49 protein-coding genes, 2 rRNA genes and 1 pseudogene (2 of these 52 cut by a window edge) are annotated in these 56,815 nt (G+C 39.5%); 4 read left to right on the top strand and 48 right to left on the bottom strand.

Annotated elements, in window-relative coordinates:
- From IGI79_RS04905 to IGI79_RS04870, 8 genes are all read right to left on the bottom strand, one after another.
- A 23S ribosomal RNA gene (locus IGI79_RS04905) occupies positions 1 to 948 on the bottom strand (it extends 1,967 nt beyond the left edge of the window).
- A 344-nt stretch (positions 949 to 1,292) separates the two neighbouring features.
- A 16S ribosomal RNA gene (locus tag IGI79_RS04900) occupies positions 1,293 to 2,853 on the bottom strand.
- The 16S and 23S rRNA genes sit together here, the layout of an rRNA operon.
- A 681-nt stretch (positions 2,854 to 3,534) precedes the next feature.
- Positions 3,535 to 5,037 (bottom strand): HAMP domain-containing sensor histidine kinase, encoded by a 1,503-nt coding sequence (locus IGI79_RS04895; protein ID WP_438845742.1) that lies wholly within the window; start codon positions 5,035 to 5,037, stop codon positions 3,535 to 3,537.
- Complete coding sequence (locus tag IGI79_RS04890) at positions 5,034 to 5,720, bottom strand: response regulator transcription factor (protein ID WP_010735834.1); 687 nt, start codon at positions 5,718 to 5,720, stop codon at positions 5,034 to 5,036. Before IGI79_RS04890 ends, IGI79_RS04895 begins: the two co-directional genes overlap by 4 nt.
- A gap of 186 nt (positions 5,721 to 5,906) precedes the next feature.
- The gene (gene gndA / locus IGI79_RS04885; protein WP_438845741.1) at positions 5,907 to 7,328 is read right to left on the bottom strand and encodes an NADP-dependent phosphogluconate dehydrogenase; all 1,422 of its coding nucleotides are present in this window, start codon (positions 7,326 to 7,328) and stop codon (positions 5,907 to 5,909) included.
- A 205-nt stretch (positions 7,329 to 7,533) separates the two neighbouring features.
- Positions 7,534 to 7,713, bottom strand: a complete 180-nt coding sequence (gene rpmF, locus IGI79_RS04880; RefSeq protein ID WP_010735836.1) for a 50S ribosomal protein L32 — start codon at positions 7,711 to 7,713, stop codon at positions 7,534 to 7,536.
- A 57-nt stretch (positions 7,714 to 7,770) separates the two neighbouring features.
- A complete protein-coding gene (locus IGI79_RS04875; protein ID WP_010735837.1) occupies positions 7,771 to 8,340 on the bottom strand; it encodes a YceD family protein in 570 nt (189 codons plus the stop codon).
- A 175-nt stretch (positions 8,341 to 8,515) separates the two neighbouring features.
- Positions 8,516 to 9,481 (bottom strand): AEC family transporter, encoded by a 966-nt coding sequence (locus IGI79_RS04870; RefSeq protein WP_438845740.1) that lies wholly within the window; start codon positions 9,479 to 9,481, stop codon positions 8,516 to 8,518.
- 259 nt (positions 9,482 to 9,740) lie between these two features.
- Here IGI79_RS04870 and IGI79_RS04865 point away from each other — a divergent pair, with 259 nt between their 5' ends.
- Positions 9,741 to 10,631: a LysR family transcriptional regulator gene (locus IGI79_RS04865; protein WP_438845739.1), complete on the top strand. Its 891-nt coding sequence runs from the start codon at positions 9,741 to 9,743 to the stop codon at positions 10,629 to 10,631.
- A 75-nt stretch (positions 10,632 to 10,706) separates the two neighbouring features.
- Here IGI79_RS04865 and pyk read toward each other — a convergent pair whose 3' ends face one another.
- From pyk to dnaE, 3 genes are all read right to left on the bottom strand, one after another.
- The gene (pyk, locus tag IGI79_RS04860; RefSeq protein WP_010735840.1) at positions 10,707 to 12,491 is read right to left on the bottom strand and encodes a pyruvate kinase; all 1,785 of its coding nucleotides are present in this window, start codon (positions 12,489 to 12,491) and stop codon (positions 10,707 to 10,709) included.
- Between the two features lie 128 nt (positions 12,492 to 12,619).
- Complete coding sequence (gene pfkA, locus IGI79_RS04855; protein ID WP_195339599.1) at positions 12,620 to 13,582, bottom strand: 6-phosphofructokinase; 963 nt, start codon at positions 13,580 to 13,582, stop codon at positions 12,620 to 12,622.
- A gap of 166 nt (positions 13,583 to 13,748) precedes the next feature.
- On the bottom strand, positions 13,749 to 17,063 hold the full coding sequence (gene dnaE / locus IGI79_RS04850; protein WP_438845738.1) for a DNA polymerase III subunit alpha: 3,315 nt from the start codon (positions 17,061 to 17,063) through the stop codon (positions 13,749 to 13,751).
- A 223-nt stretch (positions 17,064 to 17,286) separates the two neighbouring features.
- Between dnaE and IGI79_RS04845 the strand changes: the two genes are divergently transcribed.
- Positions 17,287 to 17,481: a YjzD family protein gene (locus IGI79_RS04845; RefSeq protein ID WP_010735843.1), complete on the top strand. Its 195-nt coding sequence runs from the start codon at positions 17,287 to 17,289 to the stop codon at positions 17,479 to 17,481.
- A gap of 45 nt (positions 17,482 to 17,526) precedes the next feature.
- Here the strand turns inward: IGI79_RS04845 and IGI79_RS04840 are convergent, their stop codons facing one another.
- Positions 17,527 to 18,723: a multidrug efflux MFS transporter gene (locus IGI79_RS04840; RefSeq protein ID WP_010735844.1), complete on the bottom strand. Its 1,197-nt coding sequence runs from the start codon at positions 18,721 to 18,723 to the stop codon at positions 17,527 to 17,529.
- A gap of 154 nt (positions 18,724 to 18,877) precedes the next feature.
- Complete coding sequence (locus IGI79_RS04835; RefSeq protein ID WP_019723063.1) at positions 18,878 to 20,314, bottom strand: NCS2 family permease; 1,437 nt, start codon at positions 20,312 to 20,314, stop codon at positions 18,878 to 18,880.
- Between the two features lie 291 nt (positions 20,315 to 20,605).
- Here IGI79_RS04835 and IGI79_RS04830 point away from each other — a divergent pair, with 291 nt between their 5' ends.
- Positions 20,606 to 21,415, top strand: coding sequence for a Cof-type HAD-IIB family hydrolase (locus tag IGI79_RS04830; RefSeq protein ID WP_438845737.1), 810 nt, complete (start codon positions 20,606 to 20,608; stop codon positions 21,413 to 21,415).
- A 45-nt stretch (positions 21,416 to 21,460) separates the two neighbouring features.
- On the opposite strand, the gene IGI79_RS04825 is transcribed toward IGI79_RS04830, so the two are convergent.
- The 7 genes from IGI79_RS04825 to IGI79_RS04795 form a co-directional block, all read right to left on the bottom strand.
- Positions 21,461 to 23,617, bottom strand: a complete 2,157-nt coding sequence (locus IGI79_RS04825; RefSeq protein WP_041684181.1) for a peptidoglycan D,D-transpeptidase FtsI family protein — start codon at positions 23,615 to 23,617, stop codon at positions 21,461 to 21,463.
- 254 nt (positions 23,618 to 23,871) lie between these two features.
- Positions 23,872 to 24,717, bottom strand: a complete 846-nt coding sequence (locus IGI79_RS04820) for a MurR/RpiR family transcriptional regulator (protein WP_010735849.1) — start codon at positions 24,715 to 24,717, stop codon at positions 23,872 to 23,874.
- 290 nt (positions 24,718 to 25,007) lie between these two features.
- A complete protein-coding gene (locus IGI79_RS04815; protein WP_104871359.1) occupies positions 25,008 to 25,412 on the bottom strand; it encodes a VOC family protein in 405 nt (134 codons plus the stop codon).
- Positions 25,413 to 25,454: 42 nt separating this feature from the next.
- Positions 25,455 to 26,258, bottom strand: coding sequence for a helix-turn-helix domain-containing protein (locus IGI79_RS04810; RefSeq protein WP_438845736.1), 804 nt, complete (start codon positions 26,256 to 26,258; stop codon positions 25,455 to 25,457).
- 159 nt (positions 26,259 to 26,417) lie between these two features.
- The gene (gene thrS, locus IGI79_RS04805) at positions 26,418 to 28,352 is read right to left on the bottom strand and encodes a threonine--tRNA ligase (protein ID WP_074799751.1); all 1,935 of its coding nucleotides are present in this window, start codon (positions 28,350 to 28,352) and stop codon (positions 26,418 to 26,420) included.
- A gap of 324 nt (positions 28,353 to 28,676) precedes the next feature.
- The gene (locus tag IGI79_RS04800; RefSeq protein WP_002287649.1) at positions 28,677 to 28,856 is read right to left on the bottom strand and encodes a 2-hydroxymuconate tautomerase; all 180 of its coding nucleotides are present in this window, start codon (positions 28,854 to 28,856) and stop codon (positions 28,677 to 28,679) included.
- A 110-nt stretch (positions 28,857 to 28,966) separates the two neighbouring features.
- Positions 28,967 to 30,778 (bottom strand): heavy metal translocating P-type ATPase, encoded by a 1,812-nt coding sequence (locus tag IGI79_RS04795; RefSeq protein WP_438845735.1) that lies wholly within the window; start codon positions 30,776 to 30,778, stop codon positions 28,967 to 28,969.
- 196 nt (positions 30,779 to 30,974) lie between these two features.
- Here IGI79_RS04795 and helD point away from each other — a divergent pair, with 196 nt between their 5' ends.
- The gene (helD, locus tag IGI79_RS04790) at positions 30,975 to 33,257 is read left to right on the top strand and encodes an RNA polymerase recycling motor HelD (RefSeq protein ID WP_438845734.1); all 2,283 of its coding nucleotides are present in this window, start codon (positions 30,975 to 30,977) and stop codon (positions 33,255 to 33,257) included.
- A 199-nt stretch (positions 33,258 to 33,456) separates the two neighbouring features.
- Here the strand turns inward: helD and IGI79_RS04785 are convergent, their stop codons facing one another.
- The 28 genes and pseudogenes from IGI79_RS04785 to IGI79_RS04650 all read right to left on the bottom strand — a co-directional run.
- Complete coding sequence (locus IGI79_RS04785) at positions 33,457 to 34,095, bottom strand: hypothetical protein (RefSeq protein WP_104871363.1); 639 nt, start codon at positions 34,093 to 34,095, stop codon at positions 33,457 to 33,459.
- 479 nt (positions 34,096 to 34,574) lie between these two features.
- The gene (locus IGI79_RS04780) at positions 34,575 to 35,294 is read right to left on the bottom strand and encodes a YebC/PmpR family DNA-binding transcriptional regulator (protein ID WP_029594248.1); all 720 of its coding nucleotides are present in this window, start codon (positions 35,292 to 35,294) and stop codon (positions 34,575 to 34,577) included.
- A gap of 98 nt (positions 35,295 to 35,392) precedes the next feature.
- On the bottom strand, positions 35,393 to 36,574 hold the full coding sequence (locus IGI79_RS04775; protein WP_438845733.1) for a nucleotidyltransferase: 1,182 nt from the start codon (positions 36,572 to 36,574) through the stop codon (positions 35,393 to 35,395).
- Positions 36,575 to 36,651: 77 nt separating this feature from the next.
- Positions 36,652 to 37,413, bottom strand: coding sequence for a class I SAM-dependent DNA methyltransferase (locus IGI79_RS04770; RefSeq protein WP_066025699.1), 762 nt, complete (start codon positions 37,411 to 37,413; stop codon positions 36,652 to 36,654).
- Position 37,414: 1 nt separating this feature from the next.
- Positions 37,415 to 37,774, bottom strand: coding sequence for a ribosome silencing factor (gene rsfS, locus IGI79_RS04765; RefSeq protein ID WP_438846064.1), 360 nt, complete (start codon positions 37,772 to 37,774; stop codon positions 37,415 to 37,417).
- Between the two features lie 18 nt (positions 37,775 to 37,792).
- On the bottom strand, positions 37,793 to 38,377 hold the full coding sequence (yqeK, locus tag IGI79_RS04760) for a bis(5'-nucleosyl)-tetraphosphatase (symmetrical) YqeK (RefSeq protein ID WP_023519420.1): 585 nt from the start codon (positions 38,375 to 38,377) through the stop codon (positions 37,793 to 37,795).
- On the bottom strand, positions 38,367 to 39,014 hold the full coding sequence (locus IGI79_RS04755) for a nicotinate-nucleotide adenylyltransferase (RefSeq protein WP_019724119.1): 648 nt from the start codon (positions 39,012 to 39,014) through the stop codon (positions 38,367 to 38,369). Before IGI79_RS04755 ends, yqeK begins: the two co-directional genes overlap by 11 nt.
- Positions 39,015 to 39,026: 12 nt before the next feature.
- Complete coding sequence (gene yhbY, locus IGI79_RS04750; protein ID WP_019724120.1) at positions 39,027 to 39,338, bottom strand: ribosome assembly RNA-binding protein YhbY; 312 nt, start codon at positions 39,336 to 39,338, stop codon at positions 39,027 to 39,029.
- 15 nt (positions 39,339 to 39,353) lie between these two features.
- Complete coding sequence (gene yqeH / locus IGI79_RS04745; protein WP_019724121.1) at positions 39,354 to 40,463, bottom strand: ribosome biogenesis GTPase YqeH; 1,110 nt, start codon at positions 40,461 to 40,463, stop codon at positions 39,354 to 39,356.
- A complete protein-coding gene (locus tag IGI79_RS04740) occupies positions 40,460 to 40,987 on the bottom strand; it encodes a YqeG family HAD IIIA-type phosphatase (RefSeq protein WP_010735865.1) in 528 nt (175 codons plus the stop codon). Before IGI79_RS04740 ends, yqeH begins: the two co-directional genes overlap by 4 nt.
- A gap of 315 nt (positions 40,988 to 41,302) precedes the next feature.
- Positions 41,303 to 42,037: an amino acid ABC transporter ATP-binding protein gene (locus IGI79_RS04735; RefSeq protein WP_438845732.1), complete on the bottom strand. Its 735-nt coding sequence runs from the start codon at positions 42,035 to 42,037 to the stop codon at positions 41,303 to 41,305.
- A gap of 13 nt (positions 42,038 to 42,050) precedes the next feature.
- Positions 42,051 to 42,740 carry an amino acid ABC transporter permease gene (locus tag IGI79_RS04730; protein ID WP_438845731.1) on the bottom strand — a complete coding sequence of 230 codons (690 nt, stop codon included), beginning with the start codon at positions 42,738 to 42,740 and terminating at the stop codon, positions 42,051 to 42,053.
- 11 nt (positions 42,741 to 42,751) lie between these two features.
- Entirely contained in the window at positions 42,752 to 43,570 is an 819-nt protein-coding gene (locus tag IGI79_RS04725) for a transporter substrate-binding domain-containing protein (RefSeq protein ID WP_438845730.1), read from the bottom strand.
- 329 nt (positions 43,571 to 43,899) lie between these two features.
- Positions 43,900 to 44,756 (bottom strand): annotated as a pseudogene (locus tag IGI79_RS04720) (nucleotidyl transferase AbiEii/AbiGii toxin family protein).
- 12 nt (positions 44,757 to 44,768) lie between these two features.
- On the bottom strand, positions 44,769 to 45,362 hold the full coding sequence (locus tag IGI79_RS04715) for a type IV toxin-antitoxin system AbiEi family antitoxin domain-containing protein (protein ID WP_066025696.1): 594 nt from the start codon (positions 45,360 to 45,362) through the stop codon (positions 44,769 to 44,771).
- Between the two features lie 468 nt (positions 45,363 to 45,830).
- Complete coding sequence (locus IGI79_RS04710; protein ID WP_438845729.1) at positions 45,831 to 46,334, bottom strand: hypothetical protein; 504 nt, start codon at positions 46,332 to 46,334, stop codon at positions 45,831 to 45,833.
- A 289-nt stretch (positions 46,335 to 46,623) separates the two neighbouring features.
- A complete protein-coding gene (locus IGI79_RS04705) occupies positions 46,624 to 47,502 on the bottom strand; it encodes a nucleotidyl transferase AbiEii/AbiGii toxin family protein (RefSeq protein ID WP_019723304.1) in 879 nt (292 codons plus the stop codon).
- A gap of 20 nt (positions 47,503 to 47,522) precedes the next feature.
- Positions 47,523 to 48,380 (bottom strand): type IV toxin-antitoxin system AbiEi family antitoxin domain-containing protein, encoded by an 858-nt coding sequence (locus IGI79_RS04700; protein ID WP_438845728.1) that lies wholly within the window; start codon positions 48,378 to 48,380, stop codon positions 47,523 to 47,525.
- A gap of 234 nt (positions 48,381 to 48,614) precedes the next feature.
- A complete protein-coding gene (locus IGI79_RS04695) occupies positions 48,615 to 49,400 on the bottom strand; it encodes an acetyl-CoA carboxylase carboxyl transferase subunit alpha (protein WP_010735869.1) in 786 nt (261 codons plus the stop codon).
- A complete protein-coding gene (gene accD, locus IGI79_RS04690; protein WP_019723306.1) occupies positions 49,393 to 50,262 on the bottom strand; it encodes an acetyl-CoA carboxylase, carboxyltransferase subunit beta in 870 nt (289 codons plus the stop codon). Before accD ends, IGI79_RS04695 begins: the two co-directional genes overlap by 8 nt.
- 1 nt (position 50,263) lies before the next feature.
- Positions 50,264 to 51,643: an acetyl-CoA carboxylase biotin carboxylase subunit gene (locus IGI79_RS04685; protein ID WP_108145803.1), complete on the bottom strand. Its 1,380-nt coding sequence runs from the start codon at positions 51,641 to 51,643 to the stop codon at positions 50,264 to 50,266.
- 7 nt (positions 51,644 to 51,650) lie between these two features.
- A complete protein-coding gene (gene fabZ / locus IGI79_RS04680) occupies positions 51,651 to 52,070 on the bottom strand; it encodes a 3-hydroxyacyl-ACP dehydratase FabZ (protein WP_010735872.1) in 420 nt (139 codons plus the stop codon).
- A 19-nt stretch (positions 52,071 to 52,089) separates the two neighbouring features.
- Positions 52,090 to 52,569, bottom strand: a complete 480-nt coding sequence (gene accB, locus IGI79_RS04675) for an acetyl-CoA carboxylase biotin carboxyl carrier protein (protein WP_317742961.1) — start codon at positions 52,567 to 52,569, stop codon at positions 52,090 to 52,092.
- A gap of 2 nt (positions 52,570 to 52,571) precedes the next feature.
- The gene (gene fabF / locus IGI79_RS04670) at positions 52,572 to 53,807 is read right to left on the bottom strand and encodes a beta-ketoacyl-ACP synthase II (RefSeq protein ID WP_438845727.1); all 1,236 of its coding nucleotides are present in this window, start codon (positions 53,805 to 53,807) and stop codon (positions 52,572 to 52,574) included.
- Positions 53,808 to 53,819: 12 nt separating this feature from the next.
- Positions 53,820 to 54,557, bottom strand: a complete 738-nt coding sequence (gene fabG / locus IGI79_RS04665; RefSeq protein WP_010735875.1) for a 3-oxoacyl-[acyl-carrier-protein] reductase — start codon at positions 54,555 to 54,557, stop codon at positions 53,820 to 53,822.
- A 10-nt stretch (positions 54,558 to 54,567) separates the two neighbouring features.
- Positions 54,568 to 55,488 carry an ACP S-malonyltransferase gene (gene fabD / locus IGI79_RS04660; protein ID WP_104775548.1) on the bottom strand — a complete coding sequence of 307 codons (921 nt, stop codon included), beginning with the start codon at positions 55,486 to 55,488 and terminating at the stop codon, positions 54,568 to 54,570.
- Between the two features lie 109 nt (positions 55,489 to 55,597).
- Positions 55,598 to 55,822 (bottom strand): acyl carrier protein, encoded by a 225-nt coding sequence (locus IGI79_RS04655; RefSeq protein ID WP_010735877.1) that lies wholly within the window; start codon positions 55,820 to 55,822, stop codon positions 55,598 to 55,600.
- A 54-nt stretch (positions 55,823 to 55,876) separates the two neighbouring features.
- Positions 55,877 to 56,815, bottom strand: the 3' portion of a protein-coding gene (locus tag IGI79_RS04650) for a beta-ketoacyl-ACP synthase III (protein ID WP_195273396.1). 24 nt of this gene lie beyond the right edge of the window; only the last 939 of its 963 coding nucleotides appear in the window; its start codon lies off the right edge, out of view; its stop codon occupies positions 55,877 to 55,879.

Genomic DNA, 56,815 nt, shown 5'->3' with positions numbered 1-56,815 from the left:
ATCTGAATTCGGTAACCCGAGATGGGCCCCTAGTCCAAACAGTGCTCTACCTCCATCATTCTCAATTCCGAGGCTAGCCCTAAAGCTATTTCGGAGAGAACCAGCTATCTCCAAGTTCGTTTGGAATTTCTCCGCTACCCACACCTCATCCCCGCACTTTTCAACGTACGTGGGTTCGGTCCTCCAGTGCGTTTTACCGCACCTTCAACCTGGACATGGGTAGATCACATGGTTTCGGGTCTACGACTACATACTCAAACGCCCTATTCAGACTCGCTTTCGCTGCGGCTCCGTCTCTTCAACTTAACCTCGCATGCAATCGTAACTCGCCGGTTCATTCTACAAAAGGCACGCCATCACCCATTAACGGGCTTTGACTTGTTGTAGGCACACGGTTTCAGGTTCTATTTCACTCCCCTTCCGGGGTGCTTTTCACCTTTCCCTCACGGTACTGGTTCACTATCGGTCACTAGGGAGTATTTAGCCTTGGGAGATGGTCCTCCCGGATTCCGACGGAATTCCTCGTGTTCCGCCGTACTCAGGATCCTCCTAGGTGCCTTCCAAATTTCATCTACGGGGCTTTCACCCTCTTTGACTGACTTTTCCAAGTCATTCGACTATCTGAAAGAACTACCATATTGGAGTCCTACAACCCCAATGAGCAAGCTCATTGGTTTGGGCTTTTCCCGTTTCGCTCGCCGCTACTCAGGGAATCGAATTTTCTTTCTCTTCCTGCAGGTACTTAGATGTTTCAGTTCTCTGCGTCTACCTCGTATACGCTATGTATTCACGTATACGTAACATCCTATAAAAGATGCTGGGTTTCCCCATTCGGAAATCTCTGGATCATAGCTTACGTACAGCTCCCCAAAGCATATCGGTGTTAGTCCCGTCCTTCATCGGCTCCTAGTGCCAAGGCATCCACCGTGCGCCCTTATTCACTTAACCTTATCAACCTTACGGTTGGGTTTTGATCTTTCTTCTAGCGATAGAAGTCCAATCAAGAAAAATAAGCAATTGAACTTATTAAAAAACTCTATCCAGCACACAAATCAGCCTCTTCGACAAAAAGATCGTCCAATCCGTGAAAGCAAGCTTTCACTTCTGGTCGCCTATTTTGCTTAAGGCTAAACGATTTGTTTAGCTTTCAAATTCAACGCGGTGTTCTCGGTTTGTATTACTTACATTTTTACTTCAATATCCAGTTTTCAATGAACAAAATTTTGAGAGTAGACCTCTCAAAACTGAACAAAGTATCGACAAACGTGTGTAGTCTCCGTAATATTCCTTAGAAAGGAGGTGATCCAGCCGCACCTTCCGATACGGCTACCTTGTTACGACTTCACCCCAATCATCTATCCCACCTTAGGCGGCTGGCTCCAAAAAGGTTACCTCACCGACTTCGGGTGTTACAAACTCTCGTGGTGTGACGGGCGGTGTGTACAAGGCCCGGGAACGTATTCACCGCGGCGTGCTGATCCGCGATTACTAGCGATTCCGGCTTCATGTAGGCGAGTTGCAGCCTACAATCCGAACTGAGAGAAGCTTTAAGAGATTAGCTTAGCCTCGCGACTTCGCGACTCGTTGTACTTCCCATTGTAGCACGTGTGTAGCCCAGGTCATAAGGGGCATGATGATTTGACGTCATCCCCACCTTCCTCCGGTTTGTCACCGGCAGTCTTGCTAGAGTGCCCAACTAAATGATGGCAACTAACAATAAGGGTTGCGCTCGTTGCGGGACTTAACCCAACATCTCACGACACGAGCTGACGACAACCATGCACCACCTGTCACTTTGCCCCCGAAGGGGAAGCTCTATCTCTAGAGTGGTCAAAGGATGTCAAGACCTGGTAAGGTTCTTCGCGTTGCTTCGAATTAAACCACATGCTCCACCGCTTGTGCGGGCCCCCGTCAATTCCTTTGAGTTTCAACCTTGCGGTCGTACTCCCCAGGCGGAGTGCTTAATGCGTTAGCTGCAGCACTGAAGGGCGGAAACCCTCCAACACTTAGCACTCATCGTTTACGGCGTGGACTACCAGGGTATCTAATCCTGTTTGCTCCCCACGCTTTCGAGCCTCAGCGTCAGTTACAGACCAGAGAGCCGCCTTCGCCACTGGTGTTCCTCCATATATCTACGCATTTCACCGCTACACATGGAATTCCACTCTCCTCTTCTGCACTCAAGTCTCCCAGTTTCCAATGACCCTCCCCGGTTGAGCCGGGGGCTTTCACATCAGACTTAAGAAACCGCCTGCGCTCGCTTTACGCCCAATAAATCCGGACAACGCTTGCCACCTACGTATTACCGCGGCTGCTGGCACGTAGTTAGCCGTGGCTTTCTGGTTAGATACCGTCAAGGGGTGAACAGTTACTCTCACCCTTGTTCTTCTCTAACAACAGAGTTTTACGATCCGAAAACCTTCTTCACTCACGCGGCGTTGCTCGGTCAGACTTTCGTCCATTGCCGAAGATTCCCTACTGCTGCCTCCCGTAGGAGTTTGGGCCGTGTCTCAGTCCCAATGTGGCCGATCACCCTCTCAGGTCGGCTATGCATCGTGGCCTTGGTGAGCCGTTACCTCACCAACTAGCTAATGCACCGCGGGTCCATCCATCAGCGGCACCGTAAAGCGCCTTTCAAATTGAAACCATGCGGTTTCGATTGTTATACGGTATTAGCACCTGTTTCCAAGTGTTATCCCCTTCTGATGGGCAGGTTACCCACGTGTTACTCACCCGTTCGCCACTCCTCTTTTCCCGGTGGAGCAAGCTCCGGTGGGAAAAGAAGCGTTCGACTTGCATGTATTAGGCACGCCGCCAGCGTTCGTCCTGAGCCAGGATCAAACTCTCATAAAAAGTTAGAACAATCTTTCGATTGTTAAGCTCAATTTGTTTGCTAGCATATTGCTTGCTTGTTAAAAATGTTTGTTGTCTTGAATTGAATCAAGACGCCCTACACATTTGGTTTGTCTTACTTTGTTCAGTTTTCAAAGGTCTATTCTTTCTTATTTAACAACTTTTATATCTTAACATTTCTTTAAGATGTTGTCAACAAGTTTTTCTTTCTTAATTCAGAAAGTTCTTTGTCGTTGTTTCTCAGCGACTCAATTAATATATCATTTTAGTTGTTATCTGTCAACAACTTTTTTTGTTGATATATAAAGGTTTTTACCGCCTCGTTTTTTAACGACTTCGTTATTATAACATAGCTTTCAAACCTCGTCAACACTTAAATTCAACAATTTATCGTGACGTTTCTTTCTGCTTTGTCAGAACAAATAATAATATATCAAGGACTTAAAAAAATTGCAATAGAAAAAATGCTTTTTTGAACGAATATTTTCAAAGCCGAATATTCGTCTACAATGTTTAAAAATCAACAGTTTTTTAATGTTATTTAATTGCATTATTCTGGGATTTCACATTTAAAGTTCGTCTCTCTTTTTAGACTTACTTCATATAAGCTCTCCCTACAGATCATTATACTGGCTACACTTGCCGACAGATCCATAAAAAAAGACAAGTAAAGTAAATACTTTACTTGTCTTCTGTTCGTACGATCGGTACAAAAATCCTAAAAATCGTTCCTTGCCCAACTACACTCTCTGCTAATATTCTACCTTTGTAGCTTTCTACAAGCTGTTTGGCAATCGACAATCCTAAGCCATTTCCACCTTTTGTTCGTGCTCGCGCTTTATCTACACGATAAAAACGATTGAATATTTTCTTCAAGTCTTCTTGAGGTATCCCTTCGCCAAAATCCTGGATCGCGATCTCAAATTCGCTAAGCGTGGATGAAATCGAGATATGGACTTCTTTTCTTGTCGTTGAATACTTTACCGCATTATCCAAAATGATGATGATCAATTGCTCAAAATGATTTCTAAAAATTTGTAGTGTTACTTCTTTAGCTAAGTCATCATCCAGTGTAATGACATAATCAGGATAAAGTAATTTGAAATTATTGAATACTTGATAAGTCACTTCTTTTGCATTCGTCGTTTCGTTTGCATAATAAACATCTACTTGCTCTGCACGTGACAGATCTAGCATTTCTTGTACTAAGCTTTTCATCCGACTGATTTCTTGCATACTTGCAGTTAGGGATTCTTCTAAAATTTCGGGATCATCTTTCCCCCAGCGATTCAACAAGCTGAGATGCCCTTCAATAATTGCTACAGGTGTTCTTAATTCATGTGATACATCTTCCACAAATTGTTCTTGTTGCTCAATATATAGGCGCATACGATCCAGCATTTCATTGAAGATCTCAGCAAGGTCTGCTAACTCATCATCTGTGTCGATCTCTGGCATATGGATATCTGATTGCGGGTCTTTACGGATCGTATCCATCGTATCTCTTAATACTTTTAACGGTTTTAAGAAGTAGGAAGATAGGAAGAAACCTAAGATACTACTTAGTATCAAGGAGACGATCTCTAACACGATCAAAGTCAATAACAGATTATTTCTTATATCATAGAAAGATGAAAGTTCATAAAATGTTTGAGTATAACCGATTTTTTCTCTTGTTTGTTTAGAATAAATAGGTTGGATCGATAAAAAGCCGGTTTTCCCATCTAAAGTAACGATGGTTGGGATCTTCCTAGTCGTTTGGATCAATGAACGACTTTTTTCGTGTGTTTTGAAAATCAGTTTTTCATCTAAATCGTAAACATATAGATCCATTGATGCTTGACCGAGTTCAGAAATAAAGGAGTCGATCTTCATCAAATTACCTTCAATGACAGCTGTGTCATCTCCAGTACCACTGGTTTGGTCAGCGTTCGTTAAGTTTCGATAGGCATTGATCAATGTCAACTCCTCATCTGAATTTGACAAACGAGAAGCCGCTTCAGAAATTGTATGTTCCACATTCGCTCTTTCTTTAGCTACGATCAGATTGATCGATGATTTATAGGTGATCACTGCAAAAATCGTAAAGACGACAAATATGAAGAAAGAACTTGCAAAGGCCCACTTGATCGTCAAGGATGGACCTTTAAGTTCTCTTTTTTCGGTTTGATTGTAGTTGCTCACGAGCGCATCACGTAACCAGTCCCACGTACTGTTTGGATATAACTTTCCTCACCAGGAACGTCGATTTTATTACGTAGATAACGAATATACACATCCACTACGTTTGTTTCCACTTCGGTTTCGTAACCCCAAACTTTGTTCAATAAAACATCACGTGCAAGTACCACGTTGACATTTTCCATTAAAGTAAGTAATAGTTCATATTCACGCTTCGTTAATTCAATGACTTCATTCCCACGACGTACGACTCTATTTTCTTTTTCAATCGTTAAATCGCGATAAGTGATCGTCGTTTGTTTTGCGACATTCTTGTCTCCTTCGATGTCGATGCGGCGCAATAAAGCACGTAGACGCGCTAACAATTCTTCGATTGCAAATGGTTTGACGATGTAATCATCTGCTCCGTGATCTAAACCCGAAACTCTATCAATGACAGAATCTCTCGCAGTCATCATGATGATTGGTGTATTTTTCGCTTGGCGTACACGACGACAAACTTCAAGTCCGTTCAATTCAGGTAACATCAAGTCTAATAAAATTGCATCCCACTCATTATTCAAAGCAGCATCCAGACCTGTTCGTCCATTGTAATGTACTTCAGCATTATACCCTTCATGTTTTAATTCTAATTCGACAAATCGGGCTAAGTTTTTCTCATCTTCAATGATTAGAATATTACTCATTCAATTTTATCCTTTCTCTCCTAGGCTTCTAAACTCCATTATTATACCGATAGTTAATTTTAAAATCTATAATCATTTTATCATGGAATACTATTTTTAAAAAGAGCTGAAGTCGACCTCTATAATTTGACCTCAGCTCTTTCATTTATTACTTATTTGTTTAAACATGTAGAATAAAGAGGCTGATTAATCTTCGTTATACCATGAGTAATGGAAGATTCCTTCTTTATCAACACGCTCATACGTATGTGCACCAAAGTAATCACGTTGTGCTTGGATGATGTTTGCAGGCAAACGTTCGGCTCTGTATGAATCAAAGTAAGCAATCGCTGAAGAGAATGTCGGAACTGGTACGCCTGCTTGAACAGCTAATGCAACAACTTCTCGAACAGCTTGTTGGTATTTCTTAGTGATTTCAACAAAGTAGTCATCCAATAATAGATTTTCGATGTCAGGATTGTTATCGTAGGCATCTGTGATTTTTTGTAAGAAACGAGCACGGATGATGCAGCCGGCACGCCAGATTTTTGCGATTTCACCGAATGGCAAATCCCAGCCATAGTCTTTTGATGCAACACGTAGCTGTGCAAACCCTTGGGCATAGCTCATGATTTTACTGAAGTATAATGCTTCACGAATTTTTTCGATAAATTCTTTTTTGTCGCCATTGAATTCAAAATCATTCGAGTGTGTCAATATTTTACTTGCTTGTACACGTTCTTCTTTGTATGCAGAGATGTAACGGGCAAAGACAGACTCAGTGATCAACGGTAGTGGTACACCTAGGTCTAAAGCACTTTGACTTGTCCATTTACCTGTTCCTTTATTTCCCGCAGCATCAAGGATCACATCTACGATCGGTTGACCTGTGCCTTCATCGTCTTTGCGTGTCAAAATGTCCGCAGTGATTTCGATCAAGTAGCTATCTAATTCACCTTCGTTCCATTCTTTGAAGATATCAGCCATCTCATCAACAGATAGGCCTAAAATATTTTTCATCAAGTCGTAAGATTCAGCAATCAGTTGCATATCACCATACTCGATCCCATTGTGGACCATTTTGACATAATGACCTGCACCATTTGGACCAATGTAAGTTACACAAGGGGTGCCGTCTTCTGCTTTTGCAGAAATTTGTTCAAGGATCGGTGCAACTAATTCATACGCTTCTTTTTGTCCACCAGGCATGATCGAAGGTCCTTTCAACGCACCTTCTTCTCCACCTGAAACACCAGTCCCGATAAAGTTGATACCAGAATTAGCTAATTCTTCGTTTCGACGAATCGTATCTTGGAAGAAGGTGTTCCCGCCATCGATCAAGATATCACCTTTGTCTAAATGTGGTAATAATTCTTGGATCGTTGCATCTGTCGCTGGTCCTGCTTTGACCATCAAAAGGATGCGACGTGGTTTTTCGATTGAATCAACAAATTCTTCGATCGTGTATGTTGCTTTGAAGTTTTTGTCTGGATGTTCTTCTACCACATCTGTTGTTTTTGCTCCTGTACGGTTGAATAGTGCAACAGAGTAGCCGCGGCTTTCAATGTTAAGGGCTAGATTTTTACCCATGACGGCCATTCCGACAACGCCGATTTGTTGTTTTGACATATAAACTCCTCCTACATATGGGATGTTCTCCCTAATCTCTCTCATTATAGCTTAACATAGCTTACTTGCAAACCAAATAAGTACGAATCGATGATGTTTCTTGCTTCTTATCATTCCGAATACAATCGTTATTTCAGAATCAAAAAAATAAACCTCAAGGCTCCATGGTTAGCCTTGAGGTTTTACATTTTCTAAATAAAATGTATTAAGCTTCTTTAGACATTACGTCCTTACCATCGTAGTAACCACAACTTGCACATACGTGATGGCTTTTTTTCATTTCACCACAGTTTGGACATTCGTTCAATCCTTTGATTGTCAATTTGTAATGAGTACGACGTTTTGCTTTTTTAGCTTTCGATGTTCTTCTAGCTGGTACTGCCATTTTGCTACACCTCCTTGTAAAGTCTCGTATCAATATTTGATACAATATATTCCAATCTTACGCGTTATCATCTTCTTCTGATGCTGAATCAAAAAATTCTGATAGTTTTGCAAGACGAGGATCTACTTTTGTCTCAGCTTCTTCCGTTTTGCGTTTTTCATACTCTTCTTCGGATAGCACTTCCCAATCGTTCCCTTTCGGTAATTCAGTGGAATGCTCTTCTTCTTCTGTGAGTACACGCATCGGAATCGCCAATAAAATGTTGTCTTCGATCGACTCTGTCACATCTAGATGCGTTCCTTCGATTAAGAGGATCTCTTCTGAAGGTAACTGTACATCTCTACGTTGGTATTGCTCCATCGTCATAAACAATTCATCTACAGACAGTTTGATTGGTAATTCAACTGGTGTCAATGAACGAGTGGACGGAACAGTCAGTGTCGTCTGCGCAGTGTAATGAACGAGATAGCCTTTGTTATCTACTGAGACTAGACCTTCGACTTCCACAGGCGCAACATCTAAAATTGAATCGTCTCGCTTCATAAGAGCCTTTTTTACGTCAAGGGTCTCATGAAAAGTTAACGGTGTCTCTTGGTATTTTCTCAATTCCAATAAAGACCATTTCATAGTTTCATCACTCCTAAGCAACAAAAGCTATTATACAGGGCAAAAAGTCGGTTGTCAATGAAATTTTCTTGACACCTTACACTTCATAAAAAAACACAGAGCGTTTTTCTCATCTACGTGAGATTTATTCGCTCTGCGTTTACTTTGTCGCTAGCTATCACCGTTTGATCAGATATCAAATGTATTGGATCAATTGCATTAAAATAGGTACAACGAACACAAATAGTAAGGTACTCGTCGTGACAAGATTCGTTGCATACTTCACATCACCGTGTGCTTCATTTGCAAGGATTGGTAAGACAGCTAGCATAGGTGTAGCTGACTGTACGATCAACGTTTGTTTCAGTAGAGGGGCTAGTTCTGCACCAAAGGCATATTTACCTATTACCATGAGTCCAATCAATATAGCTGGTGCTAAGATAAATCGACCGATCAAAGCCACGATCGTATCCCGATCAAATCGAATACTTTTCAACCCTGCATCGTATAAAACAATTCCGATATAGATCAATGATAATGGCGTCACGATCCCGCCTACATAATTTAGTGTTGAATTGACAAAATCAGGTACAGGGATCTCTAACACCAAGAAGAAAAGCGCAAGAATAAAACCTAATAAAGGCGCTGGCAAAAGCTTTTTCCAATTCAGCTTCGTTTTCTTTTCTGTTCGATCTTTTGTCGGGTCATCATTAGCGATCAAAAACACACCAAATGCCCAGGTCGATACGGTATTTGTCACATAATAAATTAAAAAGTAAGGTAAAGAGGCTTCCCCAAACAGTGTAATATTAAGTGGTAAGCCAATAAATATCGTATTGGCATTCACTACTGCATTCATAAAAATCCCCCGTCTACCTGGTTGGATCTTCAGTAATTTAGTGAGTACATAAGCAATCAGATAGGAAATGATCACTGCGCCGATCGGATAAATCAGACTTCCAGATAATTCAATCAAATTACTTTTGGTTAAATTCTTCATGACTGAAACAAAAATCGAGGCGGGTAAAGCTACTTTAGTGATCAAGGAAGAGATACTTTCCCCAAAATGTTCATCGAACCACCCCAAACTTTTTAGTACATACCCTAAACCAATCATCAAGATTATACTGATTACACTTTCGATTGATTGAAAAAATACCATTTCTTCCATCTCCTTAGTAACCTTTTGGTAAAGCAATTTGTTTATAGACCTTTGCCAACACTACTCAATCATCTTCATTTAGACAAAAAGATATTCAGGTTGCTTTTTTTCTTTTTTGTTTTAAACTAAAAGACGAATCGTTTGACACTTGCCTTGCAGATTACTTATTTCTTATTAAGTGTAGTCTTTTAGGTTTGTTATAGTCAAAATTATCGATTACAATAAACATTATTTATATGTCAAGGGAGCGAATCGATTCATGAATACGAGAGATCTTGAATATTATGTTCAAATCGTCAAACAGAAAAATTTTACTAAGGTAGCTAAGTTTTTTGAAGTCAGTCAACCAACGATCACTTACGCCTTACAACGCTTGGAAAAAGAAATTGGTGCTACCCTTATTACAAGAGATCGTTCCCATCATGAATTGATCATCACTCCTGCCGGTAAGCAACTATTGATCCATGCACAGTCGGTCTTGCAAGAAATTACACTTGCTAAGGCAGAGATTGCTCAGCTACAAAAGAAAAAATTGCGCTTTGGTATGCCACCTATCATTGGCAATGAATATTTCCCAAAATTATCGAGCTATTTTATCAAGCATCAATTAATGGGTCAAATCGATATCATCGACGGAGGTTCTCGTGATCTATATGGCATGATTCATCAAGGGCGGATTGATCTTGCGATTCTTGGATCAACGCAGCCGATCGTTGATCAAAAGCTAGAAGTCGAGCCATTGTTGGATAAATGCTTCATGATCGTTGTGTCCCCTTCACACCCTCTAGCAGATCGTACAAGCGTTTCTTTTAAGGAGCTAGTCAACGATCAATTTGTTTTATTAAATGAACACTACGTCCACCCTGCTGCGTTTACGAAGCTTTCTAAGCAAACGCATATCGTACCTAAGATCGTTTACCAAAGTAATGATCTAACTATTTTGAAAAGCATGATCCGAGAAAATATCGGGATTGGCTTTTTAACCGAGATCGCGATCCATCCTGAAGATAATCTTGTAGCTATTCCTTTAGCAGATACTGCTCAACCGCAGTTTTTGATTTCATTAGCCACTCGCGCACAACAGTTACCAACGGTTTTACATGAAAACGTGATCGAAGTCATCCATGAATTTATGAAAACACAAAAATGACTTGCTCAAACAAAATACAGGATAAAAAAAGAGTGCTGAGATTTCTCTCAACACTCTTTTTGATTTTGATTTCAATTAGATTGCTGTTGTTTCTCCGCGATAAACGATACCACGGCGAGCGTCAACAGTGATCAATTCACCATCTTTGATTGTTGAAGTTGCATCTTTCGCACCAACGATTACAGGAATATCTTGTGCAATTCCCACAACTGCTGCATGTGAAGTCAAACCGCCTTCTTCAACAACTACTGCTGCTGCTTTTTCGATTGCAGGCATGAATTCTTTGTCAGTTGAAGGAACAACTAATACCATACCATCTTTTGCTTTTTTGATTGCTTCTGCTGCTGATGAAGCAACTACAGCGTTCGCTACAACAGATTGTTGACCGATTCCTTGTGCTTCAAGCAATTTTGAACCAATCATTTGAATCTTCATTACGTTTGTTGTTCCACGTTCACCAACTGGTACACCAGCAGTGATCAAGATCAAGTCACCTTCTGAAGCGAAACCTAATTCGACTGCTTTTTTCGCAGCTAATTCAAACATTTCGTCTGTTGTTGTTGGTTTTTCTGCAACTGTTGGATATACACCCCAGTTAAGCATCAAACCACGTTTTGTGCGTTCGTCAAATGTAACAGCTAAGATATCAGCATCTGGGCGGTATTTAGAGATCATTTTTGCTGTGTAACCAGATTCAGTTGCAGCAACGATTGTTTTTACGCCTAAGTTTTTCGCAGCACGTGCCACTGATAAACCGATTGTTTCTGTTACATCAGTTTTGTCAAATTCATTTAATTGGAATGAACCTAATTCTGCTAATGCTAATTCAGCTTGTTGGTCGATACGAGCCATTGTTGCAACAGCTTCAACAGGATAGTCACCATTTGCTGATTCACCTGATAACATTGTTGCGTCTGTTCCGTCAAATACTGCATTGGCAACGTCAGATGCTTCCGCACGTGTTGGACGTGGGTTTTCTTGCATTGATTCTAACATTTGTGTTGCAGTGATTACTGGGATACCCGCAGCGTTACATTTTTTGATGATACGTTTTTGAACCATTGGTACTAATTCAGCAGGAATCTCAACACCCATGTCTCCACGAGCAATCATGATACCATCAGAAACTTTGATGATTTCATCAATGTTGTCGATACCTTCTTGAGATTCGATTTTAGGGAAGATTTGAACATGTGTCATGTCTTTTTCTTCTAAAATTTCACGAATATCTAATACGTCTTGTGCTTTACGAACAAAACTTGCAGCGATGAAGTCGATGTCGTTATCTAGTCCGAAGCGGATATCGTCTGCATCTTTTGGTGTAATACCTGGTAAGCTGATTGAAACGCCTGGTGCGTTAACACCTTTACGTGATCCTAGCATACCTGCATTTTTCACTTCTACTACTAATTCACGCGTTGCTTCATCTTTTTCAATGATTTCCATGTCGATCAAACCATCATCGAATAAGATATGTCCACCTACATGAACGTCTTCAAAAAGACCTGGATAAGTTACTGCGATTTTTTCTTTTGAACCTACATGTTCAGGGTCCATTGAGATGCGTGTTTTGTCGCCAACTTCAAATTTGATGTAGCCTGCACGGCCAAAATCTTCTTCAGTTGTGCCTTGAACTGTTGTACGGATTTCTGCACCTTTTGTATCTAAAAGGATGCCGACATCTTTACCAGTTTTCTTCACTGCTTCGCGAACCATTACCATACGTGATAATTGTTCTTCATGGTCACCATGTGAAAAGTTGAAGCGGAAGACATTTGCTCCAGATTCAATCAATTTAGAAATAGTTTCTACTGAATTACTGGCTGGTCCTAATGTACTAACGATTTTCGTTTTTTTCATTTTACAAAACTCTCCCATTCAAATTGTTTATTTAAAGCCATTCAAAGCTTAAATATCTGTTAGATATTGGGAAGACCTGCTTCCCACTCCCATATATATCTATTGATTTATCTGACTACTTTTCTTTATTAGAAAGAAAGTGAGTTGTTCAAGTCATATAATGATAAATCTGGTTGGTGTTTGTTATTTTCTAGTGTGTCGATGATATCAGCCTCAACGATATCGTTGTCGCGAATACCGATACACAAACCACCTTTACCTTGTTGCAATAATTCAACAGCATGTGCGCCAAATTTACTTGCTAATACACGGTCGCGTGCAGTTGGTGAACCACCACGTACAACGTGTCCTAAGATCGATACACGTGTATGATAATCGCCATATGCTGACAATTTTTCTGCAAATTCGTTTCCGCCCATTACGCCTTCTGCCAAAATGATCAAGCAATGTTTTTTGCCACGATCGCGGCCATCTTGGATTTTTTTGGCAACAACTGCCATATCAAAATCATGCTCAGGAATGATGATCTCATCCGCTCCACCAGCAACACCTGACCATAAAGCGATATCTCCAGCATTACGTCCCATTACTTCGATCACGAATGTACGAACGTGCGAAGTTGCTGTATCACGGATACGGTCGATTGATTCTAATACTGTGTTGATTGCAGTATCAAAACCGATCGTAAAATCAGTTCCTGGAATATCGTTATCGATCGTACCTGGTACACCCACTGCTGGGAAACCACGTTTAGTCAAAGCCATCGCGCCATGGTAAGAACCATCGCCACCGATCACAACAAGACCTTCGATACCGAATTTTTTCAATTGTTCGATTCCTTTTAATTGTCCTTCTTCTGTTGCAAATTCAGGATAACGTGCAGAGTATAAGAATGTACCTCCGCGTTGGATCTTATCACCGACATCTGCAACATCTAATCGACGGATATCTCCGGCAACTAATCCAGCAAAACCATAATTGATCCCGTAAACTTCCAATCCTTCATATATACCTTTACGAACGACTGCACGAACTGCTGCATTCATCCCAGGAGCATCTCCACCACTAGTCAAAATTCCGATGCGTTTCATATTCATCTTCACCTCATTAAATTACTTTATCCTAAGCAAGACTTAGGTTTATAACCTTCTTTGTATTAACCACGACTAACATTCTAACATTATTTTGCTCACTTGTCTTGATTTCCTGATAAAAAAATGAAAAAAAATGAAAGCAAATAGTATCTTTTACCGTAAGTTATTTGAAAACAACATTTTCTTCTTTTAAAAGGTAAGCTAATTGCTTCTTGAGACTGTCTGAACCATCGAGCCAAAAGGCTTCAGATAACACAACTTTTCGTTGGTCTTTTTCATGATACATCACAACAGGAATATATCCTGGGAATTTTCTGAACAATTCTTGCAGTTGTTTCATCGTATCTGGTTGATCTGCCTCTTCCCTGATTCTCAAATAACACGTTTGTTCTGGATACTGCTGTTGCAATTCTTCAGGATCAGCGACTACTTCTGCAATCAGCTGCAATTCTTGATTGTATTTACTGATTTCTGAACGTCCTTGCACGAAAATCACTTGATTTTCTTTGAATAATGGACGCGCTTGGCGGTACAGCTCTGGAAAAACGGTAATAGCTATTTCTCCACTACTATCTGTCCCGCTGACAAAAGCCATCAACGCTCCTTTTTTCGTACGGATCTCTCTTACCTCTTTGACCATCACTAAAACATTTGTGGCTTGTTTAGGGACGATTTCTGTGACTAAATGGACTTTTTTTGCTAATTTAAGTCGCTCATACCCTTCTGTCGGATGACCAGATAAATAGACACCTAAATGCTCTTCTTCTAATTGAAGCTTCTCTTCGAGGCTATAATCTGCGACTTCTTCCTCTTTTAAAGCCATGATATCTAAAAGGTCTAAACTACCACCACTATATAAGATGTTTTGGATCTTACCTTCCAGATCCAACATCAACTGTCTGCGGTTTCCTACTAATTCATCAAAAACACCTGATGCAACTAATGTTTGTAGCAACTCCAATTTGAGCCAACGTTTATTGATACGAATCAGAAACTGATCAACCGAACGGAATGGCCCATCTTCTTTTCGTTCACGAATGATCTCCTCAACAAAATCTCGACGAACACCTTTGATTGCTGTCAATCCGAAACGAATGGTTTCTTTATCCGTCAGCTCAAAACCATAAAAACTTTGATTGATGGATGGAGGGGTCAGCTTTATTTTATACTTTTTTGCCTCAGCAATATACTCTTTCAACTTTGCCGTGTTGTGACGGACGGAATTCATCAAACTCATAAAAAATGCACCAGGATGATGAACTTTTAGATAGGCCATTTGAAAACCAACGAAGGAGTAAGCAAACGCATGAGAGCGGTTGAACCCATAGTTGGCAAAGCGTTCGATATATTCGTATACTTCATTGGCTTTTTCGTTACTGTATCCTTGTTGGTTGGCACCTTGAACAAAATGCTCCCTTTCTTGATCAATCACGTCTTTTTTCTTTTTACTGATTGCTCGTCTCAAAATATCCGCTTGACCGAGAGAGAATCCAGCCATCGTTGAAGCAATCTGCATGATCTGTTCCTGATACACGATGACACCATACGTATTCTTCAAAATCGGTTGCAGTGAATCATCGGGATAATGGATTCTTTCCTTCCCTTTCTTACGAGCGATAAATGCATCGATATTTTGCATTGGTCCAGGACGATACAAGGCATTGACAGCGGCAATATCTTCAATGTTTTCTGGTCCTAATCTCCGCAGGACATTCCGAATCCCGGCAGATTCGAATTGAAAGACCCCTGTTGTTTCGCCACGTTGGAAAAGCTGTAAAGTTTTAGGATCATCTAATGGTATTTTTTTGAGTTCGATATCTTTGTTTTCGACACGTTTGATTGCTTTCACTGTGTAATCGATAATAGACAGATTTCTTAATCCAAGAAAATCCATTTTTAACAACCCAATAGCTTCGACATCATTCATTGTATACTGAGTCAAATATGCTTCATCTGATCCTTTTTGTAAAGGAACTAACTCTAGTAGATTCTTATCACTTAAAACGACACCAGCTGCATGGGTAGAAACGTGTCTTGGCAAACCTTCAAGTATTTTTGCAGTATGGAACAACAATTGATTTTTTTCACTCGCTTGTACTAATTCAACCAGCTTGTTAGAAGTTCGATAAGCCTCATTCAACGTCATTTTCAATTGATTAGGAATCGCTTTAGACCAACGATTTGCTTCGCTTTGTGAGAGGCCAAAGACACGTGCCACGTCTCTTAGAACCATTTTAGCTGCCATGGTTCCAAACGTGGCGATTTGTGCCATATGGTATTGACCATATTTCTCACGAACATAAATGAGCACTTCTTCTCTGCGATTATCAGGAATGTCTAGATCGATATCTGGCATCGTGTATCGTTCTGGATTCAAAAAACGTTCAAATAGCAAGTCGTACTCCAATGGATCTACATCTGTGATCTCCAACACATAGGCGACTAATGACCCCGCAGCTGAACCACGACCAGCACCAGTAACGATGTTGTTTTTATGAGCAAAAGCCATGACATCCCAAACGATCAAGAAATAATCATCAAATCCCATCTGGTGGATCACTGACAGTTCATAATCTAAGCGCTCTTGGTAAGCTGCAGTGATCTTTTCCACACGCTTGCCTAATTGCTTCTGACAAAGTTCCTGTAAATACTCTCCTGCACTTCGATTTTCTGGTACCGGATAATGTGGTAGTAATTTCTGATGGAACTGAAATTCAAAAGTTACTGTTTTAGCTAATTGCTGCGCATTGTTCAACGCTTCTTCCAATCCTGCGTTTATGAATCTTTGTCGTAATTCTGCTTCGGGAAGTAAAAAACCTGTGGCTGAATCACGAGTCGTTTGTCGCACTTCATCAAAAGAGAGTTGCGTTCCTTCACGCAGATGTTTCATTGTTTCCAAAGAAAAAAGTTCCTCTTGGTGCAAACTAGCAATCGGATGTACTGCACAAAGTTGAAATTGATTTGCTCGTAAATAAGCTAGCCATTCTGGAGCTTCTAGAGGCGTTTCTTCTGTGACACCTACATAAAGATGAGAAGATGCTATTTTTTCTTGCAAACTTTGCCAATGGCTATCAAATGATGCTGACACACCGTAGTCATCAGCAATCGATTTTTTGGTTGGTAAAATGACAAGCAAATGATCGAGTTCATCGATCTCGTGAAGCTCGATTTTTTCTCGGATCATTTTCTTGCTTGAGAGCTTGATCAATTGTTGGTAGCCGATCCTATCTTTTGCGTAGAGTAGTAACTCATAATGACGTTCTTGAAACTGGTAGGTCAAGTTCAGTCCAATAATTGGTTGTATTTTTTCACTCATACAGATGCGGTAAAATTCCGCTGCCCCAGATAGCACATCCTTATCTGTGATCGCTAATGTCTGATAGCCTAGTTTCTTTGCTTCTCGAACGTATTCGTTTATGCGAATCGTACTTTGCAACAAAGAATACGAGGTGATCGTATAAAGTTGTGGAAGAAACATTTTTACATACCACCTTTTCCATTCACTTTCTTTTTAGGGGAATATTCGTAACATCAACTCGTTACCTTGTATGACTGGTTACGTGTATTCGTCTTTCATCATGCTTTTCCCATTCGATGAACGATCTATACTTTTTATACTATCCACTGACGTTGAATGCCTGTTTCTCCCTTTACATTCAAAAAAAATCTGGTAAACTGAACTTAGAAAAGAGGTGTTTGATATGCGATATATCGTCACATTATTTTGGGCAGTCATTTTAGGTCAAGTGGTTGGCTATATCGGTGGTGCATTGTCTAGTAGCCCATATGATTTTACCATGACGACTATTATTTCATTGGTTGCAGGATTGATCGTCATTTTGATCAGCGCTGTTGCAACACCTAAAAAAGAAACTTCGTCCGCTTCACATTCATAAAAGCCGAACAGATTGGAGAAATACTCCAATCTGTTTTTTTCTTGATCATAGTTTTTGATGAAGTACTTTTCTAAAATTAAATAGTGATAAAAGAATATTCGTCAGAACAAAGAGACTAGTCACAATAAAGACTGTACTATAATTGTACGCATGAGCGACTGTCGAACCTAACATCGGTCCTAGTACTTGACCAAAGTTCGTAAACATTTGGTTATAGCTGTATACGCGACTGACACCTTCTTCTGGTGTGATCTTGCTGATCAATGTATTGATCGATGGCATCAACGCACCTGTCGAAAAACCTAATATAAAACGTAAGATCCCTAATTGTAAGGGCGTAGTCACAAATGCCATTGGTAAGTAACAACAAAACGAAAGTACCAAACCTGCTAACAGCACCTTCTGATTTCCGATCTTATCCCCTAATTTCCCCAGTCTTGGAGAAGAAAATACTGCTGAAACACCTGATACTGAAACAATCAATCCACTAACAAATAAGATATTGGATGTGTCACCACTCAATTCCCGAATGTACAATGTCAAGATTGGACTGATCGTGGTGATCCCTAATTGTAAGATCAAAGTAGTAACAAATAAACCGACTAACACAGAAAAGTGATCCATTTTAGCAAAAACTTCTTTGGTACTGATCATATCTTTTTTCTCTACCGGTTGGAAATCTTCTTTTACCATGAAAATCGTTAAGATCGTGGTGATCAGTAATAACCCTCCAGTAATCAAAAAAACATTTTCCATTCCGAACCATTGCGCCAAAGCGCCTCCCATTGACGGACCAATCAGCGTTCCTGCCACTGCCCCAGTAGAAAGCGTGCCTAACGCCCAACCACTTTTCTCTTTAGGCGCTTGTGAAGCAATCATCGCTGTCGCATTAGGTATGTATCCAGATAAAATCCCATTAAAGAAACGCATGACTAAAAGCCAATAAGCATTTGGGACAAAAGCTAGTGATCCCATAGTGATCGTCATACCTGCTGCTGCCCGGATCATCATCATTTTCCGTCCTTTTCGATCGGCTAGATTTCCCCAAATAGGCGCAACGATCGCCGCAGCAAAGGCTGTTACTGAAATCGCTAATCCTGAAAATAATTCAATTTGATCCTTAGGTGTACCTAGTTGTTCGACGTAAACTGGAATGAACGGCATGACTAAACTGATACTTGAACCAGTAAAAAAGCAGCCTATCCAAGCTACGAATAAATTTTTTCTCCATTGAACCTTCATCTATCACCCTTCTTTCGTCTCTATTATCATACCTATTTTTGTACGTGTGTGCAACGTATGTGCCAGTATCATTCATTTTTGTCAAAGAGGACATAGACCAAATAAAATAGGAGCAAAGAGTTAACCTACTCTTCACTCCTATTAAAAATGTCTTTTAAATGATTGCTAAAATGACGAAGTTGAGAATGAATAAAATATCAACAACCCATAAAGCAATTGAAATCTCGTTTGTTTTGCCTTTGATCACTTTCATGATCGTGTAGAAGATAAAACCAGCAGCGATTCCGTAAGAGATGCTGTAAGCTAATCCCATGAAGATCGAAGCAAAAAAGGCAGGTAATGCTTCTTCCATATCTAACCAATTGATATCAGCAAACGAAGCCATCATCATCACACCAACTAAGATCAATGCTGGTGCAGTTGCTTGTGCCGGTACAATAGCGATCAGTGGAGAAAATAAGCTACTTAAAGCAAATAATGCGGCTACGACAACTGAAGTCAAACCTGTACGACCACCAGCGCCAATACCAGCTGCTGATTCGACATAAGTCGTTGTATTCGATGTTCCGAAAATCGCACCGATCGATGTTGCGATTGCGTCAGCGAACAACGCTTTATCCATTTTAGTTTTGAATCCTCGTCCATCTTCCAAAGCTTCCTCATCTTCTTTAGAGAAAATACCTGTACGCCGTCCAGTACCGATGAACGTACCGATCGTATCAAATGTATCGGATAAACTAAAGGCAATGATCGTCATCAGGACTTGTGGGATCTTAGAGCTATCGCTGAATAAAGATTGCATCCCTTCCGCACCAAATGCTGCACCAAACGTCGTGCCTAGTTCATTGATTGAATTGCCTAAAGAATTTTGTTCCCAATCGATCGTTCCTAGATCAACAACACCCATCAAGATCCCGATGATCGTTGTTACTACGATGCCGATCAAGATTGCACCACGAACATTTTTAACAACTAAGATCGATGTCAAAACTAATCCAATGACAGCTAGTAGGATCGGCGCATTATTGAAGTTTGCAAGTTCTGGAACGATCCCACCGTTGATCGTCACATTCGTCACTTGACCATTATCAACCACAGAACTAGTTATCGCTGATTGATCTGCAGAGAAAGACAAAAAGCCAGCATTTTTGATCCCAACGTATGCAACAAAAATCCCAATACCACCGCCGATTGCATGTTGTAAACTCTCAGGAATGGCATGGATGATCATTTTCCGAATATTTGTTACTGTAATAAACACATTAATCAACCCACAAATAAAGACCATGGCTAATGCTTCTTGCCAAGAATAACCTAACCCAAAAACAACTGTAAATGTGAAGAAAGCATTCAAACCCATACCTGGGGCTTGTGCATAAGGCACATTAGCAAATAATCCCATAACTAAAGTACCGATGATCGAAGCAATGATCGTCGCTAAAAAGACTGCCTGAAATGGCATGCCGGCAGCTGACAAGATCGTCGGATTAACAAATAATATATAACTCATGGCAAAAAACGTTGTTACACCAGCCATTATTTCTGTTGGTACATTTGTATTATTTTTCTTTAGTTGGAAAAACTTTTCCATAAAAATTTCCACTCCCTGATTTTTTCTAACGGACTATATAATATGTAAAAATAAATCCAAATATAATTTTCCGTCGAACATTTATAGATTATATAGACATTTCATTCGTTTTTCAATACAAAACTTTATGAAATGTCATTTTTATCTTTTAATGTTCGCGTTTAGGTTGATTTCGTTTCTTATTTTCTATTTTTGCTTCAAATCAATTATTTTTCAGAAAGATCTGCACCTTGTTTATTCATTGAAATATGCTAGACTAAAACAAATCGTTGTTTGAAAGGAATGACAGCATTGAACAAAAAATTGATTGCGATCGACTTGGATGGAACAACGTTGAATCCTGAGTCGATCATTACTTCTAAAACCCAAGAAACATTGAGAAAAGCCATTGATGCTGGCCATCATGTCAGTATTGCAACAGGACGTCCTTATCGAATGAGTTATCAATATTATCAACAGTTAAAATTGACAACACCGATGGTCAACTTTAACGGTGCGCTTGTGCATATCCCAAACCAACAATGGGCTGGGGAGCAAGAAACATTGATCAATAAAGAGATTGTTTTTGAGATCTTAGCGCAAAAAAATCAATTGAATCTAGATTTTATTGCTGCGGAGAATCGCGACACTTTCTTTATCGATACTTTTGATTTTTTTGACGCAAAATTCTTTGCTTCACCAAATCCTAAACCAGAAAACCTACTGTCTCCACGAAATCTAACAACTAACCCTACGTCCTTATTGGTACGTACAGAAAAACAATATGCTGAACAAGTTTCTGCCGAACTAACACGTCAATTTGGGAAGCATGTCGATGTAAGGACTTGGGGTGGCCCAATGGCGATACTAGAGATTGTTTCAAAAGGGATCGAAAAAGCGAAAGGAATCCATCAAGTAGCGAATTATCTATCGATCGAACAAAAAGACGTGATTGCTTTTGGTGATGAACACAATGACTTAGAACTTCTTGAATATGCGGGCTGGGGTGTGGCAATGGCTAATGGGACTGAGCAACTAAAAGGCGTAGCCAACGATGTCACTGAACAAACGAATGAAGAAGACGGTTTGGCGAATTACCTTGAAAAATTACTTTCATTATAAAAAAATAGTTCAGAAGATACGTTACATATCTTCTGAACTATTTTTTTATCTATTTGCCATGAACATATCGTAATAAGCATTCATGATTTCTTTGGCTATGACCGAATTCATATGGTCTTTTTCATCTAGCAGGTTTGGTAAGACAACACTTACCGCAATCTCAGGATTTTCTGTTGGTCCGTAAGCCACAATATTACTATTGACTGTTACGATATCGGGATGACCTTCAGCGACTGTTTCGGCTGTCCCTGTTTTAGCAGAAAGATCCATTTTTGCATCTGCTAATGATCGAGCAGTCGTGTAGTTATTTGTTCCATGGACTACTTGATGGAATCCTTCACGTAAAAGGGCCATCTCTTCAGGAGACACGTCTACTGTATTTTCGACAACTGGTTCCATCTCTTTTTTCACTTCACCTAAGTTACCATTCTCGTCGTTCCCGTAAATGCCTTTGACAATGCGTGGTTGGATTCTTTTTCCACCGTTTGCTACTGTTGCTGCATATTGCGCTAACTGGATTGGGGTATACGTATCGAACTGGCCAAATGCCAAGTCAGTAAAGTTTCCTGGTGTGAACCAGTCTTGTCCGTTGTCTGCATTGAATTTCTTCATGTATTCAACAGAGTGTGAGATCCCCGCAGACTCATTTGGTAAATCGATCCCTGTGACTGTTCCAAGTCCAAATTGTTTAAAGCCGTCACGCAATTGTTCATACGCTTGTGCCTCTTCACTTAGACTAGGTAAGCCCATATTTGGTACGTACTCTAACCCTAGCATCTTCAACGCTACTTTGATCATATAGGTATTTGATGAAAGCTCTAACGCTTGGACCACATCCAAAGGTACAGATCCAGTACGATTGAAGACGGAGCTTTTTTCTGAAGAGCCTTGTAATCGAATCGGTTCATCTACTAATACTTGATTACCGCTGATCACGCCACTTTGCCAACCGGCGGCTAACGTACCTGCCTTTACAACAGATCCTGGAACAAAGGCATTCGTGATCGTACCAAGGGCATTTTCAGTCAACTCTTTTGAGCCTTGCTCATGGCTGAAACCCGTCATCGCTAATACTTCACCTGTTTGAGGATTCATCGCGACTACATACGCACCTGGTGAGTATTGGGCTTTTCCATTATCGACTAATTTTTGATAATTGTTTCTAAGAATCTCTTCGACCTTCGCTTGGAACTCTGCATTGATCGATAACATCAAATTTGATCCTTTTTCTCCTGCATACAATTCTTTTTGTTGGATGACATTTCCATTGTTATCTAAAGTGATTTCATATTGTGTCTTTGTGCCTTGCAAGACATCTTCATATTGTTTTTCTAAATAGCTTTGGCCTACTCGGTCATTACGTGAGTAGCCTTTTGCCAAGAATTCTTCCACTTGATCGGCAGGTAAGCCTTGTTTTTCTGATGTTACGCTTCCTAGAATACTCTTTATGGAATCCGCCGCATTATACTGGCGTACCCAGTCAGTTCCTGTTGAAACACCTGGCAGGTCTGATGCATGTTCTGCCACGATCGCCAATTCTTGATCTGTAACACCAGAATTTTTGATGAAAACTGTATTCAGTTCATACGCATTATTCATTCGTTTAAAAATCGTTGCTGCTTTCAATTGTTCCTCATTGAAATTGATTTCCTCATCTGTCACTTTATCTACAGTTGCTTGGTATTGCTCACTCGTACTCAAGCTTTTTTCTTTTGCCGATAGGCGTTCAGTCGCAGCTTTCAAATGATCGGGATCTGCTAACCAAAAATCCTTCTTATCACGTGTAGTCAAATTTTCATCCACTGGCATATCGATCAACTGTGTCAAGGTATTTGCTGTTTTCAGCAAATCCTCCGCTGTCATATTTCTGCCTCTCGTGAATGTGATTGCTTGGTTGGCTTGATTTGTCACCAAAGCTTTACCAGTGGCATCATAGATCATGCCTCGGGGTGAACTTACTTGCACCGTTAGAGACGAAGATGATTTGACTTTTGCTTCTAGTTCTTCACTGTTCACGATCTGCAAATAACCTAATCGAGCAATCAATGACACGAACAACGTAAATATAATGAAAAAAAGGAAATTTAAACGAAAGGGAACATGTGACCGTCGAAACGTTTTATTTTTTGGTTCTTGTGTTCCTTTTTTTATTCGATCTAACCAAGAATTATTTGTATTTTTTTTCATAAAACTTTTCATCATTCCTTCTTTTTCGCCTACTTATAGGCTCCATTGTACCTAAAAAAAACAAAATTAAAAAGTAAAATCCTGTTCCGCAAGAAATTCTTTAATTCTCGACCCAAAAAAGACTAGTTTGTTTCACAAACAAGCAATGTGTCACACAAATGGATTCTAAAAAACTTTAAAAAATATGGTTATTTTTGAAAATAAAGTTTTCTTTTACTGTGAAACAATGGAAACAAATATGACATTGTGGAAAACTATCATCTGTTATTTCATTTTTGTTTGACATAATTTTTGATCACTTCTTTGGTTTGAGTGACTTTCTCGGTTAATTTTTCATTCTTTGCCATATAAAGATAAAAAATGATATCAATCGTTGCAAATTGAGCCAATAATGAGTTAGTTGCTGCACTTCGGTTCGTGATTTCTTTTGGTCTTGATGTCTGGACAACGACATCGGCCAATTTACTTAATCGGTTATTTCCAAATTGAGTCAATGCGATAATATCGATTCCCATTTCTTTGGCTAACTGTCCGATCATCACCACTTCTTTGCTGTTTCCTGAGTTAGAGACAAGCCATAGCACTTTTTTTGTTTCATTACTCACTAATTGTGGCAATAAGACGTGGATGTCTTTTTCAAAAATGATTGGTTTTCCTACACGAGACCATTTTTGGAGGATATCCTCAACGACTAAAGAAGATGCGCCCACACCATATAGATAAACTGTTTGTGCTTCTTCCAGACGCTCAACGACACGTTGGATCATCTCCTCTTCTAAAATATCCACAGTTTCTTTGATCGCTACTTGCGCATTATTCCCTAATTTATGTTTGATCGAATAAAATGATTCATTTGGTTCAATATCGCTGAATCCTTCCACGATACCTGCTTGTAATTCGGTAGAAATAGTGATTTTAAAATCCGTTAAACTTTGAAAGCCAAGTTTTTTGGAGAAACGAACAACTGTGGGAGCGCTCAGGCCCGCCGCTTCTGCTAACTCATTGGCTGTCATCGTTGGTATTTTTTCTACATGTGTTACGATATAATCTGCTAGTTTTCTTTCGGCAGAAGAATAGTCATTCATCATACTTTCAATGCGACTCACTACGCTCATCTCATACACATCCCTTTTTCTAAATGTCTATGTCATTATATCATACTCAAAGGCAAACAATTCTCATACTAAACAAGAAAATAGAGAATATCCTTTGCTTTCTAACTACTCAGCCGATGACTGTTATTCCTAAGAATCAATCGCTAGAAAAAAAGAAGCCAAGATATAAGTGACAACATCTAACACCCCTATCTTGGTTTCTTTTTACTTATCATTTATGAAATTTCACAGGATCAGCCAAATTTTCCCATCTTAAAGACAAAAATAAAAGAAGTAGCATACAACACAAATTAATAGCCATCATTCAGCTCAAATAAATTCCCTTCTGGATCTCTAAAATAGGCGCTCGTAAATCCTCCCCAAGCCTCTATTTTCTGTGGCTTACCTAAAAAAGTGACACCATTTGCGATTAACTTCTCGTAATCCTTTTGGATATCCTTCGTAGGTAATGTGATCACCACTGTATCAGACACTCCCGATTCAACGGATTGCGTATACCCGTTGACCAAGGACATTTCTTTTGCTAACGTCATATCAAAACAGGTAGGTTCTCCTTTAGCCATAGCAAATGACGTATATGGACCTTTTCGATCGCCCCATGTAGGAACTAATCCTAATTTTTTTGTGTAAAAATCATAGCATTCCCCATAATCCTTTTGAATCAACAACCCGATTTTTGCCTGATTAAAGTTCATCTATCGATCACTCCTTTTTTAAGTTACTTTCATTGTAGCAACTTAGTTAAGTAACGTATTGGATAGAAGCGACATCTTTCGCTGCTCACTCAACTCAACAAATTCACTGGGTGTGAGGCCAATATTTTTTTTGAACTCATTGATAAAGTGAGACTGATCATAATAATTACCAACAAGCTCTCTTCGATCCGAAGGTTGTTTTAATAAAATGGTCAAACTATGATGAAATTTTATGGTCGATAGAGCCAATTGTGGGGTGAGACCGTAATGCTTTTTGAATAGCCGTTGGACATGCCTTGGACTAAGCCTCATATATTCGTATAGTGCTTGTGGGGAAGGCATTTTTTTTATATATAATTTCTCAAATAGCTGAATGTATTCAGTCGAAGAGTTAAGTTTGGCTAAGTCAGTCAAATAACCGATCAGCGTTTCTTTCATTTCCTCAATCGTGAGAGTAAAGAAATGTGTTGTATCAAAATCAGTAGCCACTTCTTCAATGAATAGTACTTGGTCCATCGCTTCAGTTGCCTCTCGACCAGTCAATGCAAAAAAAGCGCCTGGCTTCAAACGAAAACCAATATAGTGTTCGGGAAACCTTGTGATAAAGTTGAAGTCCGTTTTACTTGAACCGGTATAAAAAATAGATTGATCCAAGACATTGACAATTAAATCAATGCAACCATCGGCGATGATCACATCCTTGACCGTACCGCTAAAGTCAAATGAAATAGACTCCCACATACACACCAAGACATCTGCTAAGTCTGGGAGAACCGTTTCTTTATAATGTATTTTTTCTTCATATGCTTGATGAAACAGATGATGAGGTTGGATCGGTTGATACATTCTCTACGTTCCCCCTTATTTATCTAATACATTTATTTTAGCATGTTCTAACGTTTTGACGTATGTAATGAGTGCCCCATAAAAAAACAGGAAGGAACAATTCTTTGTTGTCCTTCCTGTTTTTATTAAATTAGGCGTTGGTTCTCTTACGAACTCGTCTTAACGGCTGTAATTATGAACCTCTTCTGCCATCGCATCGACAAAGATATTCAAATCCTCTACAGCAGTTTCTTTGCTACCATATCGACGGATATTGACTGTTGCATCTGCCACTTCTTTATCCCCAACCACGATTTGGTATGGGATTTTTTGCGTTTGTGAGGCACGGATCTTATAACCCATTTTTTCATTGCGATCGTCGACTTCTACACGCAAGCCTTTCATTTGTAGACGTTCTTTGATTTCATAAGCGTAATCTGAATGAGCGTCCACAGAAACTGGGATGATGGTTGCTTGAATCGGTGCCAACCAAGTTGGGAATGCCCCTTTATAAACTTCTGTCAAGTATGCCACAAAGCGTTCCATTGTTGAAACGATGCCTCGGTGGATAACAACTGGACGATGATTATTTTCGCCATCTTCTCCTACATAAGTCAAATCAAAACGTTCTGGTAATAAGAAGTCTAATTGAATCGTTGATAATGTTTCTTCTGTTCCCAATGCTGTTTTAACTTGGACATCTAATTTTGGTCCATAGAAGGCTGCTTCTCCTTCCGCTTCAAAATAGTCAAGTTCCATTTCATCCATCGCAGCTTTTAACATGATCTGTGCTTTTTCCCACATGGCATCATCGTCAAAATATTTGTCTGTGTTGTTTGGATCACGGTAGCTTAGACGGAAACGATAGTCTGTGATATTGAAATCAGCGTAAACTGCGACCATCAACTCCAACGTACGCTTGAATTCATCTTTGATTTGATCGGGACGAACAAATGTGTGTCCGTCATTCAATGTCATTTCACGTACACGTTGTAAACCAGACAACGCACCTGATTTTTCATAACGGTGCATCATACCTAGTTCTGCGATACGGATCGGTAACTCACGGTATGAATGGATCGTATTTTTGTAGACCATCATGTGATGTGGGCAGTTCATCGGGCGTAACACGAGCATCTCGCCATCTCCCATATCCATTGGCGGGAACATGTCTTCTTGGTAATGATCCCAGTGTCCTGAAGTTTTGTATAACTCGACGTCACCCATGATCGGTGTATACACATGTTGATAGCCTAGACTGATTTCTTTGTCTACGATGTAACGTTCGATCGTACGACGGATTGTTGCACCTTTTGGTAACCAGAAAGGTAAACCAGAACCAACTTCAGGTGCTACCATGAATAATTCTAATTCTTTTCCTAATTTGCGATGGTCTCTTTCTTTAGCTTCTTCGCGCATTTGGATAAACTCTTTTAACGCCTTTTTATCAAAAAATGCTGTTCCATAAACACGTTGCATCATTTGGTTATTTGAATTTCCACGCCAGTAAGCTCCTGCCACAGATAATAATTTGAAGACTTGGATTCGACCAGTTGAAGGGACATGTGGACCACGGCATAAGTCGATGAACTCTCCTTGTTGGTAGGCAGTGATCACTTCGTCCTCTGGTAATTCGCTGATCAGTTCCACTTTGTAAGGATCACTTGCAAAGATTTCTAATGCTTCTTGTTTTGATAACACACGACGTTCAATCGGCAAGTTTTCTTTGACGATCGCCATCATTTCCGCTTCGATCGCTGGTAGATCTTCGGCACTGACTTGGCTTTCACCATTGTCTGTATCGTAGTAAAATCCTGAATCGATTGCTGGTCCTACACCAAAGTGGATATTTGGATATAAACGGCGCATGGCTTGAGCCATCAAGTGAGCACTTGAGTGACGAACCAAACCAAGTGCGTCTTCATGATCAGGTGTCACGATCTCGATCGAGCCATCCTCTTCGATCCCGCGGTTCAAGTCGATCAGTTCGCCATTCACTTTTCCAGCCAAGGCTTTTTTTGCTAAACTTTTAGAAATACTTTCTGCAATTTCTGCAGTAGTGATCCCTGGTGCAAACTCTTTGACTGCACCATCAGGAAATGTCATTTTTATCATAGGGGTTCCTCCTTTAAATTTCCGTTTTTAGCTTCGCCACCAATAAAAAAAGTCCTAGTATCTGTACAGATACTAGGACGAAAAATTCGTGGTTCCACCTAATTTTGAATACGCCATGCGTACTCCTCAAGCGTGATAACGGTACGACCGCCTCTGTTTCAACAAAGGTTTCGAAAGTGGTCATCCTTTGGTTTTCTTCTGGAAAAGTTTCAGCCTAGCTTTTCCTCTCTTATCGAAGACTCTCAAATTCAGTTGTCTTTCTCATCAATCATCTATGTGTTTATTTAACCACTATTATTTCAAAAAATCAAGCCTCGAATCCACTTATTTTTTCCATTCACCATTGACACCATAAGTGCCTTTTTTCATTTCGTTGATAATCACATGAATGTGTTCTTTTGGTGCTTGCGTATTTTTATGGACAGCCTCGGTGATATCTTTCATCATGTTCTCTAATTGTTCTGGGCTACGTCCTTCGACTAATTCTACGTGTACGAATGGCATATTCTCAACTTCCTTTCATGATTCATTCTTTTATTGATCAAGTGTTGCTTCTCTCTTTGCATCATAACGCAAAAAGATTTTGCTGAAAAGTCTCTTTTATCATTTTGCCTTTAATTTTGTGTGATCATGGCATGTTGTTTTTGTTTCGCTGATTTTTTTGCACGTAACGCACTTAAAATGGAAACTGTATCAACCACTTCTTGAAGCATCGCGCCAAACAATGCTGGAATAACTCCTGTACTGGCAACAATCATCAAAAAGACACAAACAAAGATACCGATCAAAACAGATTGTTTCGCTACTTTCATTGTTTCTCGAGAAATCATCACTGCTTCTGCCACTCGTTCTAAATCATCCTTTAAAATGACGACATCTGCGCTTTCACTTGCAGCTGTTGAGCCATGTGCGCCCATGGCGATACCTACATCCGCGACAGTCAAGGCAGGAGCATCATTGACACCATCTCCTACCATCGTGACAGGTCGCTTTTCTTTTGGGATACTAGTTAAAATCGTTAATTTATCTTGTGGTAAACAACGTGCATGAACTTCGATCAAGCCAACTTCCTCGGCAATTGCTTCTGCCACAGTACGTCCGTCCCCAGTGACCATCAGTAAATCGGTGATGCCTTGGGCTTTCAAGCGAGCAATCGTTTTACTTGCTTCTGGACGGATCGTATCTGAAAAGTAGATCGTTCCGGCGTATTTTCCATCAATCGCCACATAGATCGCAGTCGTATCTGTTTTAGCTTCTGGAACATCAATAAAGCGTGCATTCCCTACTTTAACCTGCATACCATCAACCATAGCTGTAATCCCTTGCCCTGAGATTTCTTTCAAATCAGTGACTGGTAACAATTGGGGAACTGCTTGAACTAAGGACCGGGCTAAGATATGGGCTGAACCTTGCTCCGCACTCGCCGCCACACGTAATAATTCCGCTTCTGAAAACTCTTGAACTGGAGCAACGCCAGTTACTTCAAGTATCCCTTTGGTGATCGTTCCTGTCTTATCAAAGGCAATCGTTTTAGTCTCTGCTAATTTTTCCACAGCGGTACCAGTCTTGACAACGATCCCACTTTTACTTGAACGACTCATTCCCGCTACTAGAGCAACAGGTGCAGCCAAAATCAATGGACATGGCGATGCTACAACTAAAACTTGCGCAAAGCGGACAGGATCACCACTGGCCCACCAAGCGATTCCGCCGATCAAGTAAGCGATCAAAGTAAAGGGAACAGCATAACGATCTGCCAGACGAACAAAACGTGCGGGTTTTTCTTTCGATTCCTCTACTAGTTTGATAATTAATTGATATTGGCTGTCTTCTGCCCGTTTCTCAACGACCATGTGGACAGATGAATCTCCATTGACCGAACCGGACATCAATTCATCACCGACTTTCTTGCTCATCGGTTTTGCTTCTCCAGTCAATGATGCTTCGTCAAATGTGGATTCCCCCATGATCACTCGTCCGTCAGCCGGAACGATTTCTCCTGGTTTGATAACCAGATGATCGCCGATCTCAAGTGTGTCTACCGCAACATCAAGTTGTTGATCTCCTTGCAATTTATGGGCAGTTCTTGGCGTATTATCTAATAGGGATTGCAATTCCTGACCTGCTTTTTTTTGCGCATAGTCTTCCAAACTTTCGCCACCTGTCAACATGATCAAAATCATTAAACTCGCCCAATATTCATTGACGAGCAACGTCGCAACAATAGCCGTAATCGCTAAGATATCGACCCCATATTTTCCTGAACGTAGCGTTTTGATCATTTCGATAAACATCAAGAAGGCAAGTGTACCACCCGTGACAGCAATGATCATAAACGCAAGGCGTGGACGATCGAACATAAACTCACTGATCAAAGCTACTACACCGATCAGTAGTGTTATCACAAATTTTTTATAGTGTGTCATTTCGTTCAGCTCCTTTCTCCACTTTTAGAATACCTGTTCTCTAAAGCCATTTAAACTAAAAACCCCTAAATGAAAACAACTATCACTCTCATGTAGTTTTACGTTTATTTTTAGTTAACTCACTTGTGTACCTTTTTTAGTCAAACTGTGCTATACTTTTAATTCGTTATTTACGGCGGAAGGAGTAAACGATGCAATGAATGAAAGACAATTAGAACAACAGCATGTGGAAGAAACCACACAAATGATCCAACTTGAACAACGCCTATTGAATCGCAAATTAAGCGACTTGACTGAAAAAATGAATGACTCCACAAAAGAAACAGCTAATCACAAAATACGTAGCGGCTCCAACGAGTCTTTTTATGAGTCAGTGGTCGAATACCGCCAACATGAACAAGAATTGCTTTTAAAATACCATACATTAGAATCTCAGCAAAAACGTCTACAAACATTAGAAGTAATGAAAGAAAGTCCTTACTTTGCTCGCATCGATTTCAAAGAAGAAGCGGAAAAAGAAACCCTCTATCTAGGAATCGCCTCATTGAGAGATACAGAAGAAGAAACCATCGTGATCGACTGGCGTGCACCGATCGCTAATTTGTATTACGAAGGAGAAATCGGCCCCGCTTTTTATGAAACAGATGTCGAAAAAATCGACGTCGAACTTCTATTAAAACGACAGTTCAAAATCGTTGAAGGAAAAATCGTCTCGATGGTCGATACATCTGAAGTCATCAATGATGATTTTCTATTAGAAATCTTGGATGACGCATCAAGTGCTCATATGAAAAACATCGTCTCAACGATCCAAAAAGCACAAAATGCCATCATCCGTGACACCAATAGTAAAGTGATGTTGATCGAGGGAATTGCTGGAAGTGGTAAGACTTCAGCATTGCTCCAACGCATCGCATTCATCCTTTATCACAATCGGAAATGGCTAGATGCTGAAAACGTCTTATTGTTCTCACCGAACCATCTGTTTTCTGATTACATCTCCACTGTTTTACCGTCACTTGGTGAAAGTGGTGTTCCGACACAAACATTCAAAAATTATTTACAGCAATTGGTTCCTGAATTTGAGTTGACGGAAGAAGAACAACAAGAAGTCGGTTTCCTTTCTGGTGCTGATGACCCGATAAAAACGTTGAAATCCGGATTGACTTTCGTTGATCACCTGGAGACTTACATCCAGACGATCACTGATTTTGGGCCATTGTTCCGTGAGATGAAAATCAATGGTCGAACGATCCTATCCAAAGAAGCGATCCGAAAATGGTACCAAGAAACCAATGAACTACTTCCATTGCATCAACGTCTATCTTTATTACAGACAAAGTTATTGAAAAAATTAGGCGGTCTGCAAAAGGATGAAACCCGTCAGAAGTGGGTCAAAGAGCTTGCTGAAGAACAACTTCAAGAACTATATGCAACCGATCCAAATTTAGAATACACCGAACAAAAAGAAAAATCACTGCGTAAAAAACTCACGAATCAAATCGTGAAAAAAAGATTCCGCAAAGTCCATCGAGGAATTTTGCATTATCAATTCGTCAACTTACCAAAACAGTTTCTTCACTTTTTACAAACGATTCCTAAGAATATGTTAACCGCACATGGAATCAGCGAAACTGCTTGGAACGAACATCTTCAAGAAGTCAAAATGAACTTACGGAAAAGAGAATTGCCACAGGAAGACGCCGTCTTGTACTTCCTATTGATGCGTCGAATCCATCCTGTATCAGTCACACAAAAGGCAAGGTATATTTTCATTGATGAAATGCAAGATTTTGCTCCTTCGCAGGTCGCATTGCTGCAATCAATCTATCCAACTGCCAATCTAACATTTTGTGGGGATCTGAACCAAAATGTCTTTGGGAATGAGACGATCACGGGTTCCTTAGAGTCGCTTTTCCCAGAGAAAGAAGTGACGCAGTTCCAATTGACGACGAGCTATCGCTCCACGAAACAGATCACTGATTTTGCCAATCATTTCTTAGCTCACGACAATCTTGTAGAAACAACGGCTCGTGAAGGTCGCCTACCGTTGATCGTCCAAAGTGATTCATCTGCAAGCAAAATCAATTGGTTGGAACAAACGATCATTGACACGAAAGAGCAAGCAAAATATTGGCGTACTGCGATCATTGGTAAAACGATCGCTGAATGTGAAGCACTCTATGAACAACTACCTAGTTCGCTAAAAGATCAAGTCCAATTGATTGCGGACGAGTCTGATTTTATGAAACGTTCGATTATTCTTCTTCCTGCTTATCTAGCAAAAGGATTAGAATTTGACCGAGTCTTTTTATGGAATGTCGATGATGCACATTTTAATTCCGGTCATGACAAACAAATCTTATATACGATGTGTACGCGTGCCATGCATGAATTGATCCTCTTTACATCAGCGAAAGACGCTTCTTTTCTACAAACATTGGCTACTGAAAATCATGATTCTCTCACTTTAGATTGATTCGTTTATTAAAAATAAAAGCATCAGGGGAATCGGTCCTCTCCCACCACTTTAAACTGAATATACGGCGAGAACAGAAGTAACCTCTTCAAAAAATAAGGCGCCAGCCACAAAAATTGAAAAAACAATTTTCGTGGCTGGCGCCTTATTTCTCGAGGCTAAACACTTCTATTCCTGCCTCTTTTTATTCATCTATCAGTCACAACATCAAGTCTGTGTTTGGGTATTTCAAACGAACAAGCGAGACGATCATTCGCAATTCTTCGATATTTTCAGGATATTCTGGGTCAAACACTTTACTATGGCGACCAATCCCTCCATTATCGATCAGACGATAAATACGATTCCAATCCATGAATTGCTCGACTGTTTGGAAATTACTGATCGGGTAACCGCCACTGTCCAATATTTCTGATACACGAAAAGCCAAATAAGCTGTATCAATGACTTTTTCTTTTCTCGTATCTACTTTTTGACTTGTTTCAATCAATATCTTTTCTGGTTGATGCTTCAGACTCCAGTCCAATAATAAAAAGAAAGCTTCCATCCGATAATCTTCTTCAAACAACTGAAATGCTGAGTCAGAACGTCGAAAAAGCAATGGAATCAAATATTTTTTTTTATAGATCAGCATGGGCGCGCGATCAACCATACATTCTAGATAACGATTCAAATAGCCTGTGCCTATATAGTTTCCTAAACGATAGCCTTCTACCCCATAAGGTGCATATTTTTGTGCAAGCTTTGAGCAATCGGTGATATTGACTGCCAACTCTTCTACTTTTTGGTAACCGCTTAGAATACGTTCGAAAGGCTCTAGATTTATTTTTGCTTCCATTATTCTTTCCCCGCCTACATCAAATTACTATTCGTTTACTCACGATACTTTAATAATAACACAGGTTGAAATAGAAATGATAATAAATCACAAAAAAACTGTAACAAATAACACAGGATTTTTAATTTAACTACTCTGTATTTATTCTCTTTCTTTCATATCGTATGACTATACTTCTTTTTTAGCCTCACCGATATTTTCTCTTATCCGAAAATATCGTATAAATAAAAGTACGAAAGCAAAACATGACATTGGCTTTTTAAACAGGATAACAGCTATTTGTTTTTTAGGAAAATAAAAAAGTATCTGGACATTCATCCTCTCGTAACACTTAAAACTGAACAAACGGCGGGAACAGAAGTATCTCTTCACAAATAAGGCGCCAGCCACAAAAATTTGAAAAACAATTTTCGTGGCTGGCGCCTTATTTCTCGAGGTTAAACACTTCTGTTCCGACCTCTTTTATCCGCTTTATTCGATTAATCTTCTAAGGCAACATTATGGAAGACATGTTGGACATCTTCTAGATCTTCTAATACATCGATCATTTTTTCGAATTGTTCCAAGTCTTCGCCAGTCAATGTCACTTCATTTTGAGGGATCATTTGGATCTCCGCAATTGAAAAGTCAGTGATGCCTTTTTCTTTTAGTGCTTCTTGAATACTGTGGAAATCTGGCACTTCTCCGTAAACGATGATTTGGCCATCTTCTTCCATGACATCACGTACATCGATGTCCTTTTCCATCAAGTATTCTAAGATCTCATCTGCATCTTCACCGGCAAAACCAAAAATCGCGGTATTGTCGAACATATAAGATACTGCCCCAGAGACACCCATATTTCCGCCGTTTTTACCGAATGCTGCACGTACATCAGCGGCTGTGCGGTTTACATTGTTGGTCAATGTGTCTACGATCACCATTGAGCCATTTGGTCCAAATCCTTCATAGCGCAATTCAGAGTATGTTTCATCCCCAGAACCTTTTGCTTTTTCAATTGCTCGGTCGATGATATGTTTTGGTACATTGTAAGTTTTAGCGCGCTCAATGACGAAACGTAGTTTTTGGTTAGCGTGTGGGTCAGGATCACCTGATTTTGCTGCTGCATAGATTTCAATTCCGAACTTCGCATAAACTCGGCTGTTGTTTGCATCTTTAGCTGTTTTTTTAGCTACGATATTGGCCCATTTACGTCCCATAGTTTCACTTCGCTTTCTGATTTGATATAGGATAGATTCTTTTTGATTCGTGCGGGAACACACAAAACGTCCTGTTTCATTATACTTGTGAATCAGGTTTATGTGAAGCTTTTTTTCTCTTCGATCGTTTCGATAAAGACTGGTTTTCGCCCAAATACTTGTTCTGCTACTTCGCCACCTAAGCGATAGATTTGATCACTGCGAACGAGTAGTTTTGCTATTTGCGCTTCTTTTTTGCCGATTCTTGCAAAAAGGGCTAAGGCTTTTTTATTTTTGAGACACGCTCTACCTGCTGCAGTAAAGCCCAACACATGGATGTATTCTTGCAATTGTTGCTCTCTCATCTCTTCTTTTTGGATATTCAATAACACATAGCAAGACAAGCGCTGGATCCTCGTCCACGTATAGCGTTTTGTTTTGACTTGTTCGACAAACTCGTAAAATGTATTAGCTGTCTTGGCCGCTTCCAACATCCTGATCTCTAGTCCTTCCGTCATCTGGTAGATTTTTTGCAAAGAGTCGACGGTAGAAGAAAGAAGACGATATTTTAACAAAGGCCAATAAGATGTCCAAGTTTGCAAACTTTCTGTCTTTAAAAATCTCTCTGTCTCTGAGGGAACTGTTGCAGAAATCGATCGATTTTCCGTTAATGCTTTGCGGATCGCTGTGGCGCTGGCAATTGTTTCTTTTGGTAATTCTTCATCATGATAACCAGCCCCTTTACGGTTGATCGGAACTAGTTCCATTGGATGTTCATAGGTAGCATTTTCTTTTGCATAGCTCAGCCCTAGAATATGATTAGGCGAGGAAAAATCAAGTGAGATTTCTGGGTAGACGTGCTTGAATACCTGTGTCATCTTTTGCGGATAACTCATTGTCTGATCGGGAAACTCTTGAAATACTTTGGTGATTTGATCCTGATGGTGCAAAACAAATTGACCAAATGCTTGATAATCGAAGGTCGCTTCATCTTCTGTTCCAAAACATAAATAGTCACAGTTTAATTTTTGCAACAGTTGAACTGCTCCTTTAGCAAAATAATCAGCAGATTGTACTGCCCACTCGATTGGTAATTCAACTACGAGATCCACTCCGTTTTGCAAGGCTACTTCTGCACGTTGCCACTTATCTAAAATCGCCGGTTCACCTCGCTGCAAAAAATTGCCACTCATCACCGCAATCACTACGTCGGCACCGGTTCGTTCCCGTGCTTGCTGGACATGATAAAGATGACCATTGTGAAAGGGATTATATTCAACAATGATGCCACATACTTTCATTCGCTTTTCTCCTTTCGCCTAGTAAAAAAGAAGAGACTAAGCTTTGTGATCCAGCCGTCTCTCCTTTTTATTGTTTGCTACAGTTCGTCGATTTCGCCTTCTTCTTTCTGGGCGACAAAAAACCAACGTCTGGATTCTTCGTTAGGTGTTTCGTCTGTAAAATCAGCGAATACTTCTACTTTAGCAAATCCGCTATTCTCTAACATCCGCAAGTAGTTTTCTAGTGGATACGTACGTTCTTGATGTAATTCATCTTCACGTGTGAACGTACCGTCTTTTTCTTGTGATTCGACAAAGAATGTCAAATAATGTTCAATGCTATGTTTTTCTTTCCCCGTATAACTATCCCAAAGAAAGGCAAAATCGTCTCCTTGGTAATGATAACTATACTCCGGAAATACTTGATCGATTTGATAAACGGAATGGACATCAAACAAGAAACGGCCATTTTCTTCCAATGCCTGATAGACTTCATCGAATACTTGTTGTACTTCTTGATCGTTTTGCATATAGCACAAAGAATCTGAGAAACAAGTGATGGCTTGATATTGCCCACTCTCTGATAGATCTAACATATTCCCTTCAACAAATTGTACCGTTGCTTCTTCTTCATAGGCACGTTGACTGGCGATCATCAGCATTTCTTCTGATAGATCCAAACCAGTTACATTGTAGCCGTCTTTGGCAAAAGCCACAGCTAATGCGCCTGTACCACAAGCTAGTTCAAGGATGTTTTTAGTTGTTTCAGGCAAATGGCGTTTAGAAAATGCGAGCCATTGTTCATAAAGCCCGTCATCCATGACTTCATCGTAAATAAAGGCAAATGTTTCGTAGGCCATGTTAATCCAACCATTCAGTCAAATCGACAAGTGGCGCATCTGACCATAACTTCTCTAAATTATAAAACCCACGTTCTGGGGCATGGAATACATGGATGATCAAATCACCTAGATCGATCAGAATCCATTTGCCGCCTTCTTTTCCTTCTACGCGTTTTACTTCGTATTTGCTTTCTTCTTCTTTTTCAATGATTTCTTCCACGATGGCATTGATCTGACGTTCACTGTTTGCTGAACAGATCATAAAGTAGTCAGCTAATAGCGACACTTTACGGACGTCTAAAGCTAAAATATCTTCTGCACGTTTTGAATCTGCTGCTTGGACAGCGATTTTTAATTGTTCTTTACTATTGATGATGATTTCCTCCTAATGGGTCAGCTATTTTGCCACCCAATGATTATATGTTTCAATTGTTTTTGGATAAATTTTGCTTTCTTGCGCAATCAAATGTGCTAAGGTATGTTTGGTTTCGAATGCAACTGCTTCATCTAAATCGATCATGGCAATCTCACGGGCTTCTTTGACACCTGGAAAAGAACGTCCTGGTTCGATATAGTCAGCCACATAGATGACTTTATCGAGTAAGGACATCTCAGCAGCTCCTGTCGTATGGAGACGGATTGCTTGTAAGATCTCCTCATCAGTGATGCCTAATTCTCGTTCAACAAATGATGCACCGACTAATCCGTGCCAAATTGCATTTCCATAAGCTAATAACTCTGGGTCAAGTTGCTCACGTTCGATGAATAAGATAAACTCATCGTCTGGTCGTTCTTTCGCATAATCATGTGTCAATGCGGCGATACTCGCTTTTTCTGGCGAGCAACCATACCTTTCAGCAAGTGCAACAGCTGTTTGTTCTACACCCAAGACATGTTTGAAGCGTTGTTCACTCATTCTCATTTGGACTTTTTGCATCAAGATTTCTCGAGTATAGGCCGTATAATCTGTACTATAATTCATGTTGATACAATCCTTCTTTCTGAATATAATCCAAGACTTTATCTGGGACCAAATAACGGACGGAACAACCTTGTTGAATTTTTTGGCGAATCTTTGTCGAACTTAGATCAATTTCAGGGACATCGACCCAGATCACAGGATACGGGGTTTCCACTTGATACCCACGTCGATGGATGCCGACAAAGTGGACCATTGTCAATAACTCGTCGATTTTGTACCACTTTGGTAAATATTCGACCATATCACCGCCGATGATAAAATAGTAGTCCGTATCAGGATTATTTTGAGTCAAAGCCTTCATCGTGTCATACGTATAGCTTTTGCCACCTCGTTCGATTTCAATCGTTTCAATCGTTAGAAAAGGATTGTCTTCGATCGCAAGTTCCAGCATGTTTAAGCGATGTTCTGCCGGTATAGTTGGCTTTTCATCCACATGAGGTGGTTGATAGGAAGGCATTAAACAGACATGGTCTAGTCCTAAATTCTGTCCTGCTTGTTCTGCCATCACTAGATGGGCTAGATGCACAGGATTGAAAGTTCCGCCCAAGATCCCCACCTGTTTTCTTTTCTCATAAAGATGGGGCATTTCCTTTGGAAATACTTGAGGTCGAACAAAGGATTTCGCTTGCGATTTCATCTTCGTCACTCCTTAGATTGCATGTACTTCTTTAGATATCCGTTGGTATTTCTCTTTAGATGATGCTTTGTATAAAACAAGCACGCGCCCGATGATCTGAACCACTTCACATGCGATGGCTTGTTCTAATACTTGTGCCACATCTTCTGCGATCTCATCTGTATTTTGCAACAATGATACTTTGATCAATTCTCTTTTTTCAAGTGCTTCTTCGATTTGGACGATCATTGCTTCATTGATCCCACCTTTACCGATTTGGAAGATCGGTTGAAGATGGTGTGCCTGACTACGTAAAAATCGTTTTTGCTTTCCTCTTAAACTCATGTTTTTCCTTCTTTCTTAAATCAGTGCTTTTCTTCTTAACACATGTACCCCTTTTGGCGCCCAGCCTGCGATGACTGCTGGTTCCGTTACCGTGATCCAGCCTAGTCCTGCAAAGACGATATCTGTCTTTTCTTTTACAGAAAACTCAAAGCGAACAAGTTCAGGGAATTCACTGACTTCATTCGGACGTGGTGGTTGCAATAAGCCGCCTACATGTTTTTCATAAAAAGCATCGGCTTTTTCTAATTTTGTCCGATGTAAATTGACATCATTTGATACATAAGCAATAAATGAACCTCGTTTGCCACTGATAAAGTCGAATCGAGCTAATCCTCCAAGGAAAAGCGTTTGACCTTCATTCAGCTGATACACCTTAGGCTTGATTTCCTTCGTCGGTGCGATGATACGTAAGTCTTTTTTGCCTAAATAGTGCGCCATTTGATGGCGATGGATAATTCCTGGTGTATCGATCAAAAATTGGCCATCATCCAATGGGATCTCGATTTTGTCTAACGTTGTTCCTGGGAACTGCGAAGTCGTGATCACTTCTTGGACGCCTGCCGTATTTTTGATGATCTGATTGATCAATGTCGATTTCCCGACATTCGTCACACCAACGATATACACATCTCGACCCTCACGATATTTTTCGATTTTCTCTAGAAGTGTTGTCATTTCAGGTGCTTTTTTTGCGCTTGTCAACAACACCTCGACAGGTCTTAGCCCTGCTTCATGGGCACGCTCATTCATCCATTGGATCATTTTTGATTTTTTTAATGATTTAGGTAAAATATCGACTTTGTTCCCAACCAAAAGAACTGGATTATTGCCGACAAAACGATGTAACCCAGGAATCAGTGAGCCATTGAAATCGAAAATATCCACCACATTGACGATCAATGCGTCTTTTTGACCTAATTCATTTAGTAATCTCAAGAAATCATCATCGGTCAATGATACATCTTGGATCTCATTATAATGTCTCAAACGGAAACAACGCTGACAATAAACATCCCCTGTTGCTAACCCTTTTTCGAGTGCTGCTTTTGGTGTATAGCCTAATTCATCAGGATGTTCAGTTTGGATCATCACGCCACAACCGATACATTGCAATTCTTCGTTCATTCAATGCCACCTCGCCAATCCATATCTGGATGTTTCTTTACTAAATAACTCATGATCTTACGTTCCCAGAACCGATTGAATTTCGTCTTCCAACTATCAGTTTCAATGATTGGTTTAACTAAGACACTACGGATACCGGCACTATTCGCGCCACGAATATCGGTCATGATCTGATCACCAATCATGATGATTTCTTCATCTGCCAGATCCAACATTTTTTTGGCTTTATTGATTCCCACTGGCAAAGGCTTCAACGCTCTTGCAACATAAAGTAGCTCAAATTTTTTAACTGCACGAGCTACGCGTTCTGAGTTGTTGTTAGAAACAACGACTACTGGTATGCCCGCATTTCTCATTTCTAAAATCCAAGTGAACAATTCTTCCGTTCCATCTGGATTATTCCAAGCAATCAGTGTATTATCAAGGTCCGTCAAGACGGCTTTGATCCCTAGTTTTTTCAGTTGTGCAGGGGTAATTTTATAGACGGCTTCTACCATCCATGTAGGTTTATAATTTGAAAACATGTTGTCTCCTCATCTGCAAAAAATGAAGGAGCACGATATGTACTCCTCAACCCCATATTATACTGTAAAATCTAAAAAAAAACTACCTCTATACATTAAACCTTTTAATGGGGGTAATAACAGAAGGAACCAGCTCCAAAAAATAAGCAACCAGCTCATAAAATAGATTCTTCTATTTCTTGAGTTGGTTGCTTATTACTGAAAGAGTTGCTTTTGGAACATCATTCCTACAATTTTAGAAAAACCTAAAGAACTGAAATCACTATCCATAGGTAATGTTGGAAAAGAGCGCCATTTCTTATATCTTATTTTTTACTACAATACTTTGGCCAAAAAATCGATAGTCCGAGGCTGGCTCGTCCGCTCCAGCACCTCACTAGGTGTCCCCTCTTCCACGATCTGTCCTTGATCCATAAAGATGATTCGATCACCCACTTCTTTCGCAAAGCCGATTTCATGAGTCACAATGACCATCGTCATCCCTTCTTGTGCCAATTGCAACATAACCGAGAGTACTTCACCCACCATTTCTGGATCAAGTGCCGAAGTAGGCTCATCGAACAACATGACGTCTGGTTGCATTGCCAACGCTCGGGCAATCGCTATCCGTTGCTGCTGTCCACCTGATAAAGAGTAAGGATAAGCGGTGGCTTTATCTGACAAGCCAACTTTTGCCAATAATTCCAAAGCGATCGCCTCGGCTGCTTTCTTAGGCATTTTTTTCACTTTGATTGGTGATAAGGTGATATTTTCTAATACTGTCATATTGGGAAATAGATTGAACTGTTGAAAAACCATGCCCATTTTTTCTCTTGTTTTAAAAATATCGTGTTGCTTGTGTGTGATATCCGTTCCCTCAAACTCCACCTTACCAGCCGTGGGAGATTCAAGTAGATTCAAACAACGAAGAAACGTACTTTTCCCTGAACCTGAAGGGCCGATGATCACTACGACCTCCCCGGCGGAAATGGTCGTACTAATTCCTTTCAATACTTCTGTTTCTGCAAATGATTTACTTAGCTGTTTGATCGTTACTATTGATTTTTCCATACGACATTCTCTCCTAACGTTGATACCCTTTACCGAGTTTTTTCTCCCAACTACTCAACAACCGCGATGTTACAAAGGTCATGACGAAGTATAACCCTGCGGCAATAAAATAAGGTTCCAATGGGATATAGGAGTTTGAGATAACGATTTGAGCAGATCCCATCAATTCATTGATACCGATCACTGTCAGTAAGGAAGAATCTTTGATCAACGTTACAAATTCATTTCCTAATGGTGGCAGAATATTTCTCAACGCTTGCGGGAAAATGACATAACGCATCGCCTGTACAGGACGTAAGCCTAGTGAATACGAAGCTTCTGTTTGTCCCATATCAACAGCCGCGATTCCCCCACGGATGATTTCAGCAACATACGCCCCAGAGTTCAGTGATAATACGATGATTCCTGGTATCAAACGCCCTAAGTCGATCGTTAAAATACCCACGGACCAATCCACCGCTGGAAAAAAACGCTGCAATAAGATGAATCCGATCATGATCTGCAATAACATCGGTGTTCCTCTTAATAATTCGATATAACTATTAGCTAACCAATTCAAAGGCTTGATTTTTGAGCGCTTCATCAATGCCATAGCTAAGCCGATCATTGTACCAAAGGTGACAGTCAAGATCGAAATGACGATCGTAACGACCGCGCCTGATAGAAAATAAGGTAAGTACTTATCTAAAAACGAAAAATTCACACTGCGTCCCTCTATTCTGTCGCTGTTTGTTCAGCTAGTTCATGATTTTTTTTGATGAATTCATCGATTTTTCCCTCATCACTTAATTTTTTGATGATTTTATTCAACTCTTCTTGTAATTCTGTACTACCTTTTGGTAAGGCAATAGCAAAAGCTTCATCATCTGATTGTTCCAAAGGGATATCTGCAATCATCAAGTTGGGATTTTGAGCGATATAAGCTTCGGCAATCGTTTGTTCAACGACCATGCCATCCAGTGAACCTTGATTGATCTCGACCACCATATTTGGCACTTTATCGATCATGACTACTTTCGCTTCTTTGATTTGTTCATTGATCACTGCTTCTTGGATCGAGCCTTTTTGCGCCCCTAAGCTTTTACCTGCCAAGCGATCAATGCTTGTTAACGTGTCTTCATCTTTTTTATTGATCACGAGAACTTGTGGCGGATTATAGTAATTATCGGTGAAGTCAAATTGTTCCTTCCGTTCTTCCGTCGCTGAAATAGCTGAAATCGCTACATCGGCTTTCCCTTCTTTTAAAGAGGCTAGCACTGTATTGAAACTCATATCTGAAAGCTCCAGTTTCACACCAAGTTCATCTGCAATGGCATTTGCTAAATCAATGTCTGATCCGACGATTTGATCTTTCCCATCGACAATCGTATGAAATTCAAACGGCGCATAATCAGCAGACGTTGCTACTTTCAATACACCACTTTCCTTGATCGCTGCTAATTGATCATTTGATTCTGCTGCATCCCCATTGCCACAAGCTCCTAATGCGAATGTTGTAACTAAAAATAAAATAATTCCTGAAATCTTTTTCATTGTCTCGCCCCTTATTCATTTTGTTCTGTCATTATAGCATGAAAATTTCAAAAAAAAACTATTTTTTGTATATTTATTTAATTTAATTCGTTTTTATGCTCTTAAAATGAATAATATAAACGAAAAAAGAATATTTATTTTAATGTTTCAAGGAAAGAAATGAAAAAAGCCGAGAACCAAGTCTCAGCTTTTTTTATTTGATTTTCAGTCTATTTTACTTTGTTTCTCAAGGCCAAACACCTCTGTACCAAGCTCATTGGTTCCGCTGATTTACGCTAAATCACACAATTAATATCGTTTGCCATCTTGATTTGTTCAATTCTTGTAAACTATTGTTTTCTTTCTTGATTTTCAATTTTGATTACATTTTGCATTAAATAAGCAACTCCGTTAACTGTATCTGCAAATGAAATAGAATTCGCAAAAGAATTTACCGAGCGATATTTGTCCCATAGTTTTTCCAAATAATCGCTCTCTTTGATCTTTTCCATTTCCCTTTCATAATAAAAAGATAACAGTTTATTGTCTCCACGTTTTGTAAATGTATTTCGGACACTTTTATATAGCTCTTTCATATCAATATTTTCTAGTTTTGGGATGGCAAATAGGTCGTAGTAATCTTTCAATCTCGAATTATCTGTCCCAAAGCTAAATGTAGCACTCAGCTTTTCTGCAATAATCTGTTCTGTTGGATAAGCTGGAATCTCCAGTTTTTATCTTCAAACATCAATTGATGATAATGTATATCTACTTCAGGATAAATAGAATCTCCTGTTGTTACATCCAATTTAAATGGGACACGTATTTTTTCTAAATGAGCTATCAATTTAATTTGAAACCCAGGATAAAAATCAATTTCCCTTGTTTCTTTAATCTCTTGAATAGAGAAAACAATCCCCTCTTTCGTAGGTTTACTAGTTAGCTCATTAAAGATGTTCTTCAATTTTTCTTTAGTTAATTTGCTATTTCTAAATGTCGTATCAATATCAATTGTTGTTCTTCTATCGATTCCATATTTTGAACCCAATAGAAAGCCACCTTTTAAAATAAAGTCATTTTTATACTTCGATTCAGAGATTTGTTCAACTAAGCGATCCATCATAAAATGCCTTTGAACTAACTGTGCATTTAATCCTATACTTTTTGCAAGATTTCTTGTTTTTGCTGTAAATTGTGTAGGGGTCATATTTTCTCTCCATCAATACAAACTCTGCATATGATATTTCATTTCTTTTTCTACATGTAGTTTTGTCATATAATCTCTTAATTTACTTGGGTCTCTCATAGGATCTCTCATGTACTCTTTTAAAGCTTCTAATTTCATTTCGTATTCAATTTCATATCTCGGATTCCAAATATCACAAAGGGTACGTTCCTTATCGTATATAGTAATAGGATTTCCTTGAAAGGAAGTTCCCTCTACTTTCCCTAGCTCGTATACTTCCTTCTTCACAAAATGAAATTGTAACTGTTGCTCTTTTGTAATTGAACGATCCACATTATAGCCATGTGGAAAAGTCAAATGAATGAAGTTCGGCATGTTTGTAGAAAGTTGATATATATCTAATGTCGTTTCATGAGAAAATATTCCTCTGGAAAATCGTTGCTGAAGACAAAATAAATCATCGATTCCATGACCAGTCTCTACATAATACCCACGATCAACTTTCATCAACATTCCTTGATTCACCAATCTTTGTACAGTAGTTGCTGAAATTCCTAATTTTCTAGCTTCCTTCATAGATAAATTTCCATCGCGAATACGCAACAACTCTTTCAACTTAGCTTGCATCTAATCCCCTCACTTACGTTACAAATACACTACATTAAACTTATCATAATAGTGTAATTGTAACAAGGCATTCTTTATGCGGAAAAGAAATGGGAGATTACTGTGTGTAATGAATGTTTCACGAATGTCTGGACAATATAACTTCCTGAAAGCTATACCAAGACGATAAGATACGTTAACATGTTTATGCACACACCAAGAACGCCTTACGCTGTAACTATTTAAAGGGTCTGCTTGAATAGTTAAGTGCCAATATCCAAGCACTAAAAAGAAATGCCTATGGTTTCAACAGCTTTTAAAATTTCAAATCAAGAATCCTGATTTGGTACAGAAAAATATTTTTAATCAATTAAAAGAACAGGGAAAAGATGGTGCCCCCTTCTTTCTGTTCAAATTATTCTGAAATTCCTCTTCTTCAAAAATCATTTTGCAAGAAGAGGAATTTTTTTAGGCTACTCCTTTACTCAACTATTCCTCATCCCCTGACACAAAACTATATTCAATCTTATGTATGTCAGCTAAGCGATTCCCCGTTTCATCTATCCAAGATAATTCTTTTCGATAATCCTTTCCGACTAATGTTGTCGTTTTCTTCTCCTGATTGACTTCGAGTGTTACATGTTCGATTTCTTTAACAAATGTTTGAAAAAGTTCATTCGTTTTTAGGTCTTGTTCTGCGGATGTAAAATCTGGTGTCAGCAAACTTTTGATTTCTTGTTCTTCACTGCTTGATAGTTTTAAACCTGCGGGATCTTGATCAAGGTTTTGTGCCAGTTGGATTTCTTTCATGATTTCTAAATTTCCCTCTTTAAGAGTATAACTTCCTCTGTTTTGTAGCGTCCCAGCATTCGTCACTTGAACGATCTCGGCGTTTTTTAATTGAGATTCAGCCGTTTTAGAGCAACCAACCAAAAATAGCATTACCGAAAGCAACAATCCATAAAAAAGAACATTTAACAACTTATTAAACACAAGATCAACTCCTTTTTAACAAGGATATCATATTTATTAAAAATAACATAAAACATTTTGTATTTCGGTTATTAATACAGAACTGACTATAATGAGATTGTAAAAAATAAAAAAGGGAAGGCGTAATACAAAAAAGTTATTTTTTGGGTATTACTTTTTTTAACGTATTGTTAATTAGCTATTTGACGTTAGGATAAATTAAAACACGTAGAACCACAGTAGCTTTCTTTTAAATGGTATATTTGATTATGTAATAACCTAGTAGCTTTTGTTTTTATTCTATATCCTATCATTCTAAGTACACTTTATGTAATTTTTCTAAATACTCTTTGAATTGCCTGAGAATTGTTTTAAATTTTAGGTGTTTAGCATACTCTCTGTCTTTAATGTAATTCTTCCAATAAATATCATTCATTTTTTCATTTACAATTATTTCGTCAACTATAAAAAGCCAATCCTCAAACCGTTCTTTATCAATAGGCAGTTCCTTATGACGAAACAGCCATGTATTCTCAAAAGCCTCATAACATTTAGTAACACTCGGTTTATATTGATAATTTAAGATTAAATGTATATCGTAAAAATCTTTCATTCTGGAGTTTTTTGTTCCTAAATCCAATATTATTTCTGTTTTTTCAGCAAGAATAGTCTCAATTGGATAAGCCTGCAAAGTAATTGATTTACGTTCTCCCTTTTTCTCATTGAAAAGTAGTGGTATATCTATAACTTCTGCTTTAGGAGTTATAGTGTCACCAACACCTAAGTCTAGATCAAACTGAACGATTGATTTTTCTTCTAAAAAGTTCATCTTGAATTTGGCTCGAAAACCTTCATATTTACGCTGTTGCTGGGAAGCCATCAAACTGATCAACTTAAATTGTACTCCATCATCTAGATCAATACTAACAATATTTTCGAGTACTCTAGTTATATTCATTTTATCTACTGATATTTCTTTTATTAACGTATCCAAATCTCTTGTTGTTCTTTGCTCTACTTTAAAAATAGCTCCCAATAAAAAGCCACCCTTAATGATAAAGTTATCCTTATAATTACTTTCTTGCAATCTAGATAAAAATCGTTCAGTTGCGTATCTTATTCTGTATTCTTCAAAACTTATTCCTAAATTTTTAGTCTTTATGATGTCTTTTAGTCTGTTTGAATTCATCAGTCAGTACACCCTTCTTATTATAATTGCAACTCCCACAAATACTTGTCTAGCTCCTTCAATACACCTTGTTTGTACGCTATTCTTCTTAATCTGTTACTATCTCGAGAATATAAATCATAATATCTTCTAAGAGCTTCATTTTTAACCTCTTCTTCAATATTAGATTTAGGAGTCAATATATCTGCTATAGTTCTCTCTGCAGATGTGACTCTAACAAGATTATTCTTCATTGTTTTTTTTAAAACGATCTGGCTACTTTCTATTGGATTATTTTTCGTTACGAATATGGGATCATTTTCATAATAACTCAGAACAAGAGCTTTATTATTATTGTATACTCCTTTATCAATCTTAATGTATTGATTTGAATTTTTTTCTAATTGAGAGAGTTTGTAATCCTTTGGCAAACTAATAATGGTTTTTTTCGGAATCACATCACTCAAATCTAGCATATACAAAGCCGATTCATGTGAAATAACCGCTTTAGAATATTGAGATTGAAATAAGAACGGTGCGTCTAGGCTTTTATGAGGAAAAATATAAATCCCACTGGATATTTCTTGTAAATCATACTTATGAATAAATTTATTTAAATAATAGTTACTAATATCTGCTCTATTCATTATTTTTCTCACTATGTTACCATTATATTTTTTGGCTTGAATAAGGAATAAAAATTCCTTCGATTCTATATCTGGTAACCTAGAATCTAGTAAATAATCTTTTAATTTATTAGTAAAAAAAGGTTCACTTAAAAACTCAATAGCTTGTGATAACTGATCAAAATCTAGACTATTGATCATCTCATTAACCTTATATTTTTTTTCTTCAACACTTTTATCATTTTCTAAAAAGTCATCTAAATTAGAATACATCCTCTAACCTCCCTTACAACTAATTATTTTACCATTTAACTCGTAATTTAAGTATAAAAACAAGTTATTTACCTAAAAAAATACATTTATCCTAATTTATTTTTCATTTTAACTAGTAAACCATCCAAATGAACACGTTAAATATATAAATCATAATCCAATATTTATCCCTTTATAGGATAAATCAGAAAAAACTGTAGAGGCAATTCTCTACAGTTTAAATCAAAAATCTTTTTAATATTTACGAAAACGTTGGTAGCGTTGTTCAATCAATTCTTCGGTTGGTTTCTGACAGAGTTCGGTCAGTTTTTCGATCAATGCTTTTTGCATCATACGCGCAACTTTTTCTTTGCCTAAAGGCTCTCCATTGAATGTTTCTGGGATCACTCGATCGATGACGTCTAACTCTAATAATTCACCAGCGGCAACTTTCATCAATTCAGCGGCTTCGGCTGCTCGGCTGCCGTCTTTCCAAAGAATGGAAGCAAAGCCTTCTGGTGATAAAACAGCATAGATCGTTTGTTCCAACATCCAGACTTCATCGGCTAATGCCAAGGCTAATGCCCCGCCACTACCGCCTTCACCAATAATGATACTGATGATCGGTACCTTCAAATCAGACATTTCCAATAGATTACGGGCAATCGCTTCCCCTTCGCCACGTTCTTCTGCACCGATCCCACAATAGGCACCTGCAGTGTTGATCAACGTGATGACCGGACGATTGAATTTTTCTGCTTGTTTCATTAAACGCAGTGCTTTACGGTAACCTTCTGGATGAGGTGAACCAAAATTCCGGCGAATATTTTCTTGCAAGTCACGGCCTTTTTGGATGCCAATGACGGTCACAGGTTTTCCGGCTAGTTTTGCCACACCTCCGACAATCGCTTCATCATCACCAAATAAGCGATCACCATGAAACTCTTGGAAGCCTTCAAAAATCGTTTCAAAAAAATCAAGACTTGTCCAACGATCTTTTGCCCGCGCCAGTTGGACGATATCATGAGCAGTTTTATTCATGGTTGATCCATCCTTTCTGCGTATGCAATTCTAATAATTGATGGATCGTGTCCTTGAGTTCTTTTCTTGGAACGATTTGATCCACAAAGCCATGTTCCAGTAAAAATTCTGCTTTTTGGAAATCTTCTGGTAGTTCTTGTTTGATCGTTTGTTCGATCACTCGGCGGCCAGCAAAGCCGATCAAACTTTGTGGTTCAGCTAAGATGATGTCCCCTTCCATCGCAAAGCTGGCGGTAACGCCACCTGTCGTTGGATCTGTTAAGACCGTCAAATAAAATAGCTGTTTGTTGCTATGACGTTTGACCGCTGCGGAGATTTTGGCCATTTGCATGAGAGAGAAAATTCCTTCTTGCATCCGGGCGCCCCCTGAAGCAGTGAATAATACGACGGGTAATTTTTTACTCGCCGCACGTTCAAACAAACGAGTGATCTTTTCCCCTACGATCGTGCCCATACTTCCCATGATAAAATTAGGGTCCATGACACCAATAGCAAAAGGAATGCCTTCAATAGTCGCTTGACCAGTTAGAACTGCTTCATGTAAGCCAGTCTTTTCTTGCATCTTGCCGATCTTTTCTTGATAATCAGGGAAATCAAGAGGATCTTTTGTGACGAGATCCGTATCCCATTCCTCTAAACTTTTCTCATCAATGATCAACGCTAATCGCTGCCATGCGCCGATCCTAAAGTTATAACTACAGTGTGGACATACTTTTTCTTCCCCGATATCTTTTGTGTAGATGATATGTTTACAATTTGGGCATTTCGCCCACATATTGTCAGGGACCGATGGTGCATTCGTTGGCTTGATTTCTCGATTAGGATTGATTCGAATGTATTTTTTCTTTTTGAATAAAGCCATCTTATTCGTCTCCTATCTCCGTCTCGGGAATCCAGTTTGGTAAAAACTCTTCTTGTAAGAATGCGGTACTGTAATCACCAGCAATCACTGCAGGGTGACTGATCAGATCCATTTGGAATTCAGCATTCGTGATCACGCCATCTGTCACGATCTCGCTCAATGCCCGTTGCATTTTCATCAACGCATCGAAACGTGTATCGCCATGTACGATGACCTTAGCAATCATTGAATCATAATAAGGCGGAATCGTGTAACCTGAATAAACCGCACTATCGACCCTTAATCCCATACCACCAGCTGGTAGCAACAAATTCTTGATTTTGCCTGGTGAAGGAGCGAAATGAAATGCTGGATTTTCTGCATTGATCCGGCATTCGATCGCATGCCCTTGGAAAATGATGTCTTCTTGTCGGATCTCTAGTGGTCGTCCGGCCGCAACCTCGATTTGTTTTTTGACAAGATCGATATTTGTGACCATTTCTGTTACTGGATGTTCAACTTGGATGCGGGTGTTCATTTCCATAAAATAAAAATCACCGGATTCATCCATTAAAAATTCGATTGTTCCTGCATTTTCATAATTCACTGCCTTTGCTGCTCTGACAGCTGCTGCACCTAAGTGATTTCGTTTTTCCTCAGAGATCACAACAGATGGTGATTCTTCTAAGACTTTTTGATTATTCCGTTGTAAGGAGCAATCACGTTCACCTAGATGCAGAACATGACCAAATTGATCACCTAATATTTGCACTTCAATATGTCTTGCGGGATAAATGATTTTTTCCAAATACATATCATCGTTACCAAAAGCAGCTGCTGCCTCTTGTTGGGCGGATGAAAAATGTTGTGGTAATTCTTCTTTTGACAAGACTTTGCGGATTCCTTTACCGCCACCACCAGCGGCGGCTTTGAGCATCACTGGATAGCCAATTTTTTCTGCCACTTCAAGTGCTTCTTCAACAGTCGATAGCACACCATCACTACCTGGGATCACAGGAACATCTGCTTGTTGCATCAACTGACGTGCGTTGATTTTATTCCCCATATCATCGATCGTTTTGCTTTTAGGTCCAATAAAGACGATATTACATTCTTCACACATCGAAGCAAATCGACTGTTCTCAGATAAGAATCCAAATCCAGGATGGATTGCTTCTGCTTTTGTAACGATGGCTGCACTTAGAACTGCTTGTACATTCAAATAGGAATCTGTTGCTCTTGCAGGACCGATGCAGACGGCTTCGTCTGCTAATTGTGTGTGTAATGCCTCCGCATCCGCTTCAGAATAGACCGCAACGGTTTGGATTCCAAGCTCACGGCAGGCACGAATGATCCGTACGGCTATTTCGCCGCGATTTGCTATCAAGACTTTTGAAAACATAACTCACCTATCCAATCATAAAGGTTAATTCAGCTTCAGCAACTTTTTTGCCGTCCACTTTTGCAATTCCTTTGCCTATTCCTGCAGAAGACTTGATTTTAGTGATTTCCACTTCTAATATCAACGTATCTCCAGGAGTCACTTTTTTACGAAACTTCGCTTTATCTAATCCGCCAAAGTAAGCAGTTTTTCCTTTGAACTGTTCCAATGATAATAGAGCTACTGCTCCTGCTTGGGCCATCGCTTCTACGATCAATACCCCCGGCATCACAGGTTCTTCTGGAAAATGTCCTTGGAAAAAAGGTTCATTGATCGTCACATTTTTTTTAGCAACGATCCGTTCGCCTTCGACGATTTCTTCCACTCGATCAATCAGCAACAGCGGATAGCGATGAGGGATGATTTCTTTGATTTCTTGTATATTCATAGGTCTGGTTCTCCTTGGCTTAATTTGGTTGGATGATAAAGAGTGGTTGTCCGTATTCTACGACTTCTTCATTGTCGATCAAGATCGCAACGATCTCACCATCGACATCACTCGTTACTTCGTTCATCAATTTCATTGCTTCAATGATACAGATCACTTCACCCTTAGCAACTTTATCTCCTACTTTTTTGAATGCTGGTTTGTCAGGAGATGGTTGTAGATAGACGATTCCAACGATTGGTGATTTCACTTCAGTGCCATCAATTGTCGGCGCAACTGCTTCTGGTTGAACAGAATGGCTTTCTTCTTTTGGTAAAGCCGGTACAACTTGTTGAGGTTGTGGTTCAGAAGCACTCGTTGTTGGTACTGTTTGCCCCATTCCCCGACTCATTTCATTTTTATTCATATATAATTCAAATTGTCCGTCTTTCAAGTCAAATTCTGTTAAAGTTGACTGATCAAATTGACTGACTAATTCTTTGATTTCATTGATCTTCAACATTATTCCTCCCAGCGTTTCATACATAGTACAGCATTATGTCCACCAAATCCTAGTGAATTACTCATAGCATAAGACAGTTCAGCTGGTTTACTTTCGTTGATCACAACGTTCAGATCGATTTCAGGATCTTGTTTTTCAACATTGATGTTTGGTGGAATAAACTGATGCTCTAACGCCATCAAAGTGGCAAGCGCCTCAATCCCACCTGCAGCACCTAATAAGTGACCAGTCATTGATTTCGTACTGCTGACATAGGTTTCTTTGAAAGAGTCTCCTAATGCGATTTGGATCGCTTTAGCTTCTGCTTGATCGTTTGCAGGTGTACTTGTTCCGTGTGCGTTGATATAGCCCACTTCTTTTGCATCGATCCCGGCTTCTTCCATCGCCAATTTCATTGCTTTTGACGCACCAGAACCATCTGGTGTTGGAGCTGTCATATGGTAAGCATCACAATTTGAGCCGTAACCCACGACTTCACCATAAATTTTTGCGCCACGAGCTTGTGCATGCTCCAGTGATTCAAGGACTAATACTCCTGCCCCTTCACCCATGACAAAACCATTACGGTCTTCATCAAATGGCATCGAACCACGTTCAGGATCTGTCGATGTTGACAAAGCAGTCAATGCCGCAAATCCCGCGATCCCCATTTCACAGATTGTTGCTTCTGTTCCACCTGCAAGGATGATATCGGAATAACCATGTTTGATGTTGCGGAATGCTTCCCCAATGGCATTCGTTCCACTGGCACAAGCGGTCACGATCGACGTACAAATCCCTTTCGCCCCTACACGCAACGCAATATTACCAGCTGCCATGTTAGCGATCGACATTGGAACGAACATCGGTGATACACGATTTGCTCCTTTGTCGTGCATACGGATGACTTGACTTTCGATGGTTGGTAAACCACCGATCCCCGAGCCAACGATCACGCCAAAACGGTCTTGGTTGATCGCTTCTTTTTCGATCCCACTCATCGTCAATGCTTCCATTGCAGCATAAATGCCGTAGATTGAAAACATATCCATACGTTTGCTATCTTTTTTTACAAAGTATTTATCAAAAGGAAAGTCTTTTACTTCACCTGCTAAAGTGATCCCTGTATCTGTTGCATCAAATTTTGTGATCGGTGCAATGCCATTTGTCCCAGCTTTTAAACTAGCTAAAAAACTATCTGCATCGTTACCGATCGGTGAAGTGACTCCATAACCTGTAATTACTACTCGATTCATAAATTTTCCTCCCTATCCGTGCATGACCAATCCGCCGTCAACATTGATGACTTGACCTGTGATATACGAACTTTTCGCTAAGAACAATGCGGCTTCCGCAATATCTTCCACTTGGCCAAAACGTTGCATTGGAATTTGTTTTTCTGCTTGTTCTCTTACTTTTTCGGATAAAACATCTGTCATATCTGTAGTGACAAATCCCGGAGCAATCACATTACATGTGATTCCTCGTGTAGCAACTTCTCTTGCCACAGATTTAGTAAAACCGACAACTCCTGCTTTACTTGCTGCATAATTGGCTTGACCCAAGTTACCGATCAATCCTGAAACACTTGAAAGATTGATGATCGCGCCTTCTCTTTTTTTCATCATTTTCTTTAACACGTGCTGTGTCATATTGAAAGTTCCTGTTAGATTGATATCCAAACATTTTTTGAAATCATCTGCATCCATGCGTAAGACAAGTTTATCATTCGTAACTCCTGCATTATTGACCAAGATATCGACAGAACCTAACTGCTGTTCTGCTTCTTTGATCATCTCTCCTGCTTTATCATAATCGGAGATATCACCTGAGATCCCTACGCATTCAACCCCATGCGCTTTGATCGCATTGATTTTTTCGGCTGGGATCTCTCCACGACCATTTAAGAAGATGTTTGCCCCTGCTTTGGCAAATGCTAAAGCGATTGCTTCACCAATTCCTCGTGTACTGCCTGTAATAAATACATTTTTTCCAGTTACGTCCATAACTTGCCTCCTATGACAATAGATTGATTGTTTCTTCAAATGTTTGTTGATTCTCAACGCGTACGACTGCTATCGATTTGTCGATTTTTTTCATAAAGCCGCTCAATACTTTACCAGGCCCGACTTCGACCACTTGGTCGATCCCTAAATCTTTAAGTTTTTCGATACTTTCGTAAAAACGAACGGGTTTCATCACTTGTTGTTCAAGTAAACTTGGGATTCTTTCTTTCATCATGATCTCTGTCGTGGTGTTGCTGATCACTGGTATCTCAGGTTCTGAAAAATCTATCTTGCTTAGTTCTTCTGCTAATTGTTTAGCAGCAGGTTCCAAGATTGCTGTGTGGAAAGGGCCGCTTACATTAAGGGGGATCATTCGTTTGATTCCTTGTTCTTGTAATAGTGCTACCGCTTGATCCACTGCTTTTTCTTCGCCTCCAATGACAATCTGCTGTGGTGTATTGTAATTTGCAGGGGAAACGATCCCCAATTGTTCCGCTTGTTTACAACACTCTTCGATGACATCTGCGGGTGCATTCATCACTGCTACCATTTTCCCACTACCGGTAGGTGCAGCGTCTGTCATAAACGTGCCTCTTTTTTCGACCAATGCGACTGCTTCACTAAAGGAGAGCGCACCACTGGCTACTAAAGCAGAATACTCACCTAAACTAAGCCCTAAAACGGCTTGAGGAGTAATCCCATGTTCTTTCAGCAAACGATAGAACGCAATGCTGACAGTCAAAATAGCCGGCTGCGTATAGATCGTTTGATCCAAACGTTCATTTGTTGAAAAACAAAGCTCCGCCATATCATAGCCCAAGATCTGACTAGCTTCATCAAAAGTCTGTTTCACGATGGGTTCATGGTAGAGGTCTTGACCCATTCCTTGGTATTGTGCACCTTGTCCGCTAAATAAAAATGCTGTTTTCATCATAGTCTCCAATTTATATTCAGGATAGATAGCTTTTTGTTTCATTTAAAAAAAGGCTAAGACATTCCTTTTTCGGAAAATGTCCCAGCCCCCAACCTAATCTTGATGATTATGCAGTTTGTTTTTCAACATAAGTGACTAAATCTTGAACTGTTTTGATGCCGTCTTCTGTTTCGATTTTCACATCAAATTCATCTTCGATCTCGTTGATGATTTGGAATAAATCCAAGCTATCTGCTTCAAGGTCTTCTTGGATGTTTGTCGTTAATTTGATTTCTTCTGTGTCTTTCCCTAATTCTTCCGCAATGATTTCTTGAATTTTTTCGAATACCATATGATAATTCCTCCGATATTGTTTCTTTATTTTATATTTTTTATTTTTATCAGTTTATAGTTCCATGAGGATACTTCCCCATGTCAATCCTCCACCATAACCTGTAAATACCACTTTTTGTTTTTGACCTAAGGTAATTTTTCCGCTTTCTATCGCTTCATCTAAAAGAATCGGGATGCTTGCTGCGGAAGTATTGCCATATTTATCCATGTTCGTTAGGAATTGCTCCTGGGGAATTTTTACCTTGCGAGCAATCTTCTCGATGATTCGTAAGTTTGCTTGATGCAAAAGCAGATAATCAACAGGTGTGTCTTGAATGAGTTCCTTGATGTTCATCGCGACGTCTCTTACAGCAAAGTCAAAAATATCCCGTCCAACCATTTTTAAATAGTAAGAACCTTCTGAATCTTTCGTGTATAAAGGCGATTGATTTGGTAGATAGCCAGAAGTAAGAGATTTCGCACGCGAACCATCTGCCGCTAGCGATTCTCTCAATAATTTTTGATCTGAGCCAGCTTCTAACAAAATCCCACCAGCACCATCACCAAACAAGACAGCGGTTGAACGATCCGTCCAATCAATCAGTTTAGATAATGTTTCGCCACCAATTACTAAACCTTTCATTGAGCCACAGCGAATCAGTTTCTCTGCAACACTCAAGGCATAAACAAATCCTGAACATGCGGCGCTGATATCAAAGGCGATTGCTTTGGTTGCGCCGATCCTTCCTTGAACTAAAGTTGCGACAGAAGGCGATGTATAATCAGGCGACATCGTAGCAACGATAATAAAATCGAGTTCCTTTGGATCAAGTGTTTTTTTCTTTAGTAATTTTTCGGCAACGAGGTAACACAAATCGGAAGTCTCCTGCTCGGTCACACAATGTCTCTCTTTGATTCCTGTACGGGATGAAATCCATTCATCCGAAGTGTCCATCATTTTTGAGAGATCATCGTTTGTGATGATTTTTTCCGGTAAGACACTTGCCGTTGC

Source organism: Enterococcus sp. AZ084 (genome assembly GCF_051714905.1).
Classification (GTDB): Bacteria; Bacillota; Bacilli; order Lactobacillales; family Enterococcaceae; genus Enterococcus_B; species Enterococcus_B pernyi.
The sequence above is the reverse complement of the archived record's forward strand: the minus strand, read 5'-3'. Positions and strand labels throughout refer to the sequence as shown.

Excerpts from the sequence above, each read along its gene's own strand:
- IGI79_RS04890 (WP_010735834.1), bottom strand. The coding sequence starts at position 5,720 with ATGAGTAATATTCTAATCATTGAAGATGAGAAAAACTTAGCCCGATTT.
- gndA (WP_438845741.1), bottom strand. The coding sequence starts at position 7,328 with ATGTCAAAACAACAAATCGGCGTTGTCGGAATGGCCGTCATGGGTAAA.
- rpmF (WP_010735836.1), bottom strand. The coding sequence starts at position 7,713 with ATGGCAGTACCAGCTAGAAGAACATCGAAAGCTAAAAAAGCAAAACGT.
- IGI79_RS04875 (WP_010735837.1), bottom strand. The coding sequence starts at position 8,340 with ATGAAATGGTCTTTATTGGAATTGAGAAAATACCAAGAGACACCGTTA.
- IGI79_RS04870 (WP_438845740.1), bottom strand. The coding sequence starts at position 9,481 with ATGGTATTTTTTCAATCAATCGAAAGTGTAATCAGTATAATCTTGATG.
- IGI79_RS04865 (WP_438845739.1), top strand. The coding sequence starts at position 9,741 with ATGAATACGAGAGATCTTGAATATTATGTTCAAATCGTCAAACAGAAA.
- pyk (WP_010735840.1), bottom strand. The coding sequence starts at position 12,491 with ATGAAAAAAACGAAAATCGTTAGTACATTAGGACCAGCCAGTAATTCA.
- pfkA (WP_195339599.1), bottom strand. The coding sequence starts at position 13,582 with ATGAAACGCATCGGAATTTTGACTAGTGGTGGAGATGCTCCTGGGATG.
- dnaE (WP_438845738.1), bottom strand. The coding sequence starts at position 17,063 with ATGTTTCTTCCACAACTTTATACGATCACCTCGTATTCTTTGTTGCAA.
- IGI79_RS04845 (WP_010735843.1), top strand. The coding sequence starts at position 17,287 with ATGCGATATATCGTCACATTATTTTGGGCAGTCATTTTAGGTCAAGTG.
- IGI79_RS04840 (WP_010735844.1), bottom strand. The coding sequence starts at position 18,723 with ATGAAGGTTCAATGGAGAAAAAATTTATTCGTAGCTTGGATAGGCTGC.
- IGI79_RS04835 (WP_019723063.1), bottom strand. The coding sequence starts at position 20,314 with ATGGAAAAGTTTTTCCAACTAAAGAAAAATAATACAAATGTACCAACA.
- IGI79_RS04825 (WP_041684181.1), bottom strand. The coding sequence starts at position 23,617 with ATGATGAAAAGTTTTATGAAAAAAAATACAAATAATTCTTGGTTAGAT.
- IGI79_RS04820 (WP_010735849.1), bottom strand. The coding sequence starts at position 24,717 with ATGAGCGTAGTGAGTCGCATTGAAAGTATGATGAATGACTATTCTTCT.
- IGI79_RS04815 (WP_104871359.1), bottom strand. The coding sequence starts at position 25,412 with ATGAACTTTAATCAGGCAAAAATCGGGTTGTTGATTCAAAAGGATTAT.
- IGI79_RS04810 (WP_438845736.1), bottom strand. The coding sequence starts at position 26,258 with ATGTATCAACCGATCCAACCTCATCATCTGTTTCATCAAGCATATGAA.
- thrS (WP_074799751.1), bottom strand. The coding sequence starts at position 28,352 with ATGATAAAAATGACATTTCCTGATGGTGCAGTCAAAGAGTTTGCACCA.
- IGI79_RS04800 (WP_002287649.1), bottom strand. The coding sequence starts at position 28,856 with ATGCCATTCGTACACGTAGAATTAGTCGAAGGACGTAGCCCAGAACAA.
- IGI79_RS04795 (WP_438845735.1), bottom strand. The coding sequence starts at position 30,778 with ATGACACACTATAAAAAATTTGTGATAACACTACTGATCGGTGTAGTA.
- helD (WP_438845734.1), top strand. The coding sequence starts at position 30,975 with ATGAATGAAAGACAATTAGAACAACAGCATGTGGAAGAAACCACACAA.
- IGI79_RS04785 (WP_104871363.1), bottom strand. The coding sequence starts at position 34,095 with ATGGAAGCAAAAATAAATCTAGAGCCTTTCGAACGTATTCTAAGCGGT.
- IGI79_RS04780 (WP_029594248.1), bottom strand. The coding sequence starts at position 35,294 with ATGGGACGTAAATGGGCCAATATCGTAGCTAAAAAAACAGCTAAAGAT.
- IGI79_RS04775 (WP_438845733.1), bottom strand. The coding sequence starts at position 36,574 with ATGAAAGTATGTGGCATCATTGTTGAATATAATCCCTTTCACAATGGT.
- IGI79_RS04770 (WP_066025699.1), bottom strand. The coding sequence starts at position 37,413 with ATGGCCTACGAAACATTTGCCTTTATTTACGATGAAGTCATGGATGAC.
- yqeK (WP_023519420.1), bottom strand. The coding sequence starts at position 38,377 with ATGAATTATAGTACAGATTATACGGCCTATACTCGAGAAATCTTGATG.
- IGI79_RS04755 (WP_019724119.1), bottom strand. The coding sequence starts at position 39,014 with ATGAAATCGCAAGCGAAATCCTTTGTTCGACCTCAAGTATTTCCAAAG.
- yhbY (WP_019724120.1), bottom strand. The coding sequence starts at position 39,338 with ATGAGTTTAAGAGGAAAGCAAAAACGATTTTTACGTAGTCAGGCACAC.
- yqeH (WP_019724121.1), bottom strand. The coding sequence starts at position 40,463 with ATGAACGAAGAATTGCAATGTATCGGTTGTGGCGTGATGATCCAAACT.
- IGI79_RS04740 (WP_010735865.1), bottom strand. The coding sequence starts at position 40,987 with ATGTTTTCAAATTATAAACCTACATGGATGGTAGAAGCCGTCTATAAA.
- IGI79_RS04735 (WP_438845732.1), bottom strand. The coding sequence starts at position 42,037 with ATGGAAAAATCAATAGTAACGATCAAACAGCTAAGTAAATCATTTGCA.
- IGI79_RS04725 (WP_438845730.1), bottom strand. The coding sequence starts at position 43,570 with ATGAAAAAGATTTCAGGAATTATTTTATTTTTAGTTACAACATTCGCA.
- IGI79_RS04715 (WP_066025696.1), bottom strand. The coding sequence starts at position 45,362 with ATGCAAGCTAAGTTGAAAGAGTTGTTGCGTATTCGCGATGGAAATTTA.
- IGI79_RS04705 (WP_019723304.1), bottom strand. The coding sequence starts at position 47,502 with ATGAATTCAAACAGACTAAAAGACATCATAAAGACTAAAAATTTAGGA.
- IGI79_RS04700 (WP_438845728.1), bottom strand. The coding sequence starts at position 48,380 with ATGTATTCTAATTTAGATGACTTTTTAGAAAATGATAAAAGTGTTGAA.
- IGI79_RS04695 (WP_010735869.1), bottom strand. The coding sequence starts at position 49,400 with ATGAATAAAACTGCTCATGATATCGTCCAACTGGCGCGGGCAAAAGAT.
- accD (WP_019723306.1), bottom strand. The coding sequence starts at position 50,262 with ATGGCTTTATTCAAAAAGAAAAAATACATTCGAATCAATCCTAATCGA.
- IGI79_RS04685 (WP_108145803.1), bottom strand. The coding sequence starts at position 51,643 with ATGTTTTCAAAAGTCTTGATAGCAAATCGCGGCGAAATAGCCGTACGG.
- fabZ (WP_010735872.1), bottom strand. The coding sequence starts at position 52,070 with ATGAATATACAAGAAATCAAAGAAATCATCCCTCATCGCTATCCGCTG.
- fabF (WP_438845727.1), bottom strand. The coding sequence starts at position 53,807 with ATGAATCGAGTAGTAATTACAGGTTATGGAGTCACTTCACCGATCGGT.
- fabG (WP_010735875.1), bottom strand. The coding sequence starts at position 54,557 with ATGGACGTAACTGGAAAAAATGTATTTATTACAGGCAGTACACGAGGA.
- fabD (WP_104775548.1), bottom strand. The coding sequence starts at position 55,488 with ATGAAAACAGCATTTTTATTTAGCGGACAAGGTGCACAATACCAAGGA.
- IGI79_RS04655 (WP_010735877.1), bottom strand. The coding sequence starts at position 55,822 with ATGGTATTCGAAAAAATTCAAGAAATCATTGCGGAAGAATTAGGGAAA.